The sequence below is a fragment of the Mycolicibacterium nivoides genome (assembly GCF_003855255.1).
Taxonomy (GTDB): Bacteria; Actinomycetota; Actinomycetes; order Mycobacteriales; family Mycobacteriaceae; genus Mycobacterium; species Mycobacterium nivoides.
In genome coordinates, this window is record NZ_CP034072.1 from 6054989 (window position 1) to 6112659 (window position 57671).

General features: G+C 64.0%; 57 protein-coding genes and 1 pseudogene (1 of these 58 cut by a window edge). 31 read left to right on the forward strand and 27 right to left on the reverse strand.

Features of this window, described 5'->3' with window-relative positions; genetic code table 11:
• The 5 genes from EH231_RS29575 to EH231_RS29595 form a co-directional block, all read right to left on the reverse strand.
• Positions 1-1169: MCE family protein (locus EH231_RS29575; RefSeq protein ID WP_124714419.1), on the reverse strand; the 1169-nt coding region annotated here is incomplete at its 3' end.
• Positions 1166-2194, reverse strand: coding sequence for an MCE family protein (locus tag EH231_RS29580; protein WP_090423802.1), 1029 nt, complete (start codon positions 2192-2194; stop codon positions 1166-1168). The genes EH231_RS29575 and EH231_RS29580, both read right to left, overlap by 4 nt.
• Positions 2191-3645, reverse strand: coding sequence for an MCE family protein (locus tag EH231_RS29585; protein ID WP_090424755.1), 1455 nt, complete (start codon positions 3643-3645; stop codon positions 2191-2193). The genes EH231_RS29580 and EH231_RS29585 overlap by 4 nt, the downstream gene beginning before the upstream one ends.
• A gap of 5 nt (positions 3646-3650) precedes the next feature.
• Entirely contained in the window at positions 3651-4502 is an 852-nt protein-coding gene (locus EH231_RS29590; RefSeq protein ID WP_090423801.1) for an ABC transporter permease, read from the reverse strand.
• Complete coding sequence (locus EH231_RS29595; RefSeq protein WP_090424754.1) at positions 4499-5236, reverse strand: MlaE family ABC transporter permease; 738 nt, start codon at positions 5234-5236, stop codon at positions 4499-4501. The genes EH231_RS29590 and EH231_RS29595 overlap by 4 nt, the downstream gene beginning before the upstream one ends.
• Positions 5237-5583: 347 nt before the next feature.
• Here EH231_RS29595 and EH231_RS29600 point away from each other — a divergent pair, with 347 nt between their 5' ends.
• From EH231_RS29600 to EH231_RS29630, 7 genes and pseudogenes are all read left to right on the forward strand, one after another.
• The gene (locus EH231_RS29600; protein WP_241177832.1) at positions 5584-6060 is read left to right on the forward strand and encodes an Rv1363c family protein; all 477 of its coding nucleotides are present in this window, start codon (positions 5584-5586) and stop codon (positions 6058-6060) included.
• Between the two features lie 34 nt (positions 6061-6094).
• Complete coding sequence (locus EH231_RS29605) at positions 6095-6535, forward strand: hypothetical protein (protein ID WP_124713885.1); 441 nt, start codon at positions 6095-6097, stop codon at positions 6533-6535.
• A 17-nt stretch (positions 6536-6552) separates the two neighbouring features.
• The gene (locus EH231_RS29610) at positions 6553-7065 is read left to right on the forward strand and encodes a CAP domain-containing protein (protein WP_090423799.1); all 513 of its coding nucleotides are present in this window, start codon (positions 6553-6555) and stop codon (positions 7063-7065) included.
• A gap of 135 nt (positions 7066-7200) precedes the next feature.
• Entirely contained in the window at positions 7201-8388 is a 1188-nt protein-coding gene (locus tag EH231_RS29615; RefSeq protein ID WP_164481074.1) for a cytochrome P450, read from the forward strand.
• Between the two features lie 288 nt (positions 8389-8676).
• Entirely contained in the window at positions 8677-9222 is a 546-nt protein-coding gene (locus tag EH231_RS29620; RefSeq protein ID WP_164481075.1) for a cysteine hydrolase family protein, read from the forward strand.
• 10 nt (positions 9223-9232) lie between these two features.
• Positions 9233-9412 (forward strand): annotated as a pseudogene (locus EH231_RS34515) (hypothetical protein); the annotation flags it as partial.
• 659 nt (positions 9413-10071) lie between these two features.
• Positions 10072-11100 (forward strand): LacI family DNA-binding transcriptional regulator, encoded by a 1029-nt coding sequence (locus EH231_RS29630; RefSeq protein WP_124713886.1) that lies wholly within the window; start codon positions 10072-10074, stop codon positions 11098-11100.
• Positions 11101-11117: 17 nt separating this feature from the next.
• Here the strand turns inward: EH231_RS29630 and EH231_RS29635 are convergent, their stop codons facing one another.
• Both EH231_RS29635 and EH231_RS29640 read right to left on the reverse strand, forming a co-directional pair.
• On the reverse strand, positions 11118-11897 hold the full coding sequence (locus EH231_RS29635; RefSeq protein WP_090423795.1) for an enoyl-CoA hydratase/isomerase family protein: 780 nt from the start codon (positions 11895-11897) through the stop codon (positions 11118-11120).
• Entirely contained in the window at positions 11897-13069 is a 1173-nt protein-coding gene (locus tag EH231_RS29640; RefSeq protein WP_090423794.1) for a CaiB/BaiF CoA transferase family protein, read from the reverse strand. Before EH231_RS29640 ends, EH231_RS29635 begins: the two co-directional genes overlap by 1 nt.
• Before the next feature lie 201 nt (positions 13070-13270).
• Here EH231_RS29640 and EH231_RS29645 point away from each other — a divergent pair, with 201 nt between their 5' ends.
• The 6 genes from EH231_RS29645 (at position 13271) to EH231_RS29670 (ending at position 20292) form a co-directional block, all read left to right on the forward strand.
• Entirely contained in the window at positions 13271-14647 is a 1377-nt protein-coding gene (locus tag EH231_RS29645) for an MFS transporter (RefSeq protein ID WP_420891938.1), read from the forward strand.
• Positions 14648-14963: 316 nt separating this feature from the next.
• Positions 14964-15743 carry an ABC transporter ATP-binding protein gene (locus EH231_RS29650; protein ID WP_164481076.1) on the forward strand — a complete coding sequence of 260 codons (780 nt, stop codon included), beginning with the start codon at positions 14964-14966 and terminating at the stop codon, positions 15741-15743.
• 43 nt (positions 15744-15786) lie between these two features.
• Entirely contained in the window at positions 15787-16617 is an 831-nt protein-coding gene (locus EH231_RS29655; RefSeq protein ID WP_090423793.1) for an ABC transporter permease, read from the forward strand.
• Between the two features lie 2 nt (positions 16618-16619).
• On the forward strand, positions 16620-17654 hold the full coding sequence (locus EH231_RS29660; RefSeq protein WP_124713887.1) for an ABC transporter substrate-binding protein: 1035 nt from the start codon (positions 16620-16622) through the stop codon (positions 17652-17654).
• 2 nt (positions 17655-17656) lie between these two features.
• The gene (locus EH231_RS29665; RefSeq protein WP_124713888.1) at positions 17657-19186 is read left to right on the forward strand and encodes an amidase; all 1530 of its coding nucleotides are present in this window, start codon (positions 17657-17659) and stop codon (positions 19184-19186) included.
• Positions 19183-20292 carry an acetamidase/formamidase family protein gene (locus tag EH231_RS29670; protein ID WP_090423791.1) on the forward strand — a complete coding sequence of 370 codons (1110 nt, stop codon included), beginning with the start codon at positions 19183-19185 and terminating at the stop codon, positions 20290-20292. Before EH231_RS29665 ends, EH231_RS29670 begins: the two co-directional genes overlap by 4 nt.
• 86 nt (positions 20293-20378) lie before the next feature.
• Here EH231_RS29670 and EH231_RS34520 read toward each other — a convergent pair whose 3' ends face one another.
• The 3 genes from EH231_RS34520 to EH231_RS29680 form a co-directional block, all read right to left on the reverse strand.
• Positions 20379-20630 carry a hypothetical protein gene (locus tag EH231_RS34520; protein WP_241177833.1) on the reverse strand — a complete coding sequence of 84 codons (252 nt, stop codon included), beginning with the start codon at positions 20628-20630 and terminating at the stop codon, positions 20379-20381.
• Entirely contained in the window at positions 20555-21337 is a 783-nt protein-coding gene (locus tag EH231_RS34140) for a hypothetical protein (protein WP_241177834.1), read from the reverse strand. The genes EH231_RS34520 and EH231_RS34140 overlap by 76 nt, the downstream gene beginning before the upstream one ends.
• Before the next feature lie 125 nt (positions 21338-21462).
• Positions 21463-22086, reverse strand: coding sequence for a TetR/AcrR family transcriptional regulator (locus EH231_RS29680; RefSeq protein ID WP_241177835.1), 624 nt, complete (start codon positions 22084-22086; stop codon positions 21463-21465).
• Between the two features lie 426 nt (positions 22087-22512).
• On the opposite strand from EH231_RS29680, the gene EH231_RS29685 reads away from it, so the two are divergent.
• Positions 22513-24036, forward strand: coding sequence for an MFS transporter (locus tag EH231_RS29685; protein WP_241177836.1), 1524 nt, complete (start codon positions 22513-22515; stop codon positions 24034-24036).
• 50 nt (positions 24037-24086) lie between these two features.
• Here EH231_RS29685 and EH231_RS29690 read toward each other — a convergent pair whose 3' ends face one another.
• The 4 genes from EH231_RS29690 to EH231_RS29705 form a co-directional block, all read right to left on the reverse strand.
• Entirely contained in the window at positions 24087-24740 is a 654-nt protein-coding gene (locus EH231_RS29690) for a TetR/AcrR family transcriptional regulator C-terminal domain-containing protein (RefSeq protein ID WP_090423790.1), read from the reverse strand.
• A 132-nt stretch (positions 24741-24872) separates the two neighbouring features.
• Positions 24873-26216, reverse strand: coding sequence for an MFS transporter (locus tag EH231_RS29695; RefSeq protein WP_090423789.1), 1344 nt, complete (start codon positions 26214-26216; stop codon positions 24873-24875).
• Between the two features lie 34 nt (positions 26217-26250).
• A complete protein-coding gene (gene ilvD / locus EH231_RS29700) occupies positions 26251-27942 on the reverse strand; it encodes a dihydroxy-acid dehydratase (RefSeq protein ID WP_090423788.1) in 1692 nt (563 codons plus the stop codon).
• Positions 27939-29351: an FAD-dependent oxidoreductase gene (locus EH231_RS29705; RefSeq protein ID WP_090423787.1), complete on the reverse strand. Its 1413-nt coding sequence runs from the start codon at positions 29349-29351 to the stop codon at positions 27939-27941. Before EH231_RS29705 ends, ilvD begins: the two co-directional genes overlap by 4 nt.
• Before the next feature lie 59 nt (positions 29352-29410).
• Between EH231_RS29705 and EH231_RS29710 the strand changes: the two genes are divergently transcribed.
• Together EH231_RS29710 and EH231_RS29715 are read left to right on the forward strand one after the other, a co-directional pair.
• Positions 29411-30067: a GntR family transcriptional regulator gene (locus EH231_RS29710; protein ID WP_090424747.1), complete on the forward strand. Its 657-nt coding sequence runs from the start codon at positions 29411-29413 to the stop codon at positions 30065-30067.
• A 64-nt stretch (positions 30068-30131) separates the two neighbouring features.
• Positions 30132-30395, forward strand: a complete 264-nt coding sequence (locus EH231_RS29715; protein WP_090423786.1) for a hypothetical protein — start codon at positions 30132-30134, stop codon at positions 30393-30395.
• A gap of 28 nt (positions 30396-30423) precedes the next feature.
• On the opposite strand, the gene EH231_RS29720 is transcribed toward EH231_RS29715, so the two are convergent.
• Together EH231_RS29720 and EH231_RS29725 are read right to left on the reverse strand one after the other, a co-directional pair.
• Entirely contained in the window at positions 30424-30882 is a 459-nt protein-coding gene (locus EH231_RS29720; protein ID WP_124713889.1) for a DUF3237 domain-containing protein, read from the reverse strand.
• A complete protein-coding gene (locus EH231_RS29725; protein ID WP_090435398.1) occupies positions 30879-31361 on the reverse strand; it encodes a nuclear transport factor 2 family protein in 483 nt (160 codons plus the stop codon). Before EH231_RS29725 ends, EH231_RS29720 begins: the two co-directional genes overlap by 4 nt.
• A 287-nt stretch (positions 31362-31648) precedes the next feature.
• On the opposite strand from EH231_RS29725, the gene EH231_RS29730 reads away from it, so the two are divergent.
• Positions 31649-32686 carry an NADP-dependent oxidoreductase gene (locus tag EH231_RS29730; RefSeq protein WP_090435396.1) on the forward strand — a complete coding sequence of 346 codons (1038 nt, stop codon included), beginning with the start codon at positions 31649-31651 and terminating at the stop codon, positions 32684-32686.
• A 202-nt stretch (positions 32687-32888) separates the two neighbouring features.
• On the opposite strand, the gene EH231_RS29735 is transcribed toward EH231_RS29730, so the two are convergent.
• The gene (locus EH231_RS29735; RefSeq protein WP_090435393.1) at positions 32889-34388 is read right to left on the reverse strand and encodes a long-chain-fatty-acid--CoA ligase; all 1500 of its coding nucleotides are present in this window, start codon (positions 34386-34388) and stop codon (positions 32889-32891) included.
• A gap of 246 nt (positions 34389-34634) precedes the next feature.
• On the opposite strand from EH231_RS29735, the gene EH231_RS29740 reads away from it, so the two are divergent.
• On the forward strand, positions 34635-35345 hold the full coding sequence (locus EH231_RS29740; protein WP_420891939.1) for a TetR/AcrR family transcriptional regulator: 711 nt from the start codon (positions 34635-34637) through the stop codon (positions 35343-35345).
• Positions 35346-35385: 40 nt separating this feature from the next.
• On the opposite strand, the gene EH231_RS29745 is transcribed toward EH231_RS29740, so the two are convergent.
• The 4 genes from EH231_RS29745 to EH231_RS29760 form a co-directional block, all read right to left on the reverse strand.
• Entirely contained in the window at positions 35386-36252 is an 867-nt protein-coding gene (locus EH231_RS29745; RefSeq protein ID WP_170856529.1) for a mycofactocin-coupled SDR family oxidoreductase, read from the reverse strand.
• A gap of 79 nt (positions 36253-36331) precedes the next feature.
• A complete protein-coding gene (locus EH231_RS29750; RefSeq protein ID WP_090435386.1) occupies positions 36332-36757 on the reverse strand; it encodes a VOC family protein in 426 nt (141 codons plus the stop codon).
• Complete coding sequence (locus EH231_RS29755; RefSeq protein ID WP_090435382.1) at positions 36754-38259, reverse strand: CoA-acylating methylmalonate-semialdehyde dehydrogenase; 1506 nt, start codon at positions 38257-38259, stop codon at positions 36754-36756. Before EH231_RS29755 ends, EH231_RS29750 begins: the two co-directional genes overlap by 4 nt.
• A gap of 49 nt (positions 38260-38308) precedes the next feature.
• Positions 38309-38869, reverse strand: a complete 561-nt coding sequence (locus EH231_RS29760; RefSeq protein WP_090435379.1) for a cupin domain-containing protein — start codon at positions 38867-38869, stop codon at positions 38309-38311.
• A gap of 237 nt (positions 38870-39106) precedes the next feature.
• Here EH231_RS29760 and EH231_RS29765 point away from each other — a divergent pair, with 237 nt between their 5' ends.
• From EH231_RS29765 to EH231_RS29785, 5 genes are all read left to right on the forward strand, one after another.
• A complete protein-coding gene (locus EH231_RS29765) occupies positions 39107-39565 on the forward strand; it encodes a DUF3237 domain-containing protein (RefSeq protein WP_124713890.1) in 459 nt (152 codons plus the stop codon).
• Complete coding sequence (locus tag EH231_RS29770; RefSeq protein WP_090433783.1) at positions 39562-40494, forward strand: alpha/beta hydrolase; 933 nt, start codon at positions 39562-39564, stop codon at positions 40492-40494. Before EH231_RS29765 ends, EH231_RS29770 begins: the two co-directional genes overlap by 4 nt.
• A 195-nt stretch (positions 40495-40689) precedes the next feature.
• On the forward strand, positions 40690-41994 hold the full coding sequence (locus EH231_RS29775; protein WP_420891981.1) for a lipase family protein: 1305 nt from the start codon (positions 40690-40692) through the stop codon (positions 41992-41994).
• A gap of 73 nt (positions 41995-42067) precedes the next feature.
• Positions 42068-43033 carry an NAD(P)H-dependent flavin oxidoreductase gene (locus EH231_RS29780; RefSeq protein WP_090433781.1) on the forward strand — a complete coding sequence of 322 codons (966 nt, stop codon included), beginning with the start codon at positions 42068-42070 and terminating at the stop codon, positions 43031-43033.
• A 218-nt stretch (positions 43034-43251) separates the two neighbouring features.
• A complete protein-coding gene (locus EH231_RS29785) occupies positions 43252-44097 on the forward strand; it encodes an LLM class F420-dependent oxidoreductase (RefSeq protein WP_090433779.1) in 846 nt (281 codons plus the stop codon).
• A 65-nt stretch (positions 44098-44162) separates the two neighbouring features.
• On the opposite strand, the gene EH231_RS29790 is transcribed toward EH231_RS29785, so the two are convergent.
• From EH231_RS29790 to EH231_RS29800, 3 genes are all read right to left on the reverse strand, one after another.
• Positions 44163-44996, reverse strand: coding sequence for an SDR family oxidoreductase (locus EH231_RS29790; protein ID WP_090433777.1), 834 nt, complete (start codon positions 44994-44996; stop codon positions 44163-44165).
• Between the two features lie 76 nt (positions 44997-45072).
• Entirely contained in the window at positions 45073-45720 is a 648-nt protein-coding gene (locus EH231_RS29795) for a TetR/AcrR family transcriptional regulator (protein WP_090433775.1), read from the reverse strand.
• A gap of 864 nt (positions 45721-46584) precedes the next feature.
• Complete coding sequence (locus EH231_RS29800; protein ID WP_090433773.1) at positions 46585-47202, reverse strand: TetR/AcrR family transcriptional regulator; 618 nt, start codon at positions 47200-47202, stop codon at positions 46585-46587.
• Between the two features lie 77 nt (positions 47203-47279).
• On the opposite strand from EH231_RS29800, the gene EH231_RS29805 reads away from it, so the two are divergent.
• The 7 genes from EH231_RS29805 (at position 47280) to EH231_RS29835 (ending at position 52661) form a co-directional block, all read left to right on the forward strand.
• Positions 47280-48506 carry an FAD-dependent monooxygenase gene (locus EH231_RS29805; protein ID WP_090433771.1) on the forward strand — a complete coding sequence of 409 codons (1227 nt, stop codon included), beginning with the start codon at positions 47280-47282 and terminating at the stop codon, positions 48504-48506.
• Between the two features lie 226 nt (positions 48507-48732).
• Entirely contained in the window at positions 48733-49131 is a 399-nt protein-coding gene (locus EH231_RS29810; protein WP_090433769.1) for a hypothetical protein, read from the forward strand.
• A 198-nt stretch (positions 49132-49329) separates the two neighbouring features.
• Positions 49330-50019 (forward strand): class I SAM-dependent methyltransferase, encoded by a 690-nt coding sequence (locus tag EH231_RS29815; protein WP_241177839.1) that lies wholly within the window; start codon positions 49330-49332, stop codon positions 50017-50019.
• A gap of 218 nt (positions 50020-50237) precedes the next feature.
• Entirely contained in the window at positions 50238-50567 is a 330-nt protein-coding gene (locus EH231_RS34875) for a helix-turn-helix domain-containing protein (protein ID WP_124713891.1), read from the forward strand.
• 67 nt (positions 50568-50634) lie between these two features.
• Positions 50635-51234, forward strand: coding sequence for an L-lysine exporter (gene lysE, locus EH231_RS29825; protein WP_090433766.1), 600 nt, complete (start codon positions 50635-50637; stop codon positions 51232-51234).
• A 56-nt stretch (positions 51235-51290) separates the two neighbouring features.
• A complete protein-coding gene (locus tag EH231_RS29830) occupies positions 51291-52244 on the forward strand; it encodes an alpha/beta fold hydrolase (RefSeq protein ID WP_420891982.1) in 954 nt (317 codons plus the stop codon).
• A gap of 90 nt (positions 52245-52334) precedes the next feature.
• Positions 52335-52661 (forward strand): MmcQ/YjbR family DNA-binding protein, encoded by a 327-nt coding sequence (locus tag EH231_RS29835; protein WP_090433762.1) that lies wholly within the window; start codon positions 52335-52337, stop codon positions 52659-52661.
• 18 nt (positions 52662-52679) lie between these two features.
• Here the strand turns inward: EH231_RS29835 and EH231_RS29840 are convergent, their stop codons facing one another.
• Positions 52680-54149: an amidase gene (locus EH231_RS29840; protein WP_090433760.1), complete on the reverse strand. Its 1470-nt coding sequence runs from the start codon at positions 54147-54149 to the stop codon at positions 52680-52682.
• A 127-nt stretch (positions 54150-54276) separates the two neighbouring features.
• On the opposite strand from EH231_RS29840, the gene EH231_RS29845 reads away from it, so the two are divergent.
• Positions 54277-55173: a crotonase/enoyl-CoA hydratase family protein gene (locus EH231_RS29845; RefSeq protein ID WP_090433758.1), complete on the forward strand. Its 897-nt coding sequence runs from the start codon at positions 54277-54279 to the stop codon at positions 55171-55173.
• A 368-nt stretch (positions 55174-55541) separates the two neighbouring features.
• Here the strand turns inward: EH231_RS29845 and EH231_RS29850 are convergent, their stop codons facing one another.
• Together EH231_RS29850 and EH231_RS29855 are read right to left on the reverse strand one after the other, a co-directional pair.
• A complete protein-coding gene (locus EH231_RS29850) occupies positions 55542-57164 on the reverse strand; it encodes an AMP-binding protein (protein ID WP_090433756.1) in 1623 nt (540 codons plus the stop codon).
• A 122-nt stretch (positions 57165-57286) separates the two neighbouring features.
• On the reverse strand, positions 57287-57671 hold the 3' end of the coding sequence (locus EH231_RS29855) for an amidohydrolase family protein (protein ID WP_090433754.1). 1031 nt of this gene lie beyond the right edge of the window; 385 of the gene's 1416 nt are visible here — the last part of the coding sequence; the start codon falls outside the window, past its right edge; it ends in the stop codon at positions 57287-57289.

Consider the following 57671-nt stretch of genomic DNA (forward strand, 5'->3'; position numbering starts at 1 on the left):
AGCGGCAGACCCGGCGGCCCGCACCCCAGGTCGCCCGGATTCCCGGTAATCGCATCGGGCACCGTCATCCGCGGTGGACCGCCCTGCCCGGTACGAGGGAAGGGCGCAGGCATCGCCGGGGTGCCCGGTTGCCCGACTGGCGGGTCGGTGAGCTGAGAGGGCGCCAGGACGTTGGGGTCCAGCCCGAGGTCAGAGAACGCCGCGTCGATGAATGGCTGAATGTACTGCCCGGGTGGAAGATTGACGACGAACCCTTTGAAGAACGGACCGGAGGACACCGACTCCCCAAGCGCCATCGCATAGGAGTTGAGGCGTTTGACAGCGTCCTGCAGTCGCTCCCGGCGGTTGTCGATGATGGCCAGCACCCCGTTGAGACGGTCCAGCGTCGACGTGAACGACTCGCGGTTTTCCGCGATGAAGCCGCGGATCTGCCTACTGACCGCGACGATGCTGTTGGAGATGGAATCCAGCGCGGCACTCTGGGTCCGGATCTGCGTGAGTAACGCGTTGGAGTTGGTGATCAGATCGACGATCTGGCTGCTTCGCTGGCCCAACACGGTGGACACCTTGCCCACATCCGACAGCAGTGACCGCAGCTGTGTGTCGCGTTCGGCCAAGGTTCCAGAGAGGCGGGAGACTCCGTCCACCGCTGCACGCAACTCCGGGGGCGTATCGGCGAACGTCTCGGCGAGCGTCTGCAGCGATGTCGACAACTCATCGGTGTCCAGACCGTTGATGGTCACGGACAGGTCACCCAGCGCATCGGCCAACTGATAGGGCGATGTGGTCAGCTCCAGCGGGATCGGCCCCTCGAGCGGTGCGTCACCGCGTGGTGTCACCTCGACCACCTTGGCGCCCAGCACCGTTTTGGTCTTGATAGCGGCCTCGGAACGGTCCCCGACGAAGACGCTACGGTCGATGTCGAAGCCGACCACGACGCGATCGCCGTCCAGCCTGATAGAGGACACCTGCCCGACTCGCAGGCCGGCCACCTCCACCGGTGAGTCCGCTCGCAGCCCGGCCGCATCGGCAAACTGGGCGGTGTAGCTGTGGCCACTGCCCAGAAACGGGATCGCGTCGTAGTTCGTGGCGCCGACAATGGCGGCGACGATTACCACCGACCCGACCACACCCACCTTGACCGGGTTGCGTTCTGCCATCGGTTTCATTTCGGCGTGCACCTGCCCGAAGTCTGAGCCGCCGCCTTGATGTAGACCGGCTGGCCGCCCTTGCCATTGACCTTGATGATCGCCTCACAGATGTAAAAGGCGAACCAATCTCCGTAGAGCCCCTGCCGACCCAACATTCGATAGGCGTCCGGCAGGGTGTTCAGCAGGTCGTCGAAGTAGTCGTGTTTGTTGAGCACGATGGTCGCCGCCCGGTCGGTCTCCTGTCGCACCTTTTGGATCGCCGGGCGCGACTGCGCGAGCAGATCGGCAACTTCACGGGCGGTGGTGTCGATGTTCGCCGTCGCATCGGCGATCCCGTCCTTGCGCGCGGCCAGGGCAGCGGTCAGTTCATCGAGCCGACCGAGCGCTTTGCCGAAGTCGGCGTCATTGTCACCGATCGCGCCGAGCACGAGATCGAGATTGTTGATCAGGTCCCCGATCAACGCGTCACGGTCTGCCAGCGCGTCGGTGAACGTGGCGGTCTGTCCCAGCAGGGAGCTGATGGTGCGGCCCTGACCCTGGAAGGCCTGGATGAGTTGGCCGGACAGAGCGTTGATCTGGTCGGGGTCCAATGCGCGGAACAAGGGGCGGAATCCGCCGATCAGGGTGTCGAGGTCCAGTGCGGGTGCGGTGTTGGCCGCCGCGATGGTGTCACCCGGTTTCAGCGGGGCCCCGCCGCCAGCACCAGCTTCCAGTGCCAGATAGCGGTCGCCGTATAGGTTGTCGAAACGGACGACGGCGCGGCTGCTCTGGGTGAGCACCACGGAGTCGTCGACCTCGAACTCGACACCGACCAGATTGTCCCGGCCGATCGTGAGATCACCGACCTTGCCGACCTCGACACCGGCGATCCTGACGAAGTCGCCACTCTTGAGTCCGCCGACGTTGCTGAACAAGGCCCGGTAGGCCTGCTGCGGCTGGAATCGCGCCTGTGCGAACACCGCCACCAGGGCGAACAACCCCAACAGGCAGACAGTACAAAAGATCATCAGGCGCCACAGGACGGCCCCCAATCGTGCGTTCATGGCGAGGACGCTCCTATCGGAGGGGTGGGTGCGGTTTTCTGCGGGGTCGGCGGTGTCCCCATCGGGAACGGAGCCTCGAATGCCTCGGATCCCGGCGTCGGCCCGGGTGCGCGCGGCGCGCCGGGTGGCGGGGCCGGAGGCAGGCCTGGATACAACGGGCTGCCATCCGCTGCATACTGCGGGGCACCATAGGGCGGGCCACCGGGATACGGAACCGGTGCGGGTGCAGGGCCTTCCAAGTCACGAATGCTCGGCGGTTCGGGAACGGCGCGGGTGACCGGGAAGTAGTTCGCCCAACCGGGAAATCCGATGCCTGGGTTGATCCGGATGTCGTTGCCGGTGCCCCACCCGGTGTTGGTCACCAACTGCCGGACCGGGAATTGCTTGCTCGGGTCGGGCAACGATCCGCAACCGGGCTTACCTCCTGGGCCGCCCTTGGCACCCACGATGGGGAGGTTGTCGGGATACCGATACTGATCCTGTCCCCAAGCCAGCGAAGAGTCCAGGATGATCGAGTACCCGTTGCCCCCTTCGGCCTGCGCCCCACCGTTGTCGATAAACCACTGGGCACCCAGCAATGTGCAGGTGAGCGCCGGATGATGTTCGAAGAGCAGCGACGTCGTGGGTTGCAGCGCATCGACTGTGCGCACCAGATCGTCCTTGGCGGTACCGAGCAATTGTGTTCCGCTGTCGGCAAATCCGAGGACATTGACCAGCAGCGCATCGATATCCCCGGCGCGTTCGGACACTGTGGTCGAAGTCGTGCTCAGGGCGTCCAGAGCCGTCAACAGATCGCCCGCGGCCGCACCGTAGGTGGTGGCGAAGTCGTGCACCGCGTGCAGGTCGGTGCGAATGGTCTCGCTTCGCGGGTTGAGCGCCAGTAGGACCTGGTTCGCATCGCTGGTGGCCTGGCCGATGGCTTCGCCCTGCCCGCGCACGCCCTCGGCGATGGCACTCAGGGTCGCATTCAATTTCGCCGGGTCGATCTTGTCGAGCAACCCGACGATGTTCTCGAACACGGTGTTGACCTCGCTGGTCGTGTCACTTGACCGCAGGGTTTGGTGAGCGGTGATCCGTTCGGGGCTCGGGTCGCTCGGGTAGATCAGGTCGACGTATTTGGCGCCGAAGGCAGTTGTCGCGTTTATCTGAGCGGCCACGTTGGCGGGGATGTACCTAACGTATTCCGGGTCGATCGCCAGCGTCATGACGGCGGTCCCGCCGGTGGCGGATCGAACATCGGTGACATGGCCGACGGCAAGCCCGCGCATCTTCACCTTGCCGCCGGGTTCCATTACCAGTCCGGATCTGTCGGCAGTCAGCGTGACCAGAACATAAGACCGGAGCCAGCCGTTGAACAGTGCGACGGTCGCCACCGCCACCGCTACCAGAGCGAGCACCAGCAGGCCGGCCGACCACGCGGGGCGGATTCGTGAATTTTTCACCGGGAGCATGTCGATCACCCAGACAGGTTGAAGTTGCCGGAACGTCCATAGACAGACAGGGAAATCACCAAGGTGACGAACACGACGACGATCAGCGAGGTCCGAACCGCGCGGCCGACTGCCTCCCCGACTCCCGCCGGACCACCGCTGGCGCTGAATCCGTAATAGGTGTGAATGACCATGACCGCCAATGCCATTGCCACCGCCTGGACGAAGGACCACACCAGATCCATCGGGTTGAGGAAGGTCTTGAAGTAATGGTCGTAGACGCCCGTCGACTGCCCGTAGACCACCGTCGTTCCCACGCGCGCGGATACGAAGGACATCAATACGGCTACGCAGTACAGCGGGACAACGACGATGACACCGGCCATCAGCCTGGTCGAGGCGAGGTAGGAGATCGACCGCACCCCCATGACCTCGAGCGCATCGATTTCCTCAGCGATGCGCATGGCACCCAGTTGTGCCGTCGCTCCGGCTCCGATGGTGGCGGCCAGCCCGATACCCGTCGTCAAGGGCCCGATGATCCGGACGTTGAGATACGCCGAGGTGAAACCCGTCAGAGCCTCTACCCCGACACCGGCCAGCGTGTTGTATCCCTGCACCGCGATCAGTGCGCCCGCCGACATCGTCAGGAACGCGACGATGACGATCGTCCCGCCCACCACCGCCAATGCTCCGGCGCCCAGGCTCATCTGGGCGATCTGAACGGCGACCTCGGCGCGGTAGTGCACGACGGCGTCACCCACCGAACGGATGGTCTGCCCGTAGAACTGGGTCTGCAGACCCAACTGATTCCAGCCGTCGCGGATGGTGCGTGTCGCGCGCCGCAGGCGTGGCCGGAGCGTGCTCGGGACCCCGGTCACATCGTCGCCTGTACACCGACAGCCGTGACCAACAGGTTGATCACGAACAACGCCATGAACGAAAACACCACCGTCTCGTTGACGGCGTTGCCGACTCCGGCCGGCCCGCCTCCGACCGAGATTCCCTTGTAGCAGCCGACCAGAGCGGCCACCAGTCCGAAAAGCGCCGCCTTGACCACCGAGATCACGATCTCGGCGCCACCGGTGAACAACGTCATCCCGGCGACGAATGCACCGGGAGTCACATGCTGGACGAACACCGAGAAGAAGAATCCGCCCAGGATCCCCACCACACAGACAACCGAGTTCAACAGCAGCGCGACGATCACAGTGGCCACGACACGGGGGACCACCAGCGCTTGTAGGGGATCGATTCCCATCACTCGCATCGCGTCGAGTTCGTCGCGGATCGTCCGTGCGCCCAGGTCCGCGCACATCGCGGTAGCCGCAGCTCCGGCGACCACGAGAACCGTTACCAACGGACCGATCTGGGTGACGGCACCGAAGGCGGCACTGGCACCCGAGAAGTCCGCCGCACCGAACTCGACCAGCAGGATATTGAAGATGAAAACCGATAGCACGGTGAACGGGATGGACAGCATCACCGTCGGCACGATGGACACCCGTGCCACGAACCACATCTGAAAGATGCACTCGCGCCATGCGAACGGCGGTCTCGGCAGCAGCATCGCGGTGTCGATGACGATTGCGATGAAACCACCGATACCTCGCATGGGTTTGGCGATCAAGTCGACGCTGACCACTACACCTGCTTCCGATCGGTCGCGGTGCGAGGCGGCACCGCTGCTCAGCTGAGTGCAACAGGTCGCGGTACGGACCCGCAACGACAGCGATTTCAAATGGTGCAGAGCACATTTGACGCCATCCAGCACTCGCACCATTTGAAGTGCCCGGACTTGACCGCAGCGTGGAACCTCAGCCGACAATGGCGAGGAAGCTGTCAACCACGAGACGGATGCGCAGGGCCAAGTTGAGCGAAACGGTTGCCCCGGAATGCCCGGAGATGACGTCCTTCGATCACGATGACGATCACGATCACGAACCGCGACCGTCTCGTCGCGTGCGACTACGGCCGACCTGGTTGCTGTATGCAGCGACCATTCTGATGCTGACCGCGCTGTGCGTATTCCTCGGTGTCCGCTATTACGACGACAGCCAGCAGCTACGCCGCCAAGAGTCGTTTCTGGCGGAGGCCCGTGAGGGCGCGGAGATGCTGACCACCATCGACGCCGCCAATGTGCAAAACGACGTGGCCCGCATCATCGCCTCCTCCACCGGACCGTTCCTGGACGATTTCCAGCGGCGGTCACCGTCCTTCGTCGAGGCGGTGACAAGAGCCCAGTCCACGTCCCGCGGCACCGTGCTGGAGGCGGGCCTCGAGCAGATCCGCGGGGATCAGGCCGACGTTCTGGTCACGATGGCGGTGACGACATCGATCAATGGCGCCCAGGCGCCACCTCGGCAGTGGCGCATGCGGATCGGCGTTCGACAGGACGGATCGACGATGAAGGTATCCAATGTGGAATTTGTTCCCTGATCGCCGCCCGGCACCCGCAGTCATCGTCGGGTGCGTGGCGCTAACGTTGACCTGCGGTGCAGGTTGGCTCAGATTTCACGATGGCCAACAGAGTGCGGCACTGCTGGGCGGTCCGGAATCGGTTCGCGCCGCTACCGAGGGCACGATCGCGATGCTCAGCTACTCCCCCGACACCGTCGATACGGATCTGCTGGCTGTGCGCGACCGACTTACCGGCGATTTCCGCGAGTCGTTCACCGCGTTGGTGAACGATGTGGTGATCCCCGGTGCACGAGAGAAGAAGATCCACTCCAGCGCAACGGTTCCCGCCGCCGCCTCGGTAGCGGCCGACAATGCCCACGCCACGGTGTTGGTCTATGTCAACCAAACCACCGTGGTCGCCGATGATCCACCTACCGATACCACAACCAGCGTGAAAGTAGGCCTCGAGCAGATCGACGGACGATGGCTGATCTCTGACTTCGCGCCCATCTGAACAGAAACAGGACCCACATGAAGACACCGATTGCGGCGGCGACCGCCGCGCTGGCGGTCGTCATCTCCGCACACCCGGCCAATGCGGATAGCAATCGGCTCAACTCCTCGGTGGTGCAGATGGTGAGCATCGTGCAGTACAAGGCGGGCTGCCGGGAGAAGGTCCGAGTCCACGCTCAACTGCAGCAGGCCGCCCAACGGCACGCGCTCAATGTCCGTGATGACCGGGCGCTGGCCGGCCATATCGGATCCGACGGCTCCACAGCTCAACAGCGCGCGGCGGCAGCGGGATATCCAGGCTCTGTCCAGGAGACAGTGGCGATCAACCCCGCTCTGGCGATCAGTTCGATGGAACTGATCAACATGTGGTACTCGCACCCGGAGGACCTCGCAGTGATGAGAAACTGTGCGAACACCGACATCGGGGTCTGGTCGGAGAACTCGCTGGATCGCACTGTGGTTGTCGCTGTATACGGAAGTCCTCCGCACGATGCCGCCAGTATGCCTACAGGAGGCGGAGATTCACGCTGAAGGTGCGTGGTTGATCGGAGTAGTGCCAACACCACGCAGTGTTCTTCCCAATGCCGTTGCGATCAGCAAAGCTGAAAAATGGCACTGTCGGCTACCCCGCAGCGCCCGGCGCTTGCGAGAGAAAGAGTGACAAACATGGTTCAACCGGCCACCGATCGGCGTCCGACTGTGGACTTCGACCACTACGATCAGCGTATCGCGCACCGCATCCACGATGTATATCGCGATCTGCGCAGCGAGAACCCGATGCAGTGGACCGATCGCCACGGCGGCTTCTGGATTGCGACCGGATATGAACCGATTCACGCGATCGCCTCGGCACCAGACGATTTCACCTCCGGCGAGGCGCTCATTCCAGACATGACTGCGGGCAATCCGCTGATTCCGCAGATGCTTCAGGACCCCGAACACCGTCTCTACCGCACGCTGCTGCGCGACTGGTTCACGCCGCGCCGCATCACAGGCTTCGAGCCGGCCCTGCGAGAGCTTACGGCCGAAATGCTGGCATCGTTGACCTCGCCGGCAGATCTGGCCACCGACTTCGCACTGCCCATCCCGATGGAGATGATCCTGCGGGTGGTTGGCGTCCAGGTGCAGAACATGGATCTCATCCGTGACGGAGTTCGATACATGGTCGACCAGGCCGGTCAGGACACCAGCGGCGCGGTCGACGCATGGCAGGGCGCAATGACTTTCGTCCAGGACGTCATCATCGCACCGCTTCGCGAGAACCCAGGTGACGACCTGCTCAGCTACCTGCTCGCCAAGCAGCCGGAAGTGACGGAACTCACCGACGATGTGATCGCCGCAATCGGATTCAGCATGATCGGCGCCGGCTTCGACACGACCTACAAAACGCTGGCCACGACGCTGGCCTACTTCGCCGAGAATCCGGAGGTACAGGAGCAGGCGCGGAAGTCTCCGTCAGCCCAGGTCGTTGAGGAGGCCCTCCGACTGTTCGCGCCCGTGGTGACCGGGCGCACGGTCACCGCCGATACCACGGTGGCGGGCCAGACCCTCAAGTCGGGCGAGCGGGTACTGCTCGCGCTGCCGGCGGCCAACCGCGACCCGGCCGAGTTCGCCGAACCTGACCAGCCCAAGTTCGACCGAAATAACGTCCGCCACTTGACCTTCGGGAGTGGTATTCACAAGTGCCTGGGCATGCACCTGGCGCGGCTGGAGCTCAGAGTGGCCATCGAAGAGGTATTCCGGGCGTTCGACCACTTCCATGTCACACCCGGCGAACAGGTCAAGTACGTGCAGAGCCAGGTATGGGGAGCGGTGTCGGTCCCCATCTCGTTCACTCGCGCCACGCTCGTGTAGTGCCCCGCCCCTCACCAACGTGGCCGGGCTCAGCACAACCGCAGGGACAAACTGGTGAAGATCACTGAATCCAAATCCTTTTCACTGGAGAATATTTCGGCCTTGGCTGGATCATTATGGCGTAACCTCAGTTGGCCGGTCAGCCGGTATCGACAGGTGCGGGTTCCCCCACCCACGGCCGCCGAACCGCGTATCGGCGCTTCTCGCGCGACGGCCCGATCAGCATCGCCGGACAGCGACTCCTACGCGGGCGGACAAATTGCGCCCAGTGAATGCGCACTGCTGGTCTTGGGCTGTCAACCCGAGATCCTCGCCTCGATACCACAGCACGACGAACTCATCGCGAAGACAAACAAGGCCGTCGATATCGTCCGTATCCACGAGGGAATCGTGGTCCATGCGCGGACGGCCTTCGACCCAATGGACTATCGGTTCCCGCCGTTGACCAACAAGGAGTTCGCGACCGTGGTGCAGGAGCACCGGCTGCAGAACGGGACTCCTGAGGCCGCGCTGCACCCGGCATTGGCCGTGCGGCCCGAAGACATCGAGTTGCGCACTACCAGGTTAGGGATCTTCTCGACCACGGATCTGGACGAGCAACTGACCAACTACGGTGTGACGACCCTCATCGTCACCGGAAGCCACACCAGCGGTGCGGTACTGACCACCATCAGGGAGGCCGCCGACCGCGACTATCGCATCATCGTGGTCGCCGGCTGTACCGCCGACCCCGATCCTGAGGTGCACGACTTCCTACTGGAGAGAGTGCTTCCCCGCCAGGCCGAGGTGTGGACGGCCGCACAGTTGTATTCATCACTGGCCGCAAATAAGTAAGTGGTCTCTCTGGACCAACGAACAGTCACCGTTTCTCAACAAACTCGATGTCAACTCGTTGCCCTCGCCGTTTGTCGACGGTGAACGAGGCATGAGTTGGCTGACCGACCGGTTCAACCACGTACCGACGACACCCAACTGTGATGAGATCGAAGCACCACCTCCGTCCGAAGAGAGCCACACATCATGACGCTGCAGCACTGCCGGTTGTGTCCGGGATCCTGTGCGAGCGGCGAGAATAGGCGTAGGGCTGCTTCACGGCAGTAGGGCTCTCACAAGTCGCAGTTGATGCTAACTTCCTACTCACGAAGCTGGGCCGCGGAGCTGACCTACCTTATAGGCGGCCTTCGGTGAGGGACAGGTGACGTGGCCAGGGACTGCCCCCGGTTGGTTGGCTCCTGACCGGTGGAGGATTCGTCCTTGCTGGAAGTGGCTCTCGTTGATCACGCCCCACGTTGGCTGCATGTCGGGCGCACCGCTTGCTTTTGGGTGTGCAGCTGCGGCTATCCCACTACATCGTCTCCCCGATGACGTCGAAGGCTGAAGCCGGACCGATCATCGCGTACAGCGAGCCCGAGGGCGGATATGGCATCGCGTCGCCGACCCGTTGATGCCGGTTGCCGCCGAGCGACAGTTGGCACCTCAGCCTTTTTCGTGCTGGGGTGCGTTCGAGTCCGACGCTTTACCTTCCAAGACGCTCGGGAGTCGGTGGTATCGGACTCGCGTCCGTAGGCGCTCATCGTTGGGCTTGCGTTTGAAACTCGCAGCTGTGGTGAGGCTACCTTCGCTGGGGTCCGCAGGGAACAGCCGCATCGCTGATCCTGCCGTCGGCCAATTACCATGTGTTTCATGGGCACCCTCGATGACGTGGCGCGCGCGGCGGGGGTCTCGAAGTCAGTCGCCTCCCGCGCCCTGACGGGCGATGCCAAAGCGCGTATGAGCGACGCCACCCGCGCCCGGATCCTAGCGGCCGCCGCAGAGCTCGACTACGTGCCGAATGCCCGCGCTCGTGCCCTCCGTCAGTCTCGCTCCGGCGCAATCGGTCTGATTGTTCCCGACGTCAACAACGCAGTGTTTGCCGACATGCTGGCGGGCGTACACGACGCGACCACACGGCACGGCACCGATGTGCTGCTCGGCCAGGTGGACCCGCCGCCAGAAGGAGCCCAACAGCTGTCCCGTCTGGTGCGAGAAGGCCGGGTCGACGGACTGCTGATTCAGCGCCGGGAGGATTTCGACAACACCATGCTGGCCGCGGTGCTGCGCGACGATGTGCCTGCGATCACCGTCAACTCCCGGCTACTGGGCAGAGTCGGATCGGTGATCCTTGAGGATGAGCGCGGAGCGGCACTGGCCACGCAACACCTGATCGGGCTGGGGCACCGGCGAATCGCGTTCATTTCCGGCACTCATACGCATGACACGGCACAACGGCGCAAGAGCGGCTACCGGCGTGCAATGGCCGATGCCGGCCTCACACCGGAACCTAGCTGGATGATCGACGCCGGGTGGGAATCCGATGCGGGCGCGCAGGCGCTCGACACGCTCCATCGCGACGTCGAGTTGGGAAAGCCAGGCGGCCCCACTGCCGTTGTCGTCGCCAGCGTCAACGCTGCCGTCGGCGCCCTGTTCACCGCGCTGCGGCTCGGCCTGGGGGTGCCCGACGAGCTGTCGATCGTCGGTATCAACACGACGTGGGTCTCCAACACGGTCTATCCGGCGATCACCACGGTGAAGCTGCCACTGCACCGGCTCGGACAAGTCGCAGCCACGATGCTGCTGGACCACCTGGCAGGCGCCGAGCTCGCCGATCTGGTGATCGAAGATCCCGCACCCGAATTGGTGATCAAAGAGACGACGGCCCCTCCGAGTGCATGACTGGGGGCAGGACGCTCTCAGCGTCGGAAGTCGGCGGGACGTTTCTGCACGAAGGCCTCCACCCCTTCGACACCATCGGCGGAGGTGAACAACTCCATCAGCGTGGCGCGTTCGTCGCTGTAGGCCAGCGCGCGCTCCGCACCCGATACAAGTTCTTTGGTGGCAGCCAGCGCCGAGGCCGATGAGTCGGCAAGAACCGCAGCCCATTCGAGTGCACGCTCCAAGCTGGTGCCCGCCGCAACCACCTCGTTCACCAGACCGAGTTCGTGGGCCTCGGCTGCCTTGAGCCGCTGTTGAAACATGATCAACTGCTTGGCTTTACGACCGCCGACTTGGGCGGCCAACCGCTGTGTTCCGCCCCAACCGGGGATCAATCCCAACGACACTTCGGGAAGCCCTAGCTTGGCCGTCTCACCCGCCACCACGAGGTCGGCGGCCAGCGCGACCTCGAATCCACCACCGAGGGCCATCCCTTCGACCGCCGCGATGACGGGGACGGGAACTGCGGCGATGGTTTCGATCAGGACACCCGCAGAGCGGGTGAGTTCGCCGATCTCGCCTAGGTCCCTACTCCCATACACCGAGATGTCCGCTCCGGCACAGAAGAAGGATCCACCGCTGAGCACTACCACCCGGGTGCCGGCCGGGCGCCCGTCGATCGTCCTGGTCAGCGATCGGACCATGTCGAGGTCGAAGGCGTTTCGCTTTTTCGGACGGTTCAACACCACGTGCAGTACGCCCTCGCTGGTCTCCGGGTCGACGCTCACCGATCCCCCGGTCGTCAGTGTCTCGGTCATCAGTTACCCACCTTTGCTTGAAGTCGATCGATATCTTCTGTGTCGTAGCCCAATTCAGTCAGGACAGTCCGGTTGGAGCTGCCCAGGTCCGGCGGCAGGTTGCGCACCCCCGGGCGCTGTCCGTCATAGAGCACCGGGTGTCCGAGGAGCTTGACGGCACCCGCCGTCGGATGGTTGATCTCGATTACCGACCGGTTGTGCTGCACCTGGGGGTCCTCGACGATGTCGGCGTAGGTGTTCACCGGCGCGAACCAGACCTTGGCTTCTGCGAACACCGCACTCCATTCGTCAGTGGTTCGTTGCCCCATGTGCTTGGCCACCCGCTCGTTGACGTCCTCGCGCCGTTCGTAGGACAAGTCCTCGCCGACGCTGAGGAACCAGTCGTCCTCGAAGACGGCAGCGAGCACAGCCAACGCATTGAGCGACAGGGTGAGGTGGCCGTCGGCGGTGGCAAAAACGCCGTACGGCGCTTTGTAATACGGCGAGGACACGCCGCTGTTGCTACGCCGACCGATGTACCCGTTCAGGAAGTAGGACAGCGGTTCGACCTGGAGATCGAGCGCGGCGCTGAGCAGATTGCTCTCCACCCGAGCACCCCGTCCGGTGCGTTCTCGGCCATGCAGTGCCGCCAGGATCCCGAACGCCCCCAACACCGCGCCGTGCTGATCGACGATCGATGCGCCGACCGGCGTCGGTGGGCCATCGGCGGCACCGGTCGCTGCAGCAATTCCCGACAGCGACTGCAGCAGGACGTCCTGCCCCGGCCGGTCCTTGTAGGGGCCGTCGCTGCCGTAGCCCGACAGCGAGCAGTACACCAACCGGGAGTTGCGGTGGCGCAGCCGTTCCCAGCCCAAGCCGAGCCGTTCCATCACGCCGGGGCGGAAGCTCTCGATTAGTACGTCCGCGTCATCGAGCAGTCGGAGCATCACGTCCACCCACTCGGGGTCCTTTAGATCCACCACCAGACTGCTGACGTTTCGGTTGCCCAGAAGGAAGAAGACGCTCTCCCCGTTGAGGTAGGCATCGGGGCCCGACCACGTGCGCTCGAACGCACCCGCCGGCGGCTCGACTTTCACCACCTGCGCGCCCAGATCTGCGAGCAGCTGCGTGGCTGATGGGCCTTGCAGGAAATGCGTGAAGCTAACGACGCGAATCCCGTCGAGCATGGCCATCGGTGCCTCCTTCGATCGGATCCCAGCGGGCTGGCGCACTTCGCTACCCGACCCATTCAACCAAGTTGAACAATCGATTGTCCATACTTAGCGCAATCGATTGTTATCTTTGTTTTTCCTGTGCTTCACTGTGGCGGCCGTGATCTGGGACACAGGTCGCGGCCACCCCACCCACCCGATGCGCACCGACAAGGAGTCACCGTGGTCGACTCATCGCCCCAGCAATCTCAGGCCGCCAGTCCGCACACCAGCGACCCGCCCACGAGCAAGCTGCGAAAAGTGGTCGCAGCATCCATGGCCGGTACCGTCATCGAGTGGTATGAGTTCTTGCTGTACTCGGCGGCCTCGGCCCTGGTCTTCGGCACCCTGTTCTTCCCGAAGACCGACAACGCACTCGACGGCGTCATCAACGCACTGCTCATTTATGCCGTCGGCTTCCTCGCCCGCCCGCTCGGCGGCCTCGTCTTCGGCTACTTCGGTGACCGCGTGGGACGCAAGAAGCTGCTCCAGGTGAGCCTGCTCCTGGTCGGCGCCTCGACGTTCTCTATCGGCTGCATCCCCGGCTACGCCAGCATCGGATTAGCCGCTCCCCTGCTCCTGGTCCTGATGCGGTTCATCCAAGGCGTCGGCGTCGGCGGCGAATGGGGCGGCGCAGTGCTACTTGTCGCCGAACACAGCCCGAACAAGAGCCGCGCCTTCTGGACCAGCTGGCCGCAGGCCGCCCTTCCCCTCGGCAATTTTGTTGCGACACTTGCCCTCACCGGCCTGGCATTCGCCATGACCGAGGACGCCTTCCTGGCCTATGGCTGGCGTATCGCATTCTGGTTGTCGGCCGTGATCGTGATCGTCGGTTACTACATCCGGACCCGCGTGGACGAAGCGCCGCTGTTCCTGGAAGCGCGCGAGGCGGCTGAGAAGACCAACGAGCCCACACCCTCTGCGCTGCAAGTCATCAGGGCCTATCCCCGCCAGGTGTTGATCGCCATGGGCGCCCGGGTGGCGGAAAACATCATGTACCAGATGGTGGTCACATTCTCAATTACGTATCTGGCCTTCACGATCGGAGCCACCGCCACCGAGATCCTGGTCCTCATCCTCGGTGCGCATGCCATCCACTTCGTCGTGGTGCCCTTATACGGCAGACTCGCCGACACCTGGGGCCGCAAACCGGTGTTCCTGCTGGGATCCGTGCTCGCCACCGGCTGGGGATTTGTCGGCTTTCCGTTGCTATCCACCGGCAACAGCTTGCTCATCTTTCTCGGCATCACGCTCGGCCTTCTGATCCACGGCCTGATGTACGCCCCACAACCGGCGCTGATGGCCGAGATGTTCCCCACCCGGATGCGCTACACCGGCATCTCGCTGGGTTACCAAGTCACCTCGATCTTCGCCGGATCACTCGCTCCTTTCATCAGCACCTCGCTGCTGCGTTCACATGAATCGTGGGTGCCGGTCGCCTGCTACCTCGCGGTGGCAGCAGTGGTCTCAACCGTGTCGGTGAGTTTCCTGAAGGAGACCAAGGGCATCGACCTGGCCGACATCGGCGCCACTACCCCGAGACTTCAGGCAGCCTCATGACGCCGACGGTCGGGCAGAACCACCGTCACTGGCCGACGGAGTGGCCGGAAGATCCACCTTCGCGCACGATTCCCTGGACAACCGATTGTCCGGCGCGATACCGAATCTTGCCCAATCGGTTGCTCAACGTGTAAGGGTGTGCTTCGCTAGGTGGACCACCGGGCGTGAACGCCCGATTTTTTCTCCGGCCCCCGCATTGCTGCGAGGCCTGCAACTGCCGACCCAAGACATTCGAGAATGGGATCAGTCACCACATGAGTGATATATCAGTTATCGATCGGTTTGCCGTTCCCTCACAGTTACAGGGTCTGCGGCGATGACCCGCAGACTGGAAGTCGTCGGGATCGACAAGGAATACACCACGTCCCACGGTGTCACCCGCGTACTGCGGGGGCTGACTCTGCACGCGGACCGCGGCGAGTTTGTCTCAATCGTCGGCCCGAGCGGATGCGGCAAGTCGACTCTGTTCAACATCATCACCGGGCTGGTGGCGCCCACCGCGGGGTCGATCCGGGTGAACGGGGTCGACGTCACCGGCACCACCTCGGAACATATCGGTTACGTCCTGCAGAAAGACCTCCTGTTCCCGTGGCGGACGGTTCTGGAGAACGTCATCCTCGGACTAGAGGTGCGTGGCACGCGCAAGAAGGAAGCACGCGAACGCGCCCGACAACTCTTCGCGGCCTACAAGCTGGAGGGCTACGAGGACAACTACCCCGCCGATCTCTCTGGGGGGATGCGCCAGCGGGCGGCACTCATGCGCACCATGGTGACCGATCCGGACATCATCCTGATGGACGAAGCGTACAAGGCACTCGACTACCCCCTCAAGATCGCGCTGGAGGGCGAGCTGCTCGAAACCGCCAGAGCCACAGGAAAAACCGTTGTCGCTGTCACCCACGACATCGAGGAGGCGGTCACGATGTCGGACCGCGTGTACATCCTCAAAGCCCATCCCGGGGAGATCGTCGACGAACTCGACGTCGTTCTCGGCACCACGAGCACCGATATCAACGAGCGGCGGCTGGCGCCCCGATTCAACGAGTTCTACGAAAAGATCTGGCGCGGAATCGGGCAGTCGGTGGACGTCGCATGAAACCCGTCGTCCCCACATTTTCTCACCTCACCAAGGAGGACAGATGACGACCGTACTTGCCGAGCCGTCGGCCACCCCCACACGGCGGATCCGGACGGCCACCGTATCGCCGCGCCGCCGCCGGCGGATCATCCTGCACACCATGCAGGTCCTGATCGTCGTAACAGCCTTGTCCGCATGGGAATTCGGCGCCCGCAGCGGTGCCATCAGCTCGTTCCTCTTCGGCAGCCCCAGCGCGGTTTGGAACGTACTGCAGACCCGCGCGACCTCCGGTGCGCTATGGTCCGACATCGGCGTCACCAGCATGGAGGTCCTCTTCGGATTCTTGATCGGCGCCGTCGGCGGATCCGCTCTCGGCCTGCTGCTGTGGTACTCGCAATTCATCGCGGATCTGACGTCACCGTTCATCGCAGCCATCGGGTCGATCCCGGTCCTGGCGGTCGCCCCGTTGACAATCATCTGGTTCGGCACCGAGATGACGTCCAAGGTCGTGATCGTCGCGTTCTCGTGTGTGGTCGTGTCACTGACCACTTCCTACCGTGGCGCCCGACGCACCGATCCCGACCTGGTCAACCTGATGAAGTCGTTCGGTGCCTCCCGCTCCCAGATCTTCCGCAAACTCGTTGTGCCGTCTGCGATGACGTGGGTGGTGTCGGGGTTGAAGCTCAACATCGGCTTCGCACTCGTCGGCGCCATCGTCGGCGAATACATCAGCTCCGAGGCCGGCGTGGGCCACATGATCCTGCTCGGCAGCTCCAATTTCACCATCAGCCTCGTCATTGCCGGCATCGCCATCGTCATGGTCATGGTGTTGGTTTTCAACCTCCTCGTCGGCGCACTCGAGCGCTTCCTCGGTCAGTGGGAAAGGTCATGATCATGAAAGCCCGAAAGCTACTCCGCCAGTTGATAGTTGCTGGCGCCTCGACAACGGTCTTGGTCGCCACGGCCTGCGGCAGCGAACCGGCCCAGTCTGCGGACGGCACCGCCACGGTCCGAATCAGCCAGGCCTTCCAGTCACTGCTCTACCTGCCGCTCTACGTCGCGAAAGAGAACGGCTACTTCCAGGAGCAGGGTGTGACCGTCGATATCGCCACCGGCGGCGGTGGCACCCAGTCCTGGACCGCGGTGCTAGGCGGATCCGCCGACTTCTCCATCCAGGACCCAGTCTTCGTGCCGAAGTCACACGAGAACAGCGGCCCTGGTGTGGTGGTCGCCGCCATCCAGAATGCTCCGTCGGTGTTCGTCATCGGCCGCGGCGGCGCCGGCGACACCCTGAACGATCCGTCGGTGTTCGAGGGCAAAAAGGTGGTGGTGAGTCCGGAACCTGATACCAGCTGGGCATTCATGAAATACCTGATCGACCAGAAGGACTTGAAAGACGTCACCATGGTCAACGTCACTCTCGGCAGTGAACTGGCCGCGGTGGCAGGCGGGCAGGCCGACCTGGCACTGTCCTTCGAGCCCACCGTCAGCCAGGCAGTGGTGGACCAGGGCCTTGAGGTGGTCTACTCCTTTCCCGCCAATCCAGACTGGTACCCCTTCGCCTTCTCCAGCCTGACCACTACGGAGAAGTACCTGCAGGACAACCCTGAATCCGCCCAGGGGGTGGTCACCGCGATCGCCAAGGCGTCGAGGTTCATCTACGCCGACCCCGCGACCACCATCGACATCGCCGCCAAGTACTTCCCCGATCTGTCTCGCGAGGTGGTCGCGGCCGCCGTCGAACGGGAGATAGCCGCCAAGGGGTACGCCGAGGACGTCACGGTGACCAAGGAGTCCTGGGATCACAACATGGAAATCTCGTTGTTCACGAAGAACATTGCGGCCTACCCCTCAGAGGCCACGTCGTATGAGAACAACGTCGACACCGAACTGGCAACCCGCGCCCGCAGCGCCCTCAAGGAAGGCTGAACGTGACGGTGCATCCGCCCGAACACGGAGAACTCGAACAGATCTCTGCGGCATACGGTCTCGGCCTGAGCACGGGCGAATTGGCAGAGTTCGTCCCGCACGTCAAGGACACGCTGAGCTCCTGGGATGTGGTCGCCGAACTGTACAGGGAGATCGAACCGCCCGCCGTGACACGTGCCTGGTCGCCGCCGGAGCACAACCCCTTGGGCGCCTGGTACGTCACATGCGACGTCACCTCAACAGGCGCGGGTCCGCTGGCCGGACGCACGGTGGGCATCAAGGACAACATCGCGGTTGCCGGTGTGCCGATGATGAACGGTTCGGCGTTGGTCGAAGGCTACGTCCCGGACCGTGACGCCACTGTGGTCGCCCGACTGTTGGCCGCCGGCGCCACGATCACGGGCAAGACCGTCTGCGAAAACCTTTGTTTTTCCGGTGCGTCGCACACCGCGACCACCGGTCCTGTGCGCAATCCCTGGGACCACAGCCGGACAACGGGTGGATCCTCCAGCGGCAGTGCCGCTCTGGTCGCCGCCGGAGCCGTCGACCTCGCGATCGGCGGTGACCAGGGCGGCTCGGTGCGGCTGCCTGCGGCGTTCACCGGGATCGTCGGGCACAAGCCGACCCACGGGCTCGTCCCCTATACCGGCGCTTTCCCCATCGAGCAGACCCTCGACCACCTCGGTCCGATGACCCGCACCGTCGCCGACGCGGCACTGGTTCTCGACGTGATCGCCGGCCCCGACGGGCTGGATCCCCGGCAGCGCGACGGGCGCGACGGACCCACGTTCACCGACGAGCTGAGCCGGCCCGCGGCCGGGCTGCGGGTCGGTGTGCTGACCGAGGGCTTCGGGCACCCGGAATCTGCTCCTGGCGTCGACGCCGCCGTCCGCGGTGCCGTAGACGTACTGCGCACCGAAGGGATGCTGTGCGAAGAGGTTTCGGTACCCTGGCACCGCCACGGCAAACAGATCTGGGATGTGATCGCAGTCGAGGGTGGTACCGCCCAGATGGTCGACGGCAACGCCTACGGCAGGAACTGGCAGGGCTGGTACGACCCTGCGCTCATCGAGCACTACGGAAGCCGACGCCGCTCCGATGGCTCCTCCTTCCCAGACACCGTGAAGCTGGTGCTGCTGGCTGGGTGCCATACCCTTGAGCGGCATCACGGCACGCACTATGCAATGGCACGCAACCTCGTTCCGCTTCTGCGTGCCGCATACGACGAGGCGCTGTCGCGCTTCGATGTCCTCGTCATGCCCACTACTCCGATCCTGGCCAGCCCGATACCGTCCTGCGACGCGCCGCTGGACGAGTACCTGGCGCGGGCGCTGGAGATGATGGCCAACACCGCGACCTTCGACGTCACGGGCCATCCTGCGTGCAGCGTGCCTGCCGGTCTGGTCGACGGACTGCCGGTCGGGATGATGATCGTGGGCCGCCGCCTCGACGATGCGACGGTCCTGCGGGTTGCGCACACCTTCGAGCTGGCCCGCGGGGGCTTTCCCACTGCGGCGGACGGGGCATCATGAGCGAAGTACACGAGATCGAACTGGATCTCACCAAGTCACTGGTGGACGAACCGCGAGCGGGTCACAACCGCTGGCATCCGGACATCCCACCGGTGCTGCGGTGCGCGCCGGGCGACACCGTGGCGCTGCGTGCCCGCGACGGCTACGACGGGCAGATCAACCGGGATTCGACGGCGGCGGACGTGCTGGCCATGGATACCGCCCGGATCCATCCCTTGACTGGTCCCGTGTACGTCGAGGGCGCCGAACCCGGTGACCTCTTGGTGGTCGATGTGCTCTCGGTCGAGACCGGAGACTTCGGCGCAACGCTGAACATTCCCGGATTCGGTTTTCTGCGTGACGAATTCACCGAACCGCACATCGTGCGCTGGGAGATCGCCGAGGGGTTCGCCACTTCAGCGGACCTTCCAGGCGTGCGGTTGCCTGCGGCTCCGTTCATGGGAGTGATGGGGGTCGCACCGTCGCGGGAGTTGTTCGAGCGCACCAGGAGCGCTGAACAACGGGCCGCGGCGGAGGGCGGGCTGGTCGAACTGCCCAATCCCACCTCAGCAGTGCCGCCGGACTTACCCGGGGACCCGGGGCGACGCACCATCTCCCCCACCGAGGCCGGCGGCAACATCGATATCAAACACCTGACCGCAGGCAGCCGGGTGTACCTGCCGGTCTGGGTTGCGGGCGCCTTGTTCTCCGTCGGCGACGGGCACTTCGCGCAGGGCGATGGCGAATCCTGCGGTGCCGCCGTGGAAACCACCACAAGCGTGGTGCTGCGGTTCGACCTGCGCAAGCAGTCAGCGACGTCGGGCGGGGCACGCTACCTGCGCTTCGAGCGCCTCACCGCCGGACCGCCGGAGGTGGCCGCGCGGCCGCACTTCGCGGTGACCGGTGTGCCGGTGGACGACGCCGGCCGGATCCACCCGGAGAACCTCAACCTGGCGACACGAAACGCACTGCGCCTGATGGTCGATCACCTCGCCAACGAGCGGGGTTTCACCCGCCAGCAGGCGTATGCGCTGTGCAGCGTGGCCGTCGACCTGCGCATCAGCCAAATTGTCGATGTGCCAAACGTGTTGGTGTCGGCCATGGTACCCACCGATATCTTCGAGTGAGCCTCAGCCGCACGACTTTTTGGGCAGCTCAGCGGTCCCGCCTCATCTCCGGCGCCCGTCTCCGATCACGCGACTGGACGAATAGCTCAATCCGGCACGACGACGGCGCGACTGCGGCCGGTGTGCGCCCACGCCTCGCCGATCCGGCTCAGCGGAAACGCGGTGTAGGGCAGCTGCAAGGACCCGTCGGCGAAGCGGGCCATGACCTCGGGCGCCTCGGCGTGCATCGCCTCGGCGGACCGCGATCCGACGCCGCTCCCGGTTACCTGGATCCGCCGGCTGCGCAGCAGGTCCGCGGGCAGCGACGCCGCGATACCCGCGAGCGACCCGATCTGCACGTAGGCCATGTTCGCCTCGGCGTCTTCGCCGCTGCGACCCAGTACGGCGAAGGCGGCCTCGGCGATGGCCCCCACAGGTAATCCATCACCAAACCGGGCGACGTCTCCGACACCACGTCGGCCAGGGCCTTCTCCAAACCGTCGGGTCCGTTGTGGGCCAGCGACACGGTGGTCGCTCCCGCTCCGCGCAGCCACTCCAGTGCCTCCGGATCGCGGCCGCAGGCGATGACCCGCTCCGCCCCGAGCGCCAACGCCCCCTGTACGGCAAGGCTGCCCGATATTCCCGTGGCACCGAGCACCAGCACGGTGCCCAACACCCCGAGTTCCTTACGACGCGCGGAGAGAACCATCCAGCCCGACAGGCCGGGGTTCATGCCCGCTGCGATCGTGAGCGGATCCGCTCCCACCGGAAGCTCCGCCTGGAGGGGAGCAAACAGTCGCTCGGCCATCGTCCCGAAGGGTGGACGCGCGTATCCGGTGTAGACCATGCGTCCGTCGCCGGTGCGCGCAACCGCGTCGATGCCTGGCACCAACGGGTACGTCATTTGGCCGACGCCGTAGTGCCGCCCGGTGGCCAGCCCGCGAACGACGTGATGCAGACCGGCCGCGACTAGGTCCAACGGCTCACGGCCGGTCGGGACCATGGGCTCGGGAAAGTCGCCATAGGCGGGCGACGCATTGGGAGCGGTGATGACCGCAGCAAGCATCAGCTTCTCCCTAACTAAGTTAAGCAACCCACCTCAGCATGGCTTAACAACGTTAAGGTGTCAACGACGACCCCGACATCACCCGAGGCCCGGCCGACGCGGGACGGATGAGGAGACGATCCAAGTCACTGATGACGTTCGGGTAGGCGGGATCGAATACCGACGAGTACAACGTCGACGATTCTCTCGGCGTCCGCACGGGTGAACGTGCGCATCCCGCGGTTGACGATGAGGTGCACCGGGCCGGAGATCATCTCCCCAAGGAAGGAACTGTCGACCGGGGGAAGTTCCCCTCTGCCAACGGCGGTGTCCACTCGCTGCTGCATGGCGGCCACGCGGGCGTCGAGCACCCTGGCCAGCGCGCGGATAGTGGCATCGTGGCGGGCAGGCTGGACAGCCGCTTCGAGCGTGCGCCCGAATGGCGTTTCGAGGCCGGCCGCGAGGGCCACCAGAAAGTCCACCAGGTCTCGGCGTATGTCGCCGGTGTCGGCAATAGAAGCGAGGTCGTCGGCATAACGCAACAATGCGTCGGCAACTAATTCTTCGCGCTCAGGCCAGTTGCGGTAAACGCTGGCCTTATGTACGCCCGCGGCCGCGGCGACGTCCTCATACCGGAACCCCGCGACGCCGTCACGCGCCACGAGTTCGGCTGTGGCGGCGAGGATTTGCGCCTTTACCCGCCCGTTACGGCCGCCGGGACGCCGCGCCGACGGATGGTCGGTAGTCCCGTTTCCCATCGCCACCTTCACCTTCCGCCTTGGCGACGATTGTCGCGAGGCAGAGCATTGCGGTGCAACCCGGATGCACATAAACTCATTAAAGCGACCAACTGTCGCTTTAAATCGATCTTGGATAGGCACAAGGACCGTCCATCCGTCACCACCATCCCAACGCGAGCCATGGAGCGCTGATAGAGATCCTCATGTCGGGCGGCGGCATAGCCGCGTTGGCGTGCGCTGGCGTTCGGCAGCCGCAGCCACGGTCACGGCAGTCGAACGCGCCTTGGACCCGGGCCGAGTTGCAGGTGTTCCGATGCGGGGCAAGGCGGTCGCATCATTCGAATTCAGTCCACCCCAGAATCGAATGCCCTGGTCCCGAATAGTTTTCACGGTCCACCCGCCGGAACCGATTGGCCGTTGAGGCTGCCGGTCGGAGGGATCACACTGCGGCCATGCGTGGCCGTGACCCACACCAACGGATTTCCCCGCTCATTCGAAAGAAAGTACATAGTGAAACCGCTTCAAGATGATTCCGTCGGAGGCGACCTCGAGCACAGCTGGAGTAAACGGCTCGCCCTCTGGGCAGCCGTTCTCACTCTCGCCAACGTTGTGGCCGATCTGGTCATCGGGTCACCGATGATGGTCCTGCCGCAGTTGATGGAGCATTTCGAGACCGATCAGGCAGCCTGGCTCAACGCAGGCGCGATGCTGGCCGGGGCCATCTGGTCACCGCTGCTGGCCAAGAGTTCCGACATCTTCGGTAAGCGACGAGCGCTGCTCATCACCCTCCTCCTCGCTTGCGCAGGGGCCTTGATCTGTCTGCTCGCCCCCGAGCTGTGGATCTTTTTGGTAGGGCGCTTCTTCCAAGGAGCTGCGTTCGCCGCGGTTTTCCTCACGGTGGCCCTGACACAGCAGATCTGCAAGCCGACCGTGGCGATGGCGTTGGTCGGCGTGCTGACGTCGGGTTCGTCGGTTGTTGGGATCATCGAGCCGTTCCTGATGCAGCCGATCATCGAATCATTCGGATACCGCGGTGTATTCGCCGCAGGAGCCTTGCTTGCTGTCACCGCTGCACTCGGAGTGCGATTATTCATCCCCGAGTCTCCGATCCGCACGGGCGGCCGAATCGACGTGGTCGGGGCGCTGCTTCTCGGCGGCGGCCTCGGCACGACCCTCGCCTACCTCAGCCTCGGCAGTGCCGCCGGCTGGTTGTCCGGGGGCATGCTCGCGCTGTTGGCGGCCGGTGTCACACCGCTGGCGGGCTGGATGTTTCTCGCGCTGCGGATCGACGAACCCATCATCGATATCCGGGCACTGACCCGCCCTGTCCTGCTGACGCTGTTGGCGCTGGCGTTGGCGGCAGGGTCTTTTCGAAGCATGCTGCAACTGATGGGCATCACCACGCAGGTCTCCCCCACGCTCGGTCTCGGTTACGGGCTGGGCGGCGGTGATGCGATCGCGGCATTACTCGGTGCGGCCAACCTCGGCATCGTTCTCGGCGGCGTCGCCGCCGGATGGATAGCGGGCCGCGTCGGACCCGCACTGCCCCTTCTGGGCGGGATCGCCGTCGGCACCGCGGCGACCTTCGGGATGCTGGCAGGGGTATCACTGCTGCCGCTGGCGATTGCCTGTGGCGCCATGCTCGGCGTTGCCGCCGGTGCGATCGGCGCCTCCGGCTACAACCTGGCCACCAGTCTCGAAATACCCGAACGGCAGGGCATGATCGCCGGTCTGGTGTCAGTTATGCTCGCCCTCGGCTCAGTCGTTGTCAATATCGTCGGCGGGGAAGTACTCAAAGCTACCCGGGTCTCCGGCCTCAGCGTAGATGCCCCTGTCAGTACCGCCGCAGGAGTCCACCTCTACATCACGCTGGCAGGAGTGCTCTTTGCAGTGGCTGCCGTGCCCGTGATTGCACTGTCACGCAATGTCTTTCGATATAGAAAGCACCGTGACGGGATGCCCCAGCAAGTTCGTGCCTGAGACGACACATCGTGAGACGGGTCATCGCGACCTGTACTAATGCTCGCGGATCAACTTCCTGATGCTGTGTCATTCATTCGAGCCGCGATTCCGTCGAGGACGATGCCGAGTTGTCGTTCGAAACGGCTATCGCTGTCGTCGCGGGCGTGACCAGCCTCCCTGACCATCAAGAACTCCTCACCCAGCCAAGCACCACGCCCAGCAAGTGAGTACCGCGTCGGATCCTCCTTGGAAGACTGTCGTCGCTCTTGTTCTTCGATGACGAAGCCGACCACGAAGGCAGTGCTCAAATCGACGGCGTCATCTGCGTCCACGAGTGCCATTCCGGCCGCCGTCCATCGGGCGAACCAGACTTCCTTCTTCTGCAGGATATTCGGATCGGACAGCCGTGTGCCACTGAAAATCCGGGCACCGTCCCGGTGTTCGAGGTACTCCGAGCGCAAGATACGCGCATAGGCGCGGAGGTCGTCGCGCCAGTCGTCGCCGGGGCCAATCGTCGACAGCGCGATTCCGACTCGGCGCATGACCTCGGTGGCCATCTCGTCGAGCAACTCTTGCTTGTCACGCACATGCCAGTACAGGGCCGGCGCACGGACATCGAGCGCGGTCGCCAGCGCACGAACAGTCAGGGCATCCATGCCGTGTTCGTCGAGCAGCTCAAGAGCTGTCGCCACGATTCGTTCCCGGGTGATGCCCTTCGTCATGGCTGAGACCTTAACCGTGTTAAAGCATCCCGACCAGGTCCCAATTGCCATGAAGAGCAGCTGTATGCGATCACCGGATCCCGATCGATCGGACCGCGATGGCCAGGACTCGGCTCCGGAGCCGCCCGCCCGTCAGGCTGTCATCGTCGACTGTGGTTCCGGTGCGTTCACTGTGCCGGGCTCGATGATCTCCCTGCCATTGGTCTCCGGTCCGTAGGCCAGTGCGATCAGGGTCAACGCGGTCAGGATGCCAAGGTAAACCACGATCACCCACCAGTGGCCGAATGCGGCGATCAACGCGGTGGCGATGAGCGGCAGGAAGCCACCAGCCAGCACCGATCCGATCTCACGGGCGAACGCGAAACCGGACAGTCGGGTCCGGGTGTCGAACAGCTCGGCGAAGTACGCCGCCTGAGGGGCCAGCATCGCCGGATACAGAATACCTAGTCCGACAACAAATCCCAGGATCAGCAGCGGGGTACTCAGGGTTTCGAGCAGCAAGAAGAATGGCACCAGCCATAGCACGGAGAGCAGGGCGCCTCCGGCGTACACGGGCCGACGACCGATCCGATCGCTCAGGTGCGCCCAGATGGGGATGAACACCACCTGGATCGCAGACGCGATCACCACCGCCAGCAGGGTGGTACTGCGCTCCACTCCGAGGTTGTTGACGGCGAATCCCACGGCGAACACCGGGAACAGATATGCGAAGCCGTTCTCCGCCATGCGAGCGCCGATGACGACGAGGAAGTTGCGCGGACTGCGGCGAATCGACTCCAGCACCGGGATTTTGGTCTCCTGTGCAATCCCGGCCGCCTCGGCCTGCACTGCATTCTCGTACGCCTCGGTCTCATCGATGCTGCGGCGGATGAAGTAGCCGACGGCCAGCAGAACAGCGCCCAGCAGGAACGGTACCCGCCAACCCCAACTTTGGAACGCGGCCTCTGGCAGCAGCGTGGCGATCTGGTACACCCCGGTCGAGAGCAAGGTGGCCATTGCGAAACCGGTCGGCGCCCAGGCACCGGCAAGGCCGCGGCGCTTCTGATCTCCGTGTTCGACGGAAAGCACTACGGCGCCGGCATACTCGCCGCCGGCCCCGAAGCCCTGCAACAGCCTAAGCAGGATCAGCAGGATCGGCGCCCATATACCGATGGCGGCGTAGTTGGGCAGCACGCCGATCAGGGTGGTGGCAGCGCCCATCAACACGATGGTGAAGATCAGCATCTTCTTGCGCCCTAGTTTGTCGCCCATGTTGCCTAGCACGATGCCGCCGAGCGGACGCGCCAGGAACCCGACGGCGTAGGTGGCAAAGGCCGCCAGCGTTCCGACGGTGGGGTCGGCGTTGGGGAAGAACTGGCTGTTGAGCACCAGTGCCGCCGCGGTGCCGTAGATGAGGAAGTCGTACCACTCGAGGGTGGTGCCGACCAGGGCGGCAATGCCTGCCTTGCGGGCCTGGTTGGATGCGGCGGTTGCCATACTGGGTGTCCTTTGTGAGGTGAAAGGTGTTGTGTCAGCGAGCGGGGCGGCGTAACACGGCACCGCCCTGAATGGGGCCGACCAGTTCGGCGTACTGGCCGAGCCATCCGCGTTCGGGAACTTCCCCCGCCGCACGCACGGGCCCGCCGTCGCGCACCGGGTGCGTGTCGACCCGGCGGGCGTCGAGATCGATGCTGATGATGTCGCCGTCCTGAAGTCCCGCCAGCGGACCGCCGTCGGCGGCCTCGGGCATCACCTGCCCTACGACGAGACCGTGGTTGAGTCCGGACAGCTCACCATCGGTGACCACCGCGACCTCCCCGCCCAGTCCGGCCCCGTTGAGTGCGGCGACGAAGCTGGCCGCGAACACGGTGCCCGGTCCGCCGCGCGGACCCATCCCGCGGAGCACGATCACATCGCCGCGCTGAATCCCGTTGTGTCCCAGTGCCGTAATGGCGGCATCCTCGCCCACGAACACCTTGGCCGGCCCGGCGAACTGGCGGCGAGTGGCCTTGCCCACCCCGGCGACCTTGACGATGGACCCGTCCGGAGCCAGCGAACCGCGCAGGATGATCAGGCCTGGCTCGTCGTTGATCGGATCGTCGAGGTCATGCAGCACGTCACCGTCGGCGGGACGGGCGTGCTCGGCCCGCTGGGCGACGCTGCGGCCGTCGACGGTCATCGCGTCACCGTGTAGCCGTGGCAGCAGTACCCTCATCACCGTCTGAACGCCGCCGATCCCATCGAGATCCCACACCTGGTGGCTGCCGTTGGGCCGGATCGCCGCCAGCTGCACCGCGTCTCGTCCGATCTTCTCGAACAATCCCACCACGTCGATGTCCAGATCGGCCTCGGCGGCGATGGCCGTCAGGTGCCGGACGCAGTTCACCGAACCACCCAGCGCCAGCGCCACTTCGATGGCGTTCTCAATCGAGTCGGCCGTGATGACCTGGCGGGCGGTCAGATTCTCCTCGACCATCGTCACGATCCGCCGGCCTGCGGCGGCGGCGCTGTCCAGCATGCCTGCTGAGTTGGCGCGGGTCGGCGCAGAACCGGCCACCGTCATACCCAGCGCCTCGGCCATGCAGTGCATGGTGTTTGCCGTTGCCAAACCGGCGCATACCCCCGGCCCCTCGATCGCCTCGTCGGCGAGCTCGCCCAATTGGTCGATGGTCATGGTGCCGGCGGCGAGCGCTCCCACCGATTCGTAGACCGTGTCGATGTCGACCGAGCAGCCGCTGTATCGGCCGCCCTTCTGATAGCCGCCGATCACCACGATCGAGGGCAGGTCGAGGCGGGCCGCTGCCATCAGATGGGCCGGGGTGGTCTTGTCGCAGGAGGACAGGAACACGATGCCGTCAAGCACCGCGCCTTCGACCGCAGCTTCCACGTCGTTGACGATCAGATCGCGGGTAGGCATCAGATATCGCGCCTTTCGGCCGGCGCTGGTGACGAAGTCGCTGGGCGCCGTGGTACGAATCTCGAACGGCAGCCCGCCGGCCTCGCGGACGGCGTCAGTCACCCGCAGCGCCACATCGTCAAGATGGGCGAAGCACACCGACAGTTTGGACGACGTGTTGACGATCGCGATCTTTGGCTTCGATTGATCCGCGACGCTGATTCCCATCGCACTCCACTGCGCGCGGCGCACCGCCCATCGGGTGCTCCCCGGGGTGAAATTGCTGCGCAAACCCCCGCCGGAGGCACGCTCGAAGTTGTCGGTCACGATTCCTGCCTTTCTGAATGCGCTGCAACAGCGGTCGCCGACTCAAGCGCACTTCCGTTGGCGATCATGCGGGTCTGGATGTCCCGCACGTCGAGGTCGCGGTAGGCCACACCGGAGTCCAGCGAGAGAAGTGTGGCAACCGCTGCGGCGTGACCGTATTCAAAACACTGCGCGGTGACGCGGGCCGAAGCCAAGGCGTGGTGCTCGGCGCTCAGACATCGGCCCGCCACAACGACGTTCTCGCCGTGTTCGGGCACGAGCGCACCGAACGGCACGTCGTAGTAGTCGTCCAACAACCAATGCAGCCGCGGCTTTTCGCCGTCGTGCAGTTCAATCGGCCAGGGGGAACGGCAGATCGAGTCCGCCCGTTTGGTTCCGTCCACGACGTCGACGTCGCGTAACGTTTGCACCCCCGCCACCGTCCGGGTTTGCCGAATGCCTGCTTCGACGCCGGTATCAACGACAAACGCATCGCCACAACCGGGCACGGTGCCGGAGAGAAAGCGGGCGTAGTCACGAACCTGTTGACGGCCGCCGATCTCGGCGAGGGTGAAGTCAGCAGGGTCGATGACGTTGAGCATCCGGCCGTCAGGGGCCGTCAGCCTGGTGGCGTTGACCAGCAGCTCCCCTGGTCGACTGGTGGCGAAGACCCAGATCTTGTTGCGCGGCAGGTCAACACCGCCGACGCGAGCGTCGTCGATCGCCGCTGTCACCCACGCCGGACTGATGGTGTCATCGCCCCACGCCGCCCAGAATCTCTCCGTGTCGACGTTGCCCAGCCGAAAGAACATGGTCGGGTTCTGGATGCGCCCGTCGGCACCGAACCGGTATGCGCCGCCGCCGCGCGCCACGACCGCGCCGTCGCCGGAGGCGTCGATGATTCGAGCCGCCCGTATCACGCCGACTCCGGCGTTGGAGGCCACCAGCAGACCACGGTAGTGACCGTCCTCGACCAAAACATCGATTACCTGGGTATGGAACAGGATGCGCGCCCCGGCCCCGGTCAGCAGCCCGTCGGCGGATTCGCGCCACATCAGCGGGTCGTGTGCTGCGGTAAAGGTCTTGCCGTAGCGCTGGGGTTCGGTCAGGCCACCGCGCGAGGTGAGGTCTGCAGCAAAACGCTCGGCGAAACCGTGCACCACCTGCTCAGGGTGACGGGCATCCTCGGACGCCAGGTACATCCCGCAGATCGTCCCCGACAACCCGGCCACTGCCGCCCCGCCGGCGAATCCGTACTTCTCGATCACCAGCACCCGCGCGCCCGCTTCGGCGGCGATCGTGGCTGCGGCGACTCCCGCCGCGCCGGCCCCAACCACCGCGACATCGACCTCGTCGACCAGCGGAAAATGGCGGGTCGCAGCCTGTTCGAGCCCGAGATTCAACCGCCATTCAACCGATATATCAGTCATGGATGGACGGTACATCGATGGTCGCGATATTGTCTACCCGTGACAATGGGCACCCTGCGATGACCGGAGTCTTGCCCAACAAGGCTGACCAGGCATTCCTGCAAATAGAACGCCTGATCGTGCTGCAGGAGCTTCCGCCTGGCTCGTTGGTGTCGGAGAAACAACTTATGGAGCTGACCGGGCTGGGGCGTACGCCCGTCCGGGAGGCGCTGCAGCGGCTGGCGCGCGAGCGGCTCGTTGAGATCCATGCCAACCGCGGCGTGCTCGTGGCCGCGGCCTCGATCGAGGCGCAGCTTAAACTGCTCGAATTGCGCCGGACGTTGGAGCCATTCGCGGTCCGGCTCGCGGCGCAACGGGCCAACGCCGACCAGCGGCGCACCGCGGCCACGCTCGCTGAGGAAGTTCTCGGCGCCACCGCGTCGGTGGACGATTTCGCCACGTTCCTGCGGGACGCGCACGCACTGGTGGTGAGCGCGACGCACAACGAGTTCGTCGAGGTAGCGATGGCGCCTCTGCAGGGGTTGTCCCGGCGATTCTGGTTCGGCAATCTCACCGACCCGCATCAAGATCTGGCCCAGGCCGGCGAATTGCACGCCGCTATCCTGGCCGCCATCGCCGCCGGGGACGCCGAAGCCGCCGAAGCGGCGTCGCTCGCACTCAGTGACTACCTGTTGGCCTTCGCCTATGCCACTCTGCCGCCTCAGACCCGAGACTGACCCACAGCGACGGCAACGACCCGCGAGCGAGTTCTAAATCGCCACGGTAGATCTGGAGATTCTCATGCACGGGTCCGCTGGACTACCGGAGACGCTGGCACCAGCCGATCAACGGGCCACCGAAATCCATTTGGACACCGGGGTTTCCATCGCCTACCACCTCGTGGGCGACGAGGACCGGGTTGCCGCGCAACTGCGCCGGTTCGCCGAAGCCCGCGTGACGGAGTTCTTCGGATTCCAGTACCGCGACTCCGGATGCCGGCTCAACACCGACATTCGCGGCCGGGATCGAAACCTGAACGACTACCCGCCCCGATGTCGGCGTTGACCTTACTTATTGACCGGCAGTCTGCCGGTCAGATAACGACTCGGAAGACTTGGAATTCGACGACGGGTCCGGGTTGGATGCGTCCCTGTCCGACGAAGATGCTCTGGTTGACCCAGGCATATTTGGGGTCACCGGATTCCAGGCGTGGGGTGGTGACGAAGTAGTGGTCGCCGAAGTCGGTGCCGCTGTTGGCGCCGCCGAGGGCGCCTGCAGCGGCTTCGTTGACCTCTACCAGGCCTTGGTAGCTCATGTAGATGACGGCGCCGTCGTCGGTGTAGAACTGGGCGCGCACGTCGAGTCGGCCGTAGCCGTCTTCGCCGGCCAGTAGCCAGTCCCCGCCGCCGGGGGCGGCGGTGCCGCTGAATCGGTTTCCGGTGACTTTGCCTCCGGTGACGGCGAGGACTTGGCGTAGTCCGTAGGGACCCGGACCGACGATCTGAGGTTCGGCCAGCTCTGCGGTGTAGCTGAACTCCGGTTCCAACTTCACTGGGCAGCCCCCACTCCCGCGGCTGACATCACAGCTGACATGCCCTCGGCGATCACGTCGCGGCCAAAGGCCTCGAGCACAACATTGGGATTGAAGTACTCGCGGATCAGCACAACCTTCCCGTCCCGGATCCGCATATGGGTGCAATAGGTATTGGCGTAGATCTTGCCGGTCTGCGTGACCGTCGCCTTTCCGTGCAGCTCCAGAATGAAGAGTTCCGGGTCGGTCGTGTCGTGCACGGTCAGCGAATCGATCCGGAGGTCGGGCACCGACGCGAAGAACCAGTCGATGAAATGACCGATCAGGTGTCGGCCGGGCACGGTATCGGCGAGCGGCTCAGGAGCGAAGGGCATCTCCCAGACGCCATCCTCGGCAAAGTTGTCCTTCCACGCCTCCAGCGCCTCACCACGAGGAGGACCGTCATCGAGGGCCTCCCAGAATCGCTCAACCGTCGCGCGGTTGTCCGTTTGTACGCTCATGCGCCCGCCTCCATCTCTCGGTCGACTGCCGTCACAGTCGGATGTCAAAACCGAGAGTGCACCATACGTCGTTAATAGTCAACACTCTGTCGATACATGACGCATCCGTTGCCCCAGAACGCGACTCGCGATCCTCGAGGCGGAGACCACCATCGTTCGACATTCCGTTGATTAATATCAACATCGAGTTTAAAATCATTGTGGGCCTTGCCGCGATCCCTTTGGATGCCCCGCTTACGCGCCCCAAGGATCACCATTCCAGTCACCGCCGACAACGAGGATTCGCCATGAAAACACCCACCAACCGGCTGTTTCGCCTGCAGAGGCGGCCGCAAGGCCAGGTCACCGAACAAGATCTCGAGTGGGTCGAGGAGACCATCCCCGATATTGCAGAGGGGCAGGCGTTGATCCGCACGCTGTACCTGTCGCTCGACCCCACAAACCGTGTCTGGATGAGCCAGTTGCGTTCCTACATCCCGCCAGTCGAGTTGGGTGCGGTGATGCGGGGCCTCGGTGTCGGACAGGTGATCGAAAGCCGGCGAGACGATCTACCGGTCGGCGCATTCGTGCTCGGCTTCACCGGCTGGCAAGAGTATTGTGTCGCTGACGATTCCGTTCTGGAGTTTCCGTTCACAGTGCTGCCCGACCCACTGCCGGCGCCGCTTTCGGCATTCCTGGGAGTACTTGGCCACACCGGAATTTCAGCGTTCATCGGTATCGAGCTGGGCGATCCGCAGCCCGGGGAGACGGTTGTCGTTTCCGCCGCCGGGGGCGCGGTCGGTTCGATCGCCGGACAGTTGGCCAAGCAGCGAGGAGCCCGCGTGGTCGGCATCGCCGGCGGAGCCGAGAAGTGCCGACACCTGGTGGAGGAACTGGGATTCGACGCATGCGTAGACCGGCACTCGGACGACTGGCGCGAGCAACTCGACGAAGTGACCCCCGACGGCATCGACGTCGACTTCGAGAACGTGGGCGGCCCGATCATGGATCACGTCCTGGGCCGGTTGAACATCGGTGCACGAGTGGCGCTGTGTGGTTTGATCTCGGAGTACGACACCTACAACGACGACGGAGACCAACCGGGCCTGCGCAACGCAAACCAGTTGCTCATGCAGCGAGCCACCCTGCGGGGTTTCATCGTCACCGACCACATCGAGCGCTACGCCGAGATCATCGGCAAACTCGCCGCGGCACTGGGCGAGGGCTCGGTCAGCTACGACGAAACCGTCGTCGAAGGCCTGGAAAACGCACGGGAAACCCTCAATCAGGCACTCTCCGGCGGCGCGCGAGGAAAGACGGTCGTCCAGGTCGCACCGCTCCCCTAACCCGTCAAGGAAACAGAGCGCAACCCAACCGGCGGTAAGGCACCGGTTGGGTTGCGCGGCAACGGAAAAGCCAGTCAATAATGGCCGCGTTCGTATGACGCGCGTTCTCGTTTAGCCGAAGGCATCGAGCGTGAACGACGCCGCCGACAGTTGGACAGGCCGAATCACCGCAGTATCAGATGAACTCGCAATGGCGTAGTGCTCAGCTGATCCCGGTGACGTTGGGCGGTTGCACCTCGCGTCGGAGGATCTTGCCGGTCGGGCCCTTGGGCACCGAGTCGACGAACCAGATTTCGCGAGGGTATTTATACGCGGCAAGGCGATCTCGGACGAACGTCTTCAATTCGCCGACTTCTGCGTACACCCCGGATTTGAGGGCAACGGCCGCGCCGATCTCCTCCCCCAGGTCTGCGTGTTTGATGCCGATCACCGCCGCTTCGGCGACAGCAGGATGTTCGTAGAGCACTTCCTCGACTTCGCGGGGGTACACGTTGTACCCACCCCGAATTATCAGATCTTTCTTCCTGTCCACGATGGTGTAGTAGCCGTCGCCGTCGCGAATGGCGATGTCCCCGGTACGGAACCACCCATCGGGGATGGCTTCGGCCGTTGCCTCAGGTCGGTTCCAGTATCCCTTCATCAGATTCTCGCCCTGGATGGCGATCTCGCCAGGTACGCCATCAGCTATGTCCTCGCCATCATCGCCGACGATGCGCAGCGCGCAGCCCCGCACAGGTATCCCGATGGTGCCGGGTCTGCGCTGGTGGCCGGGCTGGTTGAAACAGGCAATGGGCGCCGTCTCTGAGAGTCCGTACCCTTCGTAGATCTCACAGTCGAACTTGCGCTCAAACGCCTTGAGAATCTCGACAGGCATGGGTGCACCGCCGGTAATACACGTGCGGAGCGAGGACATGTCGGCGTTATCCGCATCGGGAGAGTGCAGCATCGCGGCGTACATGGTGGGAACGCCTTCGAGAACCGTCACTCGGTCCCGGGCCAGGACCTCCAATGCCTTAGCGGCCTCGAAACGAGGAAGAAGCGTGAGGAGGGAACCGGCTTTGACTGCTGCATTGAGCCCGCAGGTGAGCCCGAAGACATGGAACAGTGGTAAGCAGCCAAGGATCACGTCTTCGGGGCCCACGTTGATCAACGTGTCCACTGTCGTCGCGGCGTTGGAGGACATGTTCCGGTGGGTGAGTTCTGCACCCTTGGGCTTCCCGGTGGTCCCCGAGGTGTAAAGAATCACCGCAGTATCGTCGTCGGTTCGCTCGGCTGCTTCATGGATTAGGTTGCTGGACAGGTTGTTAGGGCCCGTAGGGGGCACCAATACCGAGCGAATTCCGACTTTCGCCGCTGCGGCCGGCACGACGGAATCGCTGCCCTCCAGCCCGTACACCACCGTCATACCCGAGTCGGTGAGGTAGTACTCGACCTCACGTGCACTGAGCAGCGGATTCATGGGAACCGCGACAGCGCCCGCCAGGAGCACGCCGTAGAACATCACTGGGTATGCCGGGACGTTCGGAAGCACCAGGCCGACCCGGTCGCCGGGGAGCACACCTTGGGCTCGCAGATCTGCGGCCACAGCCGAAGCGTGGTCATAGAGCTGCCGGTAGGACAGCACGTATTCGTCGAGCTTCACGGCCGGCCGGTCCCCGTACTCGTGCGCAGTCGCGACCAGGTTGCCAGCGAGGTTGGACACGGTTGACTCCTACGTCGAAAGAGAGGTCGCATTTTCATTCCGCGGCCAGGCGTGCGAATCCCGTTTGAGCGCGGGCAGAACAGCGGCCGAATCTGAGTCGACGGCCGGCGCCGACACGCACGTCAAAGGCGAGGCCGTTACAACTCTCATAGTATGCACTAATCGTGGGTGATAATCAACACAATGTCGATAATTACCGGTACATCCGCCCGTGGTGCACCTGTTTCGCGGTTGGCCTGACCTATCATGTTTCGCATGGCGTCCACTTCATCTTTCAACCTGAGCACCACAGAAACACGGGTGGGCCGACGAAACATCAAAGGTGACAGACGCGAACAAGCCATCCTCGAAGGTGCTTACGACATGCTGCGCACAGTGCCGCTGCGCAACATTTCCATCGACGATCTCACCAAGCGCGCGGGGCTGTCGCGGTCATCGTTCTACTTCTACTTCGAGTCCAAGTGGCAGCTGTTGTCTGCGCTGCTCTCGCGGGTCACCGCCGACGTGTTCCAAGCATCGCAACTGATTTTTGAACGTCCAGCAGGTATGCCGCCGGAGGCTGCCATCGAGCACGCGGTCAACGAAGTTATTCAGGTGTGGGAACAGCACGGTCACGTTCTTCGTGAAGTAGCCGACGCCGCTGCCGCCGAGCCAGACTTGCAGGCCCAGTGGGACTCCATCCTCGGCCGGTTCATCGACGCTGCGGCGGCAGGCATCGAGCGCGACAGAGAGACCGGCGTGGCCATCGCCGGCCCGCCGGCCAGATCGTTGGCTGCTGCGTTGATGTGGATGGGTGAACGCAACCTCGCCTTGATGAGTCTGCGCAGCGACAACGCAATCCCGTTGGAGGACATGACCGAAACGGTGACGACGATCTGGCTGCGGACGGTCTACGGCCTTGAGTGGAAGCCGCGCGAGAAGCCCACTAAACGCCGCAAGCCCTCCTCGAAGACGTGACCGACGGCTTCGAGGAGGGCTCCGCTTGACTGCTCGGACCTTATTGGTTGTCCAAGGCCATTTTTGTCATGTTGAGGCCGGGCATGAGCATGTGGCCGCCTTCGACCAACATCTCGAGACCAGTGGTCCAACGTGATTCGTCAGAGGCCAGCCACAGCACCGCCTCGCTCATGGCCTGCGGCGGCAGCAGGCCTACATCCCGCAGAACTGCCCAGTACCTCGCGCCCTGCAAGTCCTCTTTGACACCCTGGCCAGGCCCCTTGCCTGCGCAGAGGTCGTAGCCCCCTTGCCAGTCCAGGGCGGGCGTATCGGTAGGCCCGGGAAGAAGTGAGTTGACTCGGATGCCGTACTGGCCGAACTCGAGTGCTGCGCTCTTCGCCAGGCCGAGTACGCCATGCTTCGATGCCACGTAGTGCACGTAGTGGGGAGATCCCTCCACGCCGTTGCCGGACGAGGTGATGATCACCGAGCCACCTCCGCGCGTCTTCATGGCGGGAGTTACCGCCTTCAGGGTGCGCCAGGGCCCCATTATGTTGACGTTGAGCACGTCCAGGAACTCGTCCTCGGGGATGTCGGCGAACGGGTGCACAGTCCAGATGCCGGCGTTGGCCACTGCGACATCGAGTCCGCCGAAGGCCTGCACGCCTTCTGCGACCAACTTGTCCAGCGGAGCCTGCTCGCGAACGTCGCCTTGGTGTGCGATGATTCGCCGGCCCAGCGCCTCGACTTCCTTGACCGTGATCTCGAGGTCTGATGCCGTGCCAACGGGATAGGGAACCCCCCCGTTAGCTGGGCAGTCGAAGGCGAGGATGTCCGCGCCTTCTTGTGCGAGGCGGATGGCGTGTGCCCGCCCCTGGCCTCGGGCCGCTCCGGTGACCAGGGCGACCTTTCCTTCCATGCGTCCCATGTTTACTCCTCGTCGTGATTGGTTTACGGTCGGCCGATTGGCGAGACCGCCTGTGGTGCAAGGGATATAGGTCGAGACCTCACGCGCTCGGTCTGATCAGTTGGAGAAGAACATCGATTCCGGGAGGTTCGGTCCAGACATGTGTGGCCTCCCCCATCAGGATCGGTGCCTCGATCGGCTCCGGACGGCCAGGCCCTCGAATGGCACAGCCCGTGAGTTCAGGGCCGTCGGCGTGGTGCAGGCGTAATGCCAGGTGGTCGAGTTTTGCCGGTGCTCCGCCGAGGGCTATCTCAAGTGCGTCCAAGTCGTTCAGGGTGTACAGCTCGACCTCTGCGCCGCAAACGTTGAGGAACGCCGCGCGAAGGCTCATGGCCGGAACTTCTACCGAACGAGCAACCTCCACACCAAAGCGATTGGACCAGTGCGAGAGTGCCGAGTCCAGGTCGCGTACCAGGATGCCGACGTGGTCGAGCCGAGGGAGGACGGCAGCGGGTGGCGAGGTCATTGACTGCCCGCCGCGACGAAATGCGGAGCAAGGCCGGGCCTCGGCTCGGTCCAACGCTGCGTGACGACTTTGGACCTCGTGTAGAAGCGGTAGCCGTCGTAGTTGAGCCCGTCGTCTCCGAAGCGCGAGTCCCCCCATCCGCCGAAGCCGAACCAGGAGATCGGCACGGGGATAGGCACATTGATCCCTACGCTGCCTGCCGATACGCCCCGGCTGAACCGACGCGCAGCGGTACCGCTGCCGGTGAAGATGATGGCGCCGTTCCCGTAGGGGTTGTCGTTGACGATCTGTAGGGCCTGCTCGAGATCTTCGACGCGCAGCACGCTCAGGACCGGTCCGAACACTTCGTCTCGGTAGAGGTCGCTCTCGACGCCGACGTGGTCGACGAGACTGGGACCGATGAAGTACCCGGCGCCGGGTGCTGTCCGTTCACGGCCATCGACGACGAGTCGGCCACCCTGCTGGACGGAGCGTTCCAGCGCCCCCCGGACCCGATCGAGTGCGCGCTCCGAGATTAGCGGCCCCATGTCAGAACCCGACACCGCCCCCGGGCCCACCTTGAACGCGTTGGCGCGCTCGGCAATCTTATCCACCAGCGCATCGGCCGCCGAGTCAACCGCGACCGCCACCGTCACTGCCATGCATCGCTGACCCGCAGCCCCGTAGGCCGCCGAAACCAGCGCATCGGCCGCGGCATCGAGGTCAGCATCGGGCATCACCACCAAGTGGTTCTTGGCACCCCCAAGCGCCTGCACCTTCTTGCCCGCCTCGGCCGACCTCCGGTAGATCTCACGCGCGACCGGGGTGGACCCGACGAACGACACCGCCGCGACATCAGGGTGGTCGATGAGTGCCTCGGCTGCCTCAACACCGCCGTGCACAACATTCAGTACGCCGTTGGGCAATCCTGCTTCGCTCGCGATCTGTGCCAACCGCACCGATGCCGACGGCACCTGCTCACTTGGCTTGAGCACGAACGCGTTCCCGCACGCAATCGCGGCTGCGAACATCGACACCGGGACCATGACCGGAAAGTTGAACGGTGTGATGCCGGCGCATACACCGAGCGGTTGCCGGAACGAGTACGTGTCGACCCCGTTGGCAACCTGTTCGGCGTACTCCCCCTTGAGTTGCTGCACCACCGAGAGCGACACGTCGACGGCTTCGATCGAGCGCGCCAGCTCTCCCCGGGCGTCTGCGAGCGTCTTGCCCTGTTCGGCCGTGATGATCGACGCCAGGTCGTCCACCTGCTCGTGCAGCAAAACCCGGAACCGATGCAGTATCGCTGCGCGGGCTGGGCCGGGGGTGTCGGCCCAGGCCGCCGCCGCAGTGCGCGCACTGACGACAGCGTCGTCGACGGCATCGGCACCGCCCAGTACGACGGTCCCGATCACGCGCCCGGTAGCGGGGTCGCGGATCTCGGCTCGCGGCCCCTCGGTCGAGGAGACGGCCGCGCCGCCGATCCAATGCGGCACAGTGTCAAGAGATACATCGATGGTCACAGCAACTCCAATGGTCAGTAATGCCAAATACCCAAACCGACAACCACGCTCACGCGTTCTGGCGGGGATGCGGAATCTCGGGGAACATCTCCAGCCCGTAGTTGACCTTCAGGTTCTCAACCTCGGCCTGCAGTTGCTCGGGCGTCCGGAGCTCACGGTCGCGCGCTTCGTAGAAGTACTTGTCGATACCGCCGTTGGGCTCGAAACCCGAGCTGTCGGGGCCGGGAACGAACACCACCAGGATCCGGGCTTCGTCACCGACCACCTCGTAGGTGTGCCGCTGATCCTTGCGCCCCCAAACGAACTGGCCCTTTTTGGCGTTGTACGAACCATCCTCGGTGTGAATCTTGATCTCACCGTCCATCACAAAGAAGCCCTCTTCTTCGCGGTGATGAATGTGCCAGACCGGTTCGGTACCACGCACCCAGTTGGTCTCGATGACGATCAGCTGACCGTTGGTCGTCTCACCGGTCGCGTGAATCCAGAAATCCACCCCGGTCATGAAGTCACCGGTCATGTTGAAGTGGATGTCTTCACGGTGGGAGACGTAGCTCTCGCCGTCGCGTGACGTTGACGGCTGGATCTGGTCGACGTCCGATCTCGTAGCCATGTCAATCCTCTTTCGTCGTTGTGCGCCGTGCGCCGGTGTGCGGCGTCACGGCCTTGGCCGATTTGAGAGTAGACTCACAGTTGATATTAGTCAACGCAGTGTCTATTTCTAAAAATGTAACCAGTTCAGCGAAGTCAAGTAAAACTCGACAATGTGTTGACTATCACCCACGTATCGTGCACTCTCGGAACCACCGCGGCGCTGAAGGCAGCCCCGCTCGAAAATGGAGGCCCAACAGTGAAATTGGAACCGGAGTTCAGCTACACCGCAGAGCTGGCCGAACCTCAGATCGTCGGTCCGGGTCCCTACGGACTACGCCAAGTCCTCGCCGTCACCGGAGGCAAAGTCACCGGAAACCGATTCAGCGGCACCGCCGCCCCCGGCGGCGGGGACTGGCTACTGGCCGGCGAAGACGGCTACGGCCGACTCGACGTGCGCGCCCAGTTCTACACCGACGACGGCGCCGTCATCTACATGAGCTACCAAGGCCTGGTAGAGGTCAACGAAGCCGCTGCAGGCGCCCTCGGCGGCGCCAACAGCGGCACCGACTTCGGCGACCACTACTTCGTCACCACCCCACGCCTGGAATCCGGTGACCCCAAATATGCCTGGGTCAACCAGAGCATCTTCGTCGGACAGGGACGCATCCAACCCGGACCCGTCGTCGAATTCCAAGTCTTCCGAGTCGCGGCATGAGTGCGCTGCATCCCCAGGTTCAGCAGCTGCTGCACGCCCAGTCCGAACGACCTACCCCACAGCCGTGGGAGATGCCGATCGCATCTTACCGGGCAGCCGGGGAGAAATTGATCACGTTGGCAGGAGACGTTGATAACCGTTGCACAGTAGACGATTTCATGATCAATGTCCGCGAGGGTGTGGTCGCGGCGCGGTGTTACCGCCCACCCGTAGCCGCACCGGCACTGCCGGCCGTTGTCTATCTGCATGGCGGGGCGTTCGTACGCGGAAGCCTCGACACCCACGATCGGCTGTGCCGAAAACTCTGCGTGCGGGGTGAACTCATCGTGATTTCCGTGGGATACCGCTTGGCACCCGAAGACCAGTTTCCCTGCGCTCATCATGACGCCGCCGATGCATTCTCTTGGGTCAGTGAGCATGCCGATGAACTAGGTATCGACCCCGAAGCCATTGCGGTCGCGGGCGATTCCTCCGGGGGCGCACTGGCGGCCAGCGTTGCACTTGCCTCGCGAGAGCAAGGTCCTCCGGTCAAGGCCCAAGGTCTGCTGTGCCCTGCACTCGATGCCACCATGAGCAGTGACTCCGTCGAACGGTACAAGGACGGTCCCTTCCTCACCCGGGCGGCGCTTAAATGGGCTTACGACATGTACGTACCCGAACCGGACGACCGTCATTCGAGCCTCGCCTCGCCATTGCTGACGCAGAACCTCGTGGGGGCCCCGCCTGCTGTGATCGTCAGTGCTCAGATCGATCCCGTTGCCGACGACGCGCACCGGTACGGTGGCAGGCTCGCCGCGGCGGGAGTCAAGGTTCAAACCCACGATTACGAGGGCATGCCGCATAGCTTCCCCTTACTGGCAGGCGTACTCGACGACGGCGATCACGCCATCACCGTGTTCGCGAGGGAGCTCGCGGCGTTGCTCGGCTAGCTTTCTGGCCCAACCCAACGGGCGTTCAAACCCAATGCAAACACGCACCAGCACAATCTATTACCGCTTTGGGCTGTGCTGACTCTGCGCTCGCTTCAGAAGGCGTCACTTCCGCCGTCCAACCAGTCCAACCAGAGGAAACCAACGATGATTCCCTTTTCGGGTGACGAATCTGCGCACGTCCCGAAATGCCGCGTGCGAAGCTGGGTCAGGTCGGTGATCATTGTCCTGTGTGCCATTGCTTCAGTGCCATTTTCGGGGAATACGCCGGTTGCACGGGCTGACGAATCACAGTACTTGGCGTTCTACACGCCGCCGGATCCCCTGCCCGCGGGCGCGCCGGGTGATCTCATCCGAACGGAGCCCTCCAGGCTGGTTCTGGAGCCTTCCGGACAATTGGGCTCCTTCGTGGGGACCGGAACACGAATCATGTATCGCAGCACCGATGCTCAGGGTCATCCCGTGGCGGTCACGGGCACCTATATCGAGCCTGATATCGCCTGGCCCGGCAGCGGGCCCCGTCCGTTGCTTGCCTACGCCACAGCGCCGTACGGAATGGGAGAGCAGTGTGCTCCGTCCCGCCTGTTCAACCAAGGCATCCATGCCTCGTTGGACACGGGTTTCGACCTGATGTTCAACCTAGAGGAAGGATTCATTGCGACTCTTCTGGCGCGCGGCTTCGCGATAGTGGTCACCGATGGTGTCGGATTGGGAGTGCACGGTCAGATGGCGCCGCAGTTCCTGAACCGGGTCGCAGGCGGTACGGCACTGAGCGATGCCGCGCGGGCAGCGATGAAACTTCCTGAGACCACGTTGGATCCGCATGGACCCGTTGCCTTCTGGGGCTGGCTGGCCGGGGGCGGACATGCCGCGTTGGCGGCGGCAGAGCTGGCCGGCTCGTACGCACCCGAGCTCAACGTGGTTGGAACCTATGCCAACGGCGCGACGACCGATCTGCCAAGCATGTTGCCGCCTCTTGACGGGAACCAGCTCGCCGGATCCCTTGGGTGGGTGCTACGAGGGATTCAGGAGGCGTATCCCGATATGACCCAACCGATTGCGGATTCCCTCACCCCGCGAGGTGCGGAGATGGTGGCCAACACCAGCCGGCAGTGCATGATCCAAACCGGAATCAACTACGCGTTCCGCCATCTGCAGCCATGGTTCAAGAAGGACCTATATCAATCGGTGCGCGAAGAGCCACTGAGCTCCATCCTGGCAATGCAGCGAGTCGGAAACGTGAAACCCACTGGACCGGTGTACCTTTCGCATAATCGGTGGGATTCTTTCGCGCCATATGAGTCGGTGGTGGCGACGGCGAGAGATTGGTGTGCCATGGGAGCCGACGTCACGTTGTGGACCAACGAGCAACCACCCTTCCTCAACAAGACCGATACCAACTCACTCCTGACCGCCTTCGTCGACGGCGAGCGGAGCATGGCCTGGATCTCCGATCGCTTCAACGGCGTGCCCACCTCACCCACGTGCAGTGAGCTGTAGCAGTGGACGCACATGCCACGCACAGCCGAGTTGGTTCTGATCGGTGGATGTCGACACTAGGAAAGCGATCTCAATGACCCTCCCAGCGCTCCTCGAAAACCTCGCACTTCCGGTAGTCGCCGCGCCGATGTTCATCAGCTCGGGGCCCGAGTTGGTGATCGCACAGTGCACCGCGGGCATCGTGGGATCGTTCCCCGCCCTCAACGCGCGGCCGACTCCTGTCCTCGGCGAATGGTTGCAACGCATCACCTCAGCACTCGCTGAGCACAAAGCCGTTCACCCTGAACTCCCGACAGCTCCGTACGCGGTCAATCAGATCGTGCACCGTTCCAACGACCGTCTCGACGAAGATGTGCAGACCTGTATCGAGCACCGGGTGCCGATCATCATCACCTCACTGGGCGCACGATCAGAAATCAATGAGGCCATCCACTCCTACGGCGGGGTGGTGTTCCACGACGTCATCAACAACGAGTTCGCCCGAAAAGCCATCGACAAGGGCGCTGACGGACTGATTGCTGTCGCAGCGGGTGCGGGCGGGCACGCAGGAACGGTCTCCCCCTTCGCCCTGGTTCAAGAGATCAGAACGTGGTTCGACGGCCCGTTGTTGCTGTCCGGAGCCATCGGGCACGGCCGCTCGATTCTGGCCGCACAAGCCGCGGGTGCTGACCTCGCGTACATCGGATCTGCCTTCCTTGCCACACGGGAGGCCAAAGCATCCCCCGCGTACAAGCACATGATCGCCGCCAGTACCTCGGCAGATATCGTATACACCAACGTTTTCACCGGCGTACACGGCAACTACCTCCGTGGATCGATTTTGGCCGCCGGCCTGGATCCGGACAACCTGCCGATATCAGAGCCTTCAGCGATGAACTTCGGCTCGGGAGGAAACATCAACGCCAAAGCGTGGAAGGATATTTGGGGTGCCGGGCAAGGCATCGCGACGATCAACACCATACTCCCCACCTCACAGTTGGTGGCACGGCTCCGACGCGAGTACGTCACCGCGATGGATGGACTGCTCGCACGGCATTGATTGGGATCCCGGGAAGCTAATGAAATGGCGTGAAACCTTCGCGTTAAGTCGCTTTCGACGGCAACATCCTCCGCCGATCAAGCTCGGGATAGCGGCCGATGGCGATATCATGTTCGACGCCATACGCTTTGGTCGCGAACTCGGGTCTCTGTATTCAAACTCTCAGTGCTGCAGGACATATCGGAATATTCTTGAGTACACGACCGGTTGCCTGAACCATGACTAGGTTAACTCTGGGCACCTTCGGCGTATTCGGTCTGTTCCAGCAGTGGAAACAAGTGACCGCCGCGCAACTGAGGGACATCGAGGCGCTCGGCTACGGCGTAATCTGGGCAGGCGGCTCGCCGCCGGCCGAACTCGACTGGGTTGAGTCAATCCTTGAGCCGACCAAGACACTGAAGGTGGCAACGGGCATCATCAACATCTGGTCGGCGGCCGCCGGTCCGGTCGCCGAGTCGTTTCACCGCATCGAGACTGCCCACCCCGGACGATTCCTGCTCGGGATCGGGGCCGGGCACCCTGAGCTGATCGCCGAGTACAAGAAACCCTACGACGCGCTCACCGAGTACCTCGCCAAGCTCGATGAATACGGCGTACCCGAGGACCAGCGCGTCGTCGCCGCGCTCGGCCCCCAGGTCCTGAAGCTCGCGGCACGCCGAAGCATGGGAGCTCATCCTTACCTGACCACCCCGCAACACACAGCTCAGGCGCGCGCCTTGGTCGGGCCGGATGCTCTCATCGCCCCGGAGCACAAAGTGGTGCTGAACACCGACGCGGCTCAGGCAAGGGCCATCGGACGCGAAGCTCTCGCCAGCTACTTCAAAGGGACCAACTATGTGAACAACTGGAAACGTTTGGGGTTCAGCGACTCCGACGTCGCCGCCCCCGGTAGCGATGCCCTGATCGACGCCCTCGTCGCGTATGGCAGCACCGATGCCATCGCATCCAGACTGAACGAGCATCTCGCTGCCGGCGCGACCCACGTGCCCGTGCAAGTCCTGACCGGACCCGACAAACTGATTCCCTCGCTTACCGCATTGGCCGGACCGCTCGGCCTCAACTGATCCCACAGTGCACCGAGGATTTCGCGCCGTGACTGACTGAGCGGCCCCTTCGCCGCCCTCGGCGATCAGCGGAACGCATCGAGCCGCTCGCCGGCCCACTGCCGGAACGAGCGTCCGGGCCTTCCGGTGATGCGCTCGATAGATCGCCGCGCCTCGTGGTGGTGTCGCGGCAGTTGCGACCAGTAGTCGAGGATGGCATCGACCAGAGGTAGCGGAGCGTGCCGCGAAAGATGTTGCACAGCTTGTTCTCTGCTGGGTTCGCGCCAATCCAGCTCTCGTGCGAGCAAGGTTGCCAAAGTGTCACGTTGCTGGTGGAAGCTGAGCACCTCGGGGCCGCCAAGAGGCAGGACGAGCCCTTCCAGATCGTCGTCGATAAGCGCACACTCGGCCACGTCGGCGATGTCCTCGGGATGGATAACGTCGAGACAGGCTCCCCAGAAGGGTTGCTCGATCGGCACTCCGGCGCGGATGAAGGATGCCCAGTCGAGCGTCATAGTGGCGAATGTTCCCGGCCGCAGCACCGTAGTGCTGAAAGACGCAGCAGCAAGGGCCGTTTCGACGTCGGCGTGATGTCGCGCCAGCGAGTTGTGTTCCGCGTTGCCCATCTCAGCCGAGTCCGAGGAGAGCAGGACGACCCGCCGGACACCTGCGCGCTCCGCACAGTCGACGAAGTCCTCGATGGCGGCGGGTTCCGCGTACAGGAAGATGCGGTCAATACCCTCCAATGCCTCGGCGAAGGTTTCCGGTGCGGCGAGATCCAGTTCCACGATCTCAGCGCCCAGTCCTGCCGCCTTGCGGGGATCGCGACTGCCTGCCCGCACGGTACGGCCGGCCTCGGCCAATCGTCCAACCAGGCTCGCCCCGATTCCACCCGTCGCACCGGTGATGAGTGTGGTCATCGTTGAAACCCTAGGAGCGAATCCGTCACGAAACAAGACTTGAGTCCGACTTCGCAACATCGCGCCAGGCAGAGTGCTACTCGGGCTCGTCCGGCTGAGCGCCCGACAGCACGAGGTCCAGCAATGCGCGCAGTTCGGCGCCGAGATCGGACGCTGGGGGCTCCTCCTGGATCCACTGCGACATCGCGGAGACGTAGCCCGACGCGAGCAGCCGTCCGACCCGTTCCGGTCGCACGGACGGTCGAAGGACCGCCTCGGTGTCCACGATGAGGGCGGCGAGGTCCACCCCGACTGGATGGTCGACCAGCATCGTCGTGTGCAGGAGGGCTGGCGGGACTAGCGCGCACATCTCCGCACGAGCAGCGGAGTTCGAGAGGGCCAGGGCGTCCAGGTAGGCACCGAGCACTTCACGAAGTGGCCGACCCGCCACCCCATCAGTTCGCGCTGACCGCCCAGCCTCATTCCGTCGTCGCCGCATCCATTCCTCAAGGAAGAGCGTCTTGCGCGGGAAGTGCGTGAAGACGGTGCTGCGCGACAGTCCCGACCGCTCGGCGATCTCGTCCATCGAGGACGCCTCGAATCCGCGTTCAACGAACAGCGCGATGGCAGCTTCGTAGACCCGGTCGTGCCGCTCTGCTCTCTTCAGCGTCCGCCGGGTCGGCTCCTGCCGCGCACCACGGCCACGCGTTCGCCCGCTGGCTGTCTCGGAGCGCTCTGGATCCATCGCCCCAGTGAAACACGGCGGTGTCGTCGTTCCGCGAGCCCCGGCGCGGATAGACGGATAAAAGACCGAGTCCGTATGTAAACGTCCGGCCACCGGGGCCGGCGGCTTCGAGCGTGCGGACCGGATCCGACGCGGAGCTTTTGAAGATAGTGGCAGACGGATGTCGCAAGAGGTCCGTCTGCGCTCGAAGTTGCCGGCGATCGGCACCGAACTTTTCTGGAGAAGGCCATCGCACCCGATTGATCGTTCTGCGTTGGGACTGTGGCGAATACCGACAGCGGCCGCGTGTCGAGCACTAGACGCCCCCGGGCGACTGCCGGAACTCGTCCGCGGCGACAGGAACCGCTGGAATAATCCCGCTGGCCACTACAGACCGGCGTCGCGAAGCGCATCAGCAACTACCCGAAGGCAGGACGTGAAGCCCTTGCGTCCATGCTCATCGATCCAGAGGTCGAAGGCATTCTGGAAGGCGATCGTGGCGATCTGTGAAAACAGCTTCGCCGTGCCGGATTCGATGTGGCGGTGCCAGCATGTCGGGGTGCTCTTGGGCAGCTTGGTGTAGACGAATTAGCAGCACGACGGATTGGGGTAGCCGACGAGCGCGGAGAGGAGAACCATTGCCGACAGCCCGTCGATCTCGGCGGAGGATCCTTCACCGCCCGATCGCGGCCAATAAACCGTAGCTGTTCGCGAGACGTTCGACCGCACGGGGCGTGGTGATCAGTGGGGCCCCAACAACCGGATCAATGCCAGCTCAGCTGTGTTCAGCGCCAACGGATCCGGTCGGTCGACTGTCAGCGGAGTCTCGTTTTCTAGAGAAGCGCGACGGATCCAGTCTCACGGGAGTCAGCTGGGCAAGTCGCCTCACTCTCGCGGACGGGTACTGGACGCCACGCTCATCGCCAAGGGCAGGAAGACGCCGTCGACGATCTCGGCGATCGCCTCCGGGGACGCTGGCCGCATTGACATGAAGAGGTCGTGGCGGAGCAGGTCGCTGGGCAGTGCCTTGATGCGCTCCGGTAGCGGGTTTGGGCCGAGTTCGCCACGGGCGGCGGCACGTTCGACGATCACGTCCATCAGCGAGCGGCCCTCGGGCAGGAACAGGGTGCGAAACCGGGCGGGGGTGCCGCCCTCCTGATCGAAGTACGCACTGAGTCGAACGGTGAACAGCCCGATGAGTCCCGACCTGCGGTCGTTCACCTCGTGCAGGACGGCGAGTACATCGTCGCGGAGGCTGCCGGTGTCTGGGGCCTTGATCTCGTCGATCTGACCGCGGCGTCGAATGGTCGCCTCCAACAAGTCCATTCGCGAGGGCCAGCGTCGGTACAGCACCGAACGCGCGGTCTCCGACCGGCTCGCGACGGCGTCGATCGTAAACCTCTCATAGCCGGCCTCGAGCAACTGATCCCATGCCGCGTCGAGGATTGCGGACTCCAGGGCGGCACCGCGGCGGCGCGACTGGGCGGGTGGTCTAGAGGACACTTGCGTAGCTTATCGTCCGCTGTTAACTTCGGGTAGATAAGCAACAGTCTTGTATCTAATCCTGAAGGAGTAGGTCGATGCCCCGTCGCAGCGCCCTCGTATCCGGCGCAAGCATCGCCGGCCCGGTCCTGGCCTTTTGGCTCGCGGAGGCAGGCTGGGACGTGACCGTTGTCGAACGGGCCGAGCGGCTCCGTACAAGCGGCTATCCCGTTGATGTCCGCGGGACAGCGGTCGAGGTCATCCGGCGGATGCGCCTGCAGGACGGGCTGGCGACGGCACGGTACCGCCGCGCTCCGATTGCATTGCTCACGCCCGGTGGGCGTCGGTTAGCCACGTTGGACTTCGGCAACCTGCTCAACGACACGGCCGCCGGCGACGTGGAGATCACCCGGGGAGAACTTGGAAGGATCTTGCACGACGCCGGCGCCAACCGGGTGGACTACGTTTTCGGGGAGTCGATCACCGGCATCGAGCAGACCGACGCGGGGGTGAATGTCACGTTCGCGGTCCGCGCGGCGCAGTCGTTCGATGTCGTGATCGGAGCCGACGGTATCCACTCCAATGTGCGTCGCCTGGTCTTCGGTGCCGAGCAGAAATTCATCCGGCACCTCGGGCCGCTGGCGGCCATCTGGGACTTACCGGCCGACAGCTTCGAGCCGGGCGACGGGTTCATGTACTCGCACGCCGGCCGGACCGTCGTCGTCGAACGGCCCACCGATAGTGCACCCGCACGCGCTTTTCTGGCCTTCGTCCACGATGACCCGGGTTCGGTGGACACGCGGGACCGGGGCACCGCCGTCGCGGCGATGCAAGCGGCGTTCGCCGAGGACCACTGGCGCACAGCGGATGTCATCGACACGGCGCTCGGCGCCGAGGACATCTACTTCGACACCGTCAGCCAGATCCGGATGGATCGGTGGAGCGCTGACCGTGTCGCATTGGTCGGCGACGCCGCCTACGCGCCGGCGTTCCTGTCCGGCCAGGGCACAAGCATCGCGATCGCAGGTGCCTACGTGCTGGCGAGCGAACTCGTCCGGCACGAGCGCCCGCACGCCGCGTTCGAGGCCTATGAACGCAGACTGCGCCACTACGTCGAGAAGAACCAGGACCTGGCGCTACGAACCGACTCGTCAATTATTGCTCGCAGCCGAAAGGATCTGTGGCGACGCAACATCCGCCTGTCGCTCGTGCCACTGCTGCAGCGACTCGGACTCGCGGCGACGTCGAGGCCCCCGCTCCGCGAGGCGGCGACGGATCTGACGCTGGGAGCCGACGATCTGCAACGGAGCCGCATTCCACGCTGACGTACTCAACGAGGACCCCCAGCGCCAGCGTCTCTCGCCACGCGAAGACCCCTGGCGCCATGTCCCGCTCCGGCGGACAGGCTCCATACCCATTCGCGTCCTCACCCAAGAAACCCAACCCGGCAACGGATCCGACATCATCAACGTCCTGGTCGACGACATCTAGAACTACGTCCAACCATTAAGCAGACAGCCCCCGCCACATCCGCGTGCTTTAATCGCCCCCATGCAGGATGCGCCTCTTGTGGACCCAGGTGATCCTGACGAGTGGTCGGCGACAATCGGCGAGATTTCTGTTTCGGAGTATTGGATATCGACACCAACTGGGCAATTTCCGATACGCGGCACCGTGTGGACGGTCACGGACATGTCCACGACCGAAGAGCACTTCCCGACCACCGCGATAGTTCTCGCGATCGTGTTTTCCCTCTTCTGTCTGCTGGGCCTACTTTTCTTGGTTCTGATGAAAGAGGTGCGGCAGATTGGGTTTGTTCAGGTCGTGGTCCAGGGCGACGGGTTCTGTTACACGACAAGAGTTCCGGTGACACACCCTCAAGACGTCCTCGCCATCTACGACGAAGTCGAATATGCGCGCGAGTTGGCCGATCAGCTGCCCGGTACCTGAGTCGTCGTTGCGGCCGAGGTCTGAACACGTGCCGGTCGCTGCTTGGCCGGGACAGTTGAACCTGTCTCACCCAGGGCACATCCCGCTGAGCCACATAGCCTCAGCGCGAGCTTTAGCGCGCGGTTCACTTGAGAGCAGGAATTGCCTCATTGGCAAGTTTTCTTGGCAGTACCCCAGCGCTCGCTGGAGGATGAAGGAATGATGTCGCAGTCCTCCGCCGAACCTCCCGTCGCCGTCGCCGAACACGTTGCGCGGTACGCAGACGAGCCACCACGACGAGTTCCTGGATATGACGCTCTGCATCAGATGGCGGCGGTGCTCCTGGCGGAAAACGCACCACCCGTTGCGCGAGTTTTGGTCGTCGGCGCAGGCGGTGGCAAAGAACTGGCAATGCTCGCCGACACCCACCCTGGATGGACGATAGACGGTGTCGACCCGTCAGAGGAGATGCTCGACCTAGCCAAATGCACGGTTGGCTCAAATCTTGGTCGAGTACACCTCATTAACGGTGTCATTGACGACGTCCCCGCCGATGCGCTCTACGACGGGGCGGTCAGTGTGCTGACAATGCATTTCCTCGACAAAGAAGAACGCCTGCGCACCATATCCGAGATCCACCGGCGGCTGCGTCCCGGTTCGCCTTTAGTCGTCGCGCATTACAGCGTCCCAGAAGTCAGCCGCGACCGGTGGATGCGGCGGCACGTTGAGTTTTGCGTCACCGCTGGCCTGGCTCGCGCCGATGCCGAAAACGCCCGACACGCCGTCGAGGAACGGGTGCCGATCCTCACCCCCGACCAAGACGAGGCCATCCTGCATGAGGCCGGCTTCAACGACGTAGCGCTGTTCTACGCCGCCCTCACCTTCCGCGGCTGGGTCGGTTACGCCTGACGCGCACAGCGGGAGCGCCCCCAGTCGACAGTTCCGCGTACCTCGGCCTAGCCGGCCCTGTCTCGTTTCCAAGAAATGAGACACGCCTTCGGCAGAGCGCCGAGGGAAGCGGCGACCAACCGCAATCCGAATGCGAATGGGTAGTAGCAAGCCCACAACAACTAAGAGGCCGGGCAACCGGCTCGGCCCCCCTGTTGCAGCACGAGAGCCGTGACCGGATGTTGGCTGCCTTGCAACACTTCTTGGAGACGTCGGGTAGTCCGTCACGGTGTTGCCGCAGACTGGGGTTACACGCCAATACCGTGACACAACGCATACGACGCATCGAGGAGCTTCTGGGGCACCCGATCGACCCCGAAGATCACTCGCTGCGTGTCGCCCCCGCCGCATCCCGCCGCCACGGACCGACCGCGCCTTTTGGACACCAACGTTCCAGCGAGTTCCGGCAATTGCCAACTTTTGCCAGTTTCCAAATGGAATTGCCAGCGGAGAACTGGAACCTACAAACACTTGAGCGTCGGCAGGGCCGACTGCTATCAGGTACATAAGCACAACTAATCCATATGAAGAACCATTAGCTGTACTTGATCACCGCTCGTACATAGCCTCAAACGCATGGCTTCACCCGTCCTCATCGGATTCCTCACCACCATGGCGTTGATCGCCGCGATCGGCGCGCAGAATGCCTTCGTGTTGCGCCAGGGCATCCGTGGGGAGCACATCGTCGCGGTGATCGCGTTGTGCACGGTCTCCGACCTGATCCTGATCGCCGCGGGCATCGCCGGTGTCGGCGCAGTCATCACCGCGCATCCCGACGCCATGGCGGTGGCGAAGTTCGGGGGCGCAGCCTTCCTGATCGGTTATGGCGTCCTCGCCGCGCGCCGCGCTTTCCGGCCCTCGGCACTCAATCCGTCCGAGCGCACCCCGGCCCGCCTGGCCGAGGTGCTGGTGACCTGCCTGGCACTGACCTGGCTGAACCCGCACGTGTACCTGGACACCGTGGTGCTGCTCGGCTCGCTGGCCAACGAACACCGGGAGCAGCGATGGCTGTTCGGGGCCGGCGCGGTCGCCGCGAGTGCACTGTGGTTCACCGGCCTGGGTCTGGGCGCGCGTCGACTGGCCGGCCTGTTCGCCACCCCGATGACCTGGCGCATCCTCGATGGCGTCATCGCGGTGATGATGGTCGCGCTCGGCGTGGGCCTCGCGGTGTCCTGAGCACCGGCCTCCACTACCTCTGCACTGTCGGAATTCGTCAGGCAAGTGTCGATCGGATTCTGGGCATGCGACAGAATTACGAGGTGAGTCCCATGTTCCGCCGTGAACCATCCCCGGCCCCGCACCCCATGGCGGATGCTCCAGCCTGGTTCACCTCCGCCCTGGAACAGACACCGGAGCACTCCACGATCGACGTCGACGGATGCCCGATTCACGTGCGCAGCTGGGGTGACCCGGACAAACCGCCGCTCGCGTTCGTCCACGGCGGCGGAGCGCACTCCGGATGGTGGGATCACATCGCTCCGTTCTTCGCCCGCACCCATCGGGTCATCGCGCCTGACCTGAGCGGGCACGGCGACAGCGGAACGCGCACCGAGTACGCCCTCTCGATCTGGGCCCGGGAAGTTCTCGCGGCATCGGAAGCCTCGGGGTCCTCGGCGCGGCCCACGATCGTCGGCCACAGCATGGGCGGCTGGGTGGGCGCCTCGGCCGCCACCCGCTACGGCTCGCAGATCGACAGCATCCTGGTCATCGATTCGCCGCTGCGCGATCGCGCACCCGAGGAAGTCCGGCTGCGGAACCGTCGCCGGGACACCGCCGGATACCCAACCGAGGACGAGATCCTGGCCCGATTCAGGGCAGTGCCGAAACAGGACGTGACGCTGCCCTATATCGGTCACCACATCGCCGTGGAATCGATACGCGAAACCGACGACGGGTGGGTGTGGAAGTTCGACCCCGACATCTTCGGCGGCCATCTGCTCGACGAAACATCTGCCGACGAGGAGATCCTGGAGAACACCTTCGCCCGAATCCCTTGCCGGGTTGGGTATTTGCGTTGCGAAGACGGGGTGGTTCCGCCTCGGATGGCCGACCAGATCCGATCGATGCTGCAACTGCGGGGTCCGTTCGTCGAACTCGCCGAGGCCGGCCACCACCCGATGCTGGATCAGCCCCTGCCGCTGGTGGCGACCATCCGCACGCTGCTGGAGTTCTGGTCGATCACCTGAGCGCGTTGTCCCGCCGAGGCGACTGTCACGTCATGGCCCCCGGTAGGCTGCCGAAGCGGATACCCATGTGCGACCGGAGGTCCGATACTCGTGCTCGACGCTGACAATGTGCGCAGCATCGCGCTCTCCTTCCCCGAGACCACCGAGAAGGAGCGCTGGGGTCATCCGACCTTCGACGTGGCGGGCAAGATGTTCGTCACCGTTCCCGACGACGAGACCTCATTTGCGGTGCGCTGCCCCCGGTTTGACCGTGAGGAATTGATCGCCGCCGAACCGCACAAATTCTGGGTCCCCCAACACGAGGCCGCCTCGGCCTGGGTACGGGTCCGGTTGGCTGAACTGGAGGATCGGCAAGAGCTCCGCGATATTCTGCTCGACTCCTGGCGCCAAGCCGCGCCCAGCCGACTGACCGAGTAGGTACGTGAGCGCACCCGCTCAGACTGGGGCGAAGCGACCGGCCCAGGGCATTGCCTGCTCGAGCTGAGCCCCCAGCTTGAGCAGCAGCGATTCACCGGCAAGCGGCGCGACGAACTGGACGCCGAGCGGCAGACCTTCCGCCGTCCAGTGCAGAGGTAGCGAGATCGCTGGGCGGCCGGTGATATTCGCCAGTTGCGTGTAGGGCACCCAGCCCAGGTTCTTGTCCACCATGTCATCGACGATCGTGGTGTAGCGCAGCATGCTTGCGGTACGAGTCTTGATCAGCGCGTCAGCCGCATGCTGCAGCACGACCGGCAGGTCGAACTCGCCGATCCGCGGCGGCAGCGTCGCCAAGGTGGGCGTCAACAGCAGGTCGTACGACTCGAAGAACGTGGTCAGCCGCCGCGTGTGTTCGTGGCGCCGCTGCACCGCATCGAGATAGTCGACACTGCTCGTGGCGCGGCCGATCGCCGCCATGATGAGTGTGTCCCGCTCGAAAGCGTCGTCACCCGCGCCGGTCAGCCGCTTGGCTTCGGCGAGCTCCCATGCGCTGTAGACGAACCAGGTCAGCAGGAAGTCGCGGGCAAGCGCGGCATCGTCGAAGGGCGCTTGAGGAAGTTCCTCGACATGATGGCCGAGTTCGGTCAGCGCAGCAGCTGTTGCCTCGACGGCTGCGAACGCCTCGCGGTGTGGCGCCGGATTGATCGCCGTGGGCACCCGCAGCCCGATCCGCAGCCTTCCGGGATCCGCCCCCACGCACGAGGCGAACGACTCACCGGGCAGGCTCGGCACGTACGGCCCCCAGGGTTCGCCGCCGCTGAGGACGTCGAGCATCGCCGCTGTGTCGCGTACCGTCCGCGAGACGACGCCTTGAACGGCCGCGCCGTGCATGGATTCTCCGACTACCGGACCCGACGGCGTCAGCCCACGGCCCGGTTTCAGCCCGACGAGACCACAACTGGCCGCCGGGATGCGAATCGATCCGCCGCCGTCGTTGGCCCCGGCACAGGGCACGATGCCCGCGGCAACAGCGGCCGCCGATCCTCCCGAGCTTCCACCCGGCGACCTATCCAGGCTCCAAGGGTTGCGAGCCGGTCCCCACGCCTCCGGCTCGGTGATTCCCTTCGCACCGAACTCCGGGGTGTTGGTCTTCCCGAAGATGACCAGCCCCGCGTCGATCCAGCGCTGCACGACGGTGGCATGCTCGGCGACGTTCAGCGACATCAGCGCACGTGAACCGGCCGAGGTGGGCAATCCCGCGTAGTCCTGGGCAAGATCCTTGATCAGAAACGGGACCCCGGCGAACGGGCCAGTCAGGTCGTCGGTCGGCGAAGCCGGAACCTCGCGCACGATGGCGTTGAGCTTCGGGTTTACCGCCGCCGCCCGCCCCTGGGCCGTGGCCAGCAGCTCAGCCGCCGAAACCTGCTTGTCAGCAACCAGTTTCGCCAAGGAAGTGGCGTCGTGTGTCCGGTACTCGTCAAAGTCCACCCCACGAACCTAGACCGCGGCGCCGTTGCGCGGTGACTTACCGCCCGGACCAACAAGCTGGGGGTCGTTGCCGCCAGAAACCCGGGTTGGGCAAGCTGAGTACCAACCGACCCGAGAAGGAGCATCCGTGGACTTCACGACGATCCGGCACGAGCTCGACGACGGAATCCTGACCGTTGTCCTCGATCGCCCGGACAACCTCAATGCCTTCACCGTCGAGATGGCCGACGAGTTGGAGCGCACCTTCGTGGCGGTCAACGACGACGACGCGGTGCGTGCCGTCATCGTGACCGGCGAAGGCCGGGCGTTCTGCGCCGGCATGGACCTCTCGAGTGAGGGCAACGTGTTCGGCCTCGACGAGTCCAAGTCGCCGAGCCTGGCCGACATGGCCGACCTCGACGACCCCGAGCTGCGCCGGGTCAGGGATACCGGCGGCCGGGTGACCCTGGCGATCTATGCCTGCCGCAAACCGGTGATCGCCGCCATCAACGGGGCCGCGGTCGGGATCGGCGCGACGATGACGCTGGCCATGGATGCCCGGCTGATGTCGACGAAGGCCCGCTTCGGGCTGGTCTTCGGAAAGCTGGGCATCACCCCGGAAGCGTGTTCGACCTGGTTCCTGCCCCGAATCGTCGGCATGCCAGCGGCGTTGGACCTGGTGTACCGCTCCGACATTCTCACCGCAGACGCTACCCGTGAGATCGGGCTGGTGCAGGCCGTCCACGAACCGGACGCGTTGATCACCGAGGCACGCGCGCTGGCCGACGCGTGGACGCGCGACCGCTCACCGGTCTCGGTCGCCCTCATGCGGCAGATGCTCTACCGGAATGCGTCCGAACCGCATCCCGTCGACGCACACCGGGTGGACTCGCTGGCGATGTTCTACACGAGCATCGGTGACGGCCACGACGGCGTGCGGGCCTTCCTCGACAAGCGGCCACCGCGCTTCTCCGGGCGGGCTTCCGACATGCCGCCGTTCTATCGGGAGTGGATCACCGGCGGCGGCCAAGCCAGTCGCTTGTAGGTTGCAAAACTCCGTGTCATATCGCGACGCCCTGACCAGCACCTTCGCGCGATAGCATCAGGTTTGGCAGACAGGTTTTTGCATTCTGGATGGCGAATCCTAGAACGATACGGTGGTGCAGAAGTTCGCGCTTGGGAGTGCTGGAGCCTGACCGGCAATCGCCGCACTCTGGCAGCGTTCGCCACTATCGGCAGTCTTCGCACAGACCGGCAGCTAGGAGATGCCTTTGGAACTTCAAGGTTGAATGGCACATACTCGTCGTCGTCGGATCGAGCCTCAGGCGGTTGTGGACGTGTTCGTGTCAAGCCTGGGACTCTGCGCCCCGTAATCGGTGCTGCTGAGCGGGTGGCTGCGAATGTGCTGGGGCGTCAGTCGGCCACATCGGTGTGTTTGGTAGTCCCGTCCGCTCCGCGTTTCGCTAGATCTTTGCGAAGAATCTTTCCTGTCGGAGACTTGGGAATGTCGTCGACGAACTCGACGAGCCGAATCTTCTTGTGTGGGGCCACTTGAGCGGCGATGAAGGCCATCACTTCTGCGCTGTCGAGGGCGCTCTCGGAGGTTGCGACGACGTACGCCTTTGGAACTTCCTGGCCGTCACGGGTGCGTGCGGCAATGACTGCCGCGTCGTGGATACCCGGATGGGTGCGCAAGAGTGCCTCCAGTTCGGCTGGCGGAACCTGGTAACCCTTGTATTTGATCAGCTCTTTCATGCGGTCGACGATCGTGACGATACCGGCAGGGTCGACAGTGGCAATGTCGCCCGTGTGTAGATATCCGTCGGCATCCAGCGTCGAGGAAGTGGCTTGGTCATCGCGGAGGTAGCCGGCCATGACGTTGGGCCCTTTGCACCATAGTTCGCCTGGCGCGGAGCTTCCCTGCGTAGGCACGGAGATCTCCGTCCCCGTCGCCGGGTCGATGAGTTTGCATTCCATGTTGGGAATGGTGGTACCAACCGACCCCAGGTCGATGTCATCGCGGTCGCGGGGGATCACATGGGACACCGGGCTCATTTCCGACATTCCGTATCCCTGACGAACCCGACATTTCAGCCGGTCCTGTAGGGCCGATGCCACGTCACGATCCAACGGCGCGGCTCCCGAGACGATCGTGTCGAGACTGGACAGATCGAACTCGCTGACCATGGGGTCCGTGAGGAGACTGATGGCAATTGGTGGTGCGATGAATGCGTAGGTGCACCGGTGGGTTGATATGGCGGAGAGGAAAGCTTGGAGTTCGAACTTGGGCATCGTGACGATACGAGCGCGCCGGTGCAAGCCGGCATTGAGGATGGTCGTCATTCCGTAGACATGGAAGAACGGTAGTGCGGCGATGAGCGTGTCTTGGGCAGTGATCCCCATGACAGGCTCGATCTGACAGAGATTTGCAATCAGGTTGCGATGTGTGAGCTTGACACCTTTGGGGTGACCTGTGGTGCCAGAGGAGTACGGCAGGACGGCGAGTTGCTGAGCTGCCTCGGCAGGCGAATGCGACCCCGAAAATGCCGCCCCCTCGGCCACCAGGTCGCGCACAGAGAGCGTGCGAGCGTCGAGGTCCATGGCGATCCTGTGTTCCTCAGGAATCCCCGCCGCGTCCGCCGCAGCTGACGCCTGCGGCTGCAATGCACTGTCGGCGAACAAGAATCGCGCGCCGGCATCGGCGAGCTGGCGGCGAATATCGTCGCTGGTGTAGAGAACGTTGATCGTCGTGATGACACCACCGGCACGCAGCACGGCGTGGTAGACGGCGGCGAATGCCGGCGAATTTGCGGCGAGCAAACCGACGACCTCGCCCGGCTTCAGGCCCCGCGCAGCGAGCGCGCCAGCGAGCACATCTATTTGGAGCAGCAGCGATCGGTAGGTCGTCGTGCAACCGGATGGTGCGTCGACGAGCGCGGGCCCATCGAGGTCGTCGGTATGCAACCCGGCGAAGAGGAATTGGTAGAGACTGGAATCGGGGATGTCGATGTCAGGGTGTGGGCCGCCGAAGCTCATGCAGAGCACTTCCTTTTGGCTCAGTGGGATTAGTCGGTGAAGAACGGGCGAAGCGCGATAAGCGTTCTCGGACGCACGGGATCTGCTGATCGACGCTTAGGGGCCAGCGGTGGTGCCCGCAGCTAGCTTATTTTTGCGCCAGCGATGTATGAGGTGTGTTCACCAGCGGGATGGGTGGTCACCATCGGGTGGGTGGGGAGGCTGTCACGATCCACCGCCCGCCCGGCTTGGTACACGTCGGTGATCGCGCGCAGATGGCGGATGTCTTCAAGCGGATCGGCTTCTAGCAGAACGAAATCGGCGAGCTTGCCGGGCTCGATTGATCCGATGAGATGGTCCTTTCGGTACCCACGCGCGACGTTGAGGGTGGCGGCGGTGATGGCAGCCAAGGGTGTCATGCCCTTCTCGACCATCGACTGCGTCCAGTGGAAGTGGTCACCGCCCAGGGTCCAGGGCCGGTCGTCACGTTCGAGGGGGGACAAATCGCTGAGATGGTCCACGCTCGGG

Excerpts from the sequence above, each read along its gene's own strand:
- EH231_RS29580 (WP_090423802.1), bottom strand. The coding sequence starts at position 2,194 with ATGAACGCACGATTGGGGGCCGTCCTGTGGCGCCTGATGATCTTTTGT.
- EH231_RS29585 (WP_090424755.1), bottom strand. The coding sequence starts at position 3,645 with ATGCTCCCGGTGAAAAATTCACGAATCCGCCCCGCGTGGTCGGCCGGC.
- EH231_RS29595 (WP_090424754.1), bottom strand. The coding sequence starts at position 5,236 with ATGCGAGGTATCGGTGGTTTCATCGCAATCGTCATCGACACCGCGATG.
- EH231_RS29610 (WP_090423799.1), top strand. The coding sequence starts at position 6,553 with ATGAAGACACCGATTGCGGCGGCGACCGCCGCGCTGGCGGTCGTCATC.
- EH231_RS29615 (WP_164481074.1), top strand. The coding sequence starts at position 7,201 with ATGGTTCAACCGGCCACCGATCGGCGTCCGACTGTGGACTTCGACCAC.
- EH231_RS29630 (WP_124713886.1), top strand. The coding sequence starts at position 10,072 with ATGGGCACCCTCGATGACGTGGCGCGCGCGGCGGGGGTCTCGAAGTCA.
- EH231_RS29635 (WP_090423795.1), bottom strand. The coding sequence starts at position 11,897 with ATGACCGAGACACTGACGACCGGGGGATCGGTGAGCGTCGACCCGGAG.
- EH231_RS29640 (WP_090423794.1), bottom strand. The coding sequence starts at position 13,069 with ATGGCCATGCTCGACGGGATTCGCGTCGTTAGCTTCACGCATTTCCTG.
- EH231_RS29650 (WP_164481076.1), top strand. The coding sequence starts at position 14,964 with ATGACCCGCAGACTGGAAGTCGTCGGGATCGACAAGGAATACACCACG.
- EH231_RS29655 (WP_090423793.1), top strand. The coding sequence starts at position 15,787 with ATGACGACCGTACTTGCCGAGCCGTCGGCCACCCCCACACGGCGGATC.
- EH231_RS29660 (WP_124713887.1), top strand. The coding sequence starts at position 16,620 with ATGAAAGCCCGAAAGCTACTCCGCCAGTTGATAGTTGCTGGCGCCTCG.
- EH231_RS29670 (WP_090423791.1), top strand. The coding sequence starts at position 19,183 with ATGAGCGAAGTACACGAGATCGAACTGGATCTCACCAAGTCACTGGTG.
- EH231_RS34140 (WP_241177834.1), bottom strand. The coding sequence starts at position 21,337 with ATGCTTGCTGCGGTCATCACCGCTCCCAATGCGTCGCCCGCCTATGGC.
- EH231_RS29690 (WP_090423790.1), bottom strand. The coding sequence starts at position 24,740 with ATGACGAAGGGCATCACCCGGGAACGAATCGTGGCGACAGCTCTTGAG.
- EH231_RS29695 (WP_090423789.1), bottom strand. The coding sequence starts at position 26,216 with ATGGCAACCGCCGCATCCAACCAGGCCCGCAAGGCAGGCATTGCCGCC.
- EH231_RS29705 (WP_090423787.1), bottom strand. The coding sequence starts at position 29,351 with ATGACTGATATATCGGTTGAATGGCGGTTGAATCTCGGGCTCGAACAG.
- EH231_RS29710 (WP_090424747.1), top strand. The coding sequence starts at position 29,411 with ATGACCGGAGTCTTGCCCAACAAGGCTGACCAGGCATTCCTGCAAATA.
- EH231_RS29715 (WP_090423786.1), top strand. The coding sequence starts at position 30,132 with ATGCACGGGTCCGCTGGACTACCGGAGACGCTGGCACCAGCCGATCAA.
- EH231_RS29725 (WP_090435398.1), bottom strand. The coding sequence starts at position 31,361 with ATGAGCGTACAAACGGACAACCGCGCGACGGTTGAGCGATTCTGGGAG.
- EH231_RS29730 (WP_090435396.1), top strand. The coding sequence starts at position 31,649 with ATGAAAACACCCACCAACCGGCTGTTTCGCCTGCAGAGGCGGCCGCAA.
- EH231_RS29740 (WP_420891939.1), top strand. The coding sequence starts at position 34,635 with ATGTTTCGCATGGCGTCCACTTCATCTTTCAACCTGAGCACCACAGAA.
- EH231_RS29745 (WP_170856529.1), bottom strand. The coding sequence starts at position 36,252 with ATGGGACGCATGGAAGGAAAGGTCGCCCTGGTCACCGGAGCGGCCCGA.
- EH231_RS29750 (WP_090435386.1), bottom strand. The coding sequence starts at position 36,757 with ATGACCTCGCCACCCGCTGCCGTCCTCCCTCGGCTCGACCACGTCGGC.
- EH231_RS29760 (WP_090435379.1), bottom strand. The coding sequence starts at position 38,869 with ATGGCTACGAGATCGGACGTCGACCAGATCCAGCCGTCAACGTCACGC.
- EH231_RS29770 (WP_090433783.1), top strand. The coding sequence starts at position 39,562 with ATGAGTGCGCTGCATCCCCAGGTTCAGCAGCTGCTGCACGCCCAGTCC.
- EH231_RS29780 (WP_090433781.1), top strand. The coding sequence starts at position 42,068 with ATGACCCTCCCAGCGCTCCTCGAAAACCTCGCACTTCCGGTAGTCGCC.
- EH231_RS29785 (WP_090433779.1), top strand. The coding sequence starts at position 43,252 with ATGACTAGGTTAACTCTGGGCACCTTCGGCGTATTCGGTCTGTTCCAG.
- EH231_RS29790 (WP_090433777.1), bottom strand. The coding sequence starts at position 44,996 with ATGACCACACTCATCACCGGTGCGACGGGTGGAATCGGGGCGAGCCTG.
- EH231_RS29795 (WP_090433775.1), bottom strand. The coding sequence starts at position 45,720 with ATGGATCCAGAGCGCTCCGAGACAGCCAGCGGGCGAACGCGTGGCCGT.
- EH231_RS29805 (WP_090433771.1), top strand. The coding sequence starts at position 47,280 with ATGCCCCGTCGCAGCGCCCTCGTATCCGGCGCAAGCATCGCCGGCCCG.
- EH231_RS29810 (WP_090433769.1), top strand. The coding sequence starts at position 48,733 with ATGCAGGATGCGCCTCTTGTGGACCCAGGTGATCCTGACGAGTGGTCG.
- EH231_RS29815 (WP_241177839.1), top strand. The coding sequence starts at position 49,330 with ATGATGTCGCAGTCCTCCGCCGAACCTCCCGTCGCCGTCGCCGAACAC.
- EH231_RS34875 (WP_124713891.1), top strand. The coding sequence starts at position 50,238 with ATGTTGGCTGCCTTGCAACACTTCTTGGAGACGTCGGGTAGTCCGTCA.
- lysE (WP_090433766.1), top strand. The coding sequence starts at position 50,635 with ATGGCTTCACCCGTCCTCATCGGATTCCTCACCACCATGGCGTTGATC.
- EH231_RS29850 (WP_090433756.1), bottom strand. The coding sequence starts at position 57,164 with ATGAGCTTCGGCGGCCCACACCCTGACATCGACATCCCCGATTCCAGT.